General features: G+C 60.1%; 49 protein-coding genes, 3 tRNA genes, 1 other RNA gene and 1 pseudogene. 32 read left to right on the plus strand and 22 right to left on the minus strand.

Features of this window, described 5'->3' with window-relative positions:
• Positions 1-188: 188 nt before the first annotated feature.
• A complete protein-coding gene (locus NW822_RS07165; protein WP_414403994.1) occupies positions 189-1,025 on the plus strand; it encodes a universal stress protein in 837 nt (278 codons plus the stop codon).
• A 7-nt stretch (positions 1,026-1,032) separates the two neighbouring features.
• On the opposite strand, the gene NW822_RS07170 is transcribed toward NW822_RS07165, so the two are convergent.
• The 4 genes from NW822_RS07170 to prmA all read right to left on the minus strand — a co-directional run bounded on the left by NW822_RS07170 (position 1,033) and on the right by prmA (position 5,508).
• The gene (locus NW822_RS07170) at positions 1,033-2,517 is read right to left on the minus strand and encodes a hypothetical protein (RefSeq protein ID WP_414403995.1); all 1,485 of its coding nucleotides are present in this window, start codon (positions 2,515-2,517) and stop codon (positions 1,033-1,035) included.
• A gap of 7 nt (positions 2,518-2,524) precedes the next feature.
• Positions 2,525-3,784: a histidine--tRNA ligase gene (hisS, locus tag NW822_RS07175; protein ID WP_414403996.1), complete on the minus strand. Its 1,260-nt coding sequence runs from the start codon at positions 3,782-3,784 to the stop codon at positions 2,525-2,527.
• Between the two features lie 84 nt (positions 3,785-3,868).
• Positions 3,869-4,624: a 16S rRNA (uracil(1498)-N(3))-methyltransferase gene (locus NW822_RS07180; RefSeq protein WP_414403997.1), complete on the minus strand. Its 756-nt coding sequence runs from the start codon at positions 4,622-4,624 to the stop codon at positions 3,869-3,871.
• Positions 4,594-5,508: a 50S ribosomal protein L11 methyltransferase gene (gene prmA / locus NW822_RS07185; RefSeq protein WP_414403998.1), complete on the minus strand. Its 915-nt coding sequence runs from the start codon at positions 5,506-5,508 to the stop codon at positions 4,594-4,596. The genes NW822_RS07180 and prmA overlap by 31 nt, the downstream gene beginning before the upstream one ends.
• A 250-nt stretch (positions 5,509-5,758) precedes the next feature.
• On the opposite strand from prmA, the gene NW822_RS07190 reads away from it, so the two are divergent.
• A complete protein-coding gene (locus NW822_RS07190; RefSeq protein WP_414403999.1) occupies positions 5,759-6,604 on the plus strand; it encodes a hypothetical protein in 846 nt (281 codons plus the stop codon).
• Between the two features lie 37 nt (positions 6,605-6,641).
• Here the strand turns inward: NW822_RS07190 and NW822_RS07195 are convergent, their stop codons facing one another.
• Both NW822_RS07195 and NW822_RS07200 read right to left on the minus strand, forming a co-directional pair.
• Positions 6,642-7,385 carry a phycocyanobilin:ferredoxin oxidoreductase gene (locus NW822_RS07195; protein WP_414404092.1) on the minus strand — a complete coding sequence of 248 codons (744 nt, stop codon included), beginning with the start codon at positions 7,383-7,385 and terminating at the stop codon, positions 6,642-6,644.
• Positions 7,385-7,471 (minus strand) — tRNA-Ser (locus NW822_RS07200). Before NW822_RS07200 ends, NW822_RS07195 begins: the two co-directional genes overlap by 1 nt.
• Before the next feature lie 501 nt (positions 7,472-7,972).
• Here NW822_RS07200 and panB point away from each other — a divergent pair.
• Both panB and NW822_RS07210 read left to right on the plus strand, forming a co-directional pair.
• Positions 7,973-8,758 carry a 3-methyl-2-oxobutanoate hydroxymethyltransferase gene (gene panB, locus NW822_RS07205; protein WP_414359678.1) on the plus strand — a complete coding sequence of 262 codons (786 nt, stop codon included), beginning with the start codon at positions 7,973-7,975 and terminating at the stop codon, positions 8,756-8,758.
• A gap of 62 nt (positions 8,759-8,820) precedes the next feature.
• Positions 8,821-9,081: a hypothetical protein gene (locus tag NW822_RS07210; protein ID WP_414359680.1), complete on the plus strand. Its 261-nt coding sequence runs from the start codon at positions 8,821-8,823 to the stop codon at positions 9,079-9,081.
• A gap of 91 nt (positions 9,082-9,172) precedes the next feature.
• On the opposite strand, the gene NW822_RS07215 is transcribed toward NW822_RS07210, so the two are convergent.
• A complete protein-coding gene (locus NW822_RS07215; protein WP_414404000.1) occupies positions 9,173-10,057 on the minus strand; it encodes an acyl-CoA desaturase in 885 nt (294 codons plus the stop codon).
• Positions 10,058-10,357: 300 nt separating this feature from the next.
• On the opposite strand from NW822_RS07215, the gene NW822_RS07220 reads away from it, so the two are divergent.
• The gene (locus NW822_RS07220) at positions 10,358-11,032 is read left to right on the plus strand and encodes a TetR/AcrR family transcriptional regulator (RefSeq protein ID WP_414404001.1); all 675 of its coding nucleotides are present in this window, start codon (positions 10,358-10,360) and stop codon (positions 11,030-11,032) included.
• 30 nt (positions 11,033-11,062) lie between these two features.
• Here NW822_RS07220 and rnpB read toward each other — a convergent pair.
• Both rnpB and lipA read right to left on the minus strand, forming a co-directional pair.
• Positions 11,063-11,510: RNase P RNA component class A (gene rnpB / locus NW822_RS07225), an RNA gene on the minus strand.
• A gap of 202 nt (positions 11,511-11,712) precedes the next feature.
• Complete coding sequence (gene lipA / locus NW822_RS07230; RefSeq protein WP_414359687.1) at positions 11,713-12,615, minus strand: lipoyl synthase; 903 nt, start codon at positions 12,613-12,615, stop codon at positions 11,713-11,715.
• Positions 12,616-13,038: 423 nt separating this feature from the next.
• Here lipA and tkt point away from each other — a divergent pair, with 423 nt between their 5' ends.
• From tkt to NW822_RS07245, 3 genes are all read left to right on the plus strand, one after another.
• Positions 13,039-15,039, plus strand: coding sequence for a transketolase (gene tkt / locus NW822_RS07235; RefSeq protein WP_414404002.1), 2,001 nt, complete (start codon positions 13,039-13,041; stop codon positions 15,037-15,039).
• A 275-nt stretch (positions 15,040-15,314) separates the two neighbouring features.
• Positions 15,315-15,740 carry a hypothetical protein gene (locus tag NW822_RS07240; RefSeq protein ID WP_414359692.1) on the plus strand — a complete coding sequence of 142 codons (426 nt, stop codon included), beginning with the start codon at positions 15,315-15,317 and terminating at the stop codon, positions 15,738-15,740.
• Between the two features lie 274 nt (positions 15,741-16,014).
• A complete protein-coding gene (locus tag NW822_RS07245) occupies positions 16,015-17,046 on the plus strand; it encodes a hypothetical protein (protein ID WP_414404003.1) in 1,032 nt (343 codons plus the stop codon).
• Between the two features lie 82 nt (positions 17,047-17,128).
• On the opposite strand, the gene NW822_RS07250 is transcribed toward NW822_RS07245, so the two are convergent.
• Positions 17,129-17,383, minus strand: coding sequence for a hypothetical protein (locus NW822_RS07250; RefSeq protein WP_414359695.1), 255 nt, complete (start codon positions 17,381-17,383; stop codon positions 17,129-17,131).
• Positions 17,384-17,582: 199 nt separating this feature from the next.
• On the opposite strand from NW822_RS07250, the pseudogene NW822_RS07255 reads away from it, so the two are divergent.
• Positions 17,583-19,085 (plus strand): annotated as a pseudogene (locus tag NW822_RS07255) (DNA gyrase/topoisomerase IV subunit A); the annotation flags it as partial.
• 687 nt (positions 19,086-19,772) lie between these two features.
• Here NW822_RS07255 and NW822_RS07260 read toward each other — a convergent pair.
• Complete coding sequence (locus NW822_RS07260) at positions 19,773-20,294, minus strand: hypothetical protein (protein WP_414404004.1); 522 nt, start codon at positions 20,292-20,294, stop codon at positions 19,773-19,775.
• Positions 20,295-20,683: 389 nt separating this feature from the next.
• On the opposite strand from NW822_RS07260, the gene NW822_RS07265 reads away from it, so the two are divergent.
• The 3 genes from NW822_RS07265 to NW822_RS07275 all read left to right on the plus strand — a co-directional run bounded on the left by NW822_RS07265 (position 20,684) and on the right by NW822_RS07275 (position 24,476).
• Positions 20,684-21,544: an SDR family NAD(P)-dependent oxidoreductase gene (locus NW822_RS07265; RefSeq protein WP_414404005.1), complete on the plus strand. Its 861-nt coding sequence runs from the start codon at positions 20,684-20,686 to the stop codon at positions 21,542-21,544.
• Positions 21,545-21,666: 122 nt separating this feature from the next.
• Positions 21,667-23,553: an ATP-dependent zinc metalloprotease FtsH gene (gene ftsH, locus NW822_RS07270; protein WP_414404006.1), complete on the plus strand. Its 1,887-nt coding sequence runs from the start codon at positions 21,667-21,669 to the stop codon at positions 23,551-23,553.
• 101 nt (positions 23,554-23,654) lie between these two features.
• Positions 23,655-24,476 (plus strand): class I SAM-dependent methyltransferase, encoded by an 822-nt coding sequence (locus tag NW822_RS07275; protein WP_414404007.1) that lies wholly within the window; start codon positions 23,655-23,657, stop codon positions 24,474-24,476.
• Here the strand turns inward: NW822_RS07275 and NW822_RS07280 are convergent.
• Positions 24,473-25,099: a hypothetical protein gene (locus tag NW822_RS07280; protein ID WP_414404008.1), complete on the minus strand. Its 627-nt coding sequence runs from the start codon at positions 25,097-25,099 to the stop codon at positions 24,473-24,475. The two genes, NW822_RS07275 and NW822_RS07280, sit on opposite strands and share 4 nt — an antisense overlap.
• A gap of 173 nt (positions 25,100-25,272) precedes the next feature.
• Positions 25,273-26,676 (minus strand): chromosomal replication initiator protein DnaA, encoded by a 1,404-nt coding sequence (gene dnaA, locus NW822_RS07285; protein WP_414360066.1) that lies wholly within the window; start codon positions 26,674-26,676, stop codon positions 25,273-25,275.
• 225 nt (positions 26,677-26,901) lie between these two features.
• Here dnaA and rpmH point away from each other — a divergent pair, with 225 nt between their 5' ends.
• The 6 genes from rpmH (at position 26,902) to miaB (ending at position 33,241) form a co-directional block, all read left to right on the plus strand.
• The gene (gene rpmH, locus NW822_RS07290; RefSeq protein WP_414359708.1) at positions 26,902-27,042 is read left to right on the plus strand and encodes a 50S ribosomal protein L34; all 141 of its coding nucleotides are present in this window, start codon (positions 26,902-26,904) and stop codon (positions 27,040-27,042) included.
• A 57-nt stretch (positions 27,043-27,099) separates the two neighbouring features.
• A complete protein-coding gene (gene rnpA, locus NW822_RS07295) occupies positions 27,100-27,474 on the plus strand; it encodes a ribonuclease P protein component (protein ID WP_414404009.1) in 375 nt (124 codons plus the stop codon).
• Between the two features lie 718 nt (positions 27,475-28,192).
• Positions 28,193-28,405, plus strand: coding sequence for a Uma2 family endonuclease (locus tag NW822_RS07300; RefSeq protein WP_414404010.1), 213 nt, complete (start codon positions 28,193-28,195; stop codon positions 28,403-28,405).
• A gap of 181 nt (positions 28,406-28,586) precedes the next feature.
• Complete coding sequence (locus NW822_RS07305) at positions 28,587-30,074, plus strand: S41 family peptidase (protein ID WP_414404011.1); 1,488 nt, start codon at positions 28,587-28,589, stop codon at positions 30,072-30,074.
• A gap of 132 nt (positions 30,075-30,206) precedes the next feature.
• The gene (locus NW822_RS07310) at positions 30,207-31,556 is read left to right on the plus strand and encodes an adenylosuccinate synthase (protein ID WP_414404012.1); all 1,350 of its coding nucleotides are present in this window, start codon (positions 30,207-30,209) and stop codon (positions 31,554-31,556) included.
• A gap of 323 nt (positions 31,557-31,879) precedes the next feature.
• Positions 31,880-33,241 (plus strand): tRNA (N6-isopentenyl adenosine(37)-C2)-methylthiotransferase MiaB, encoded by a 1,362-nt coding sequence (gene miaB / locus NW822_RS07315; protein ID WP_414404013.1) that lies wholly within the window; start codon positions 31,880-31,882, stop codon positions 33,239-33,241.
• Here the strand turns inward: miaB and NW822_RS07320 are convergent.
• Positions 33,241-33,312 (minus strand) — tRNA-Thr (locus tag NW822_RS07320). The genes miaB and NW822_RS07320 overlap by 1 nt on opposite strands.
• 4 nt (positions 33,313-33,316) lie before the next feature.
• Positions 33,317-33,402 (minus strand) — tRNA-Tyr (locus NW822_RS07325).
• 140 nt (positions 33,403-33,542) lie between these two features.
• On the opposite strand from NW822_RS07325, the gene lysA reads away from it, so the two are divergent.
• The 3 genes from lysA (at position 33,543) to NW822_RS07340 (ending at position 36,792) form a co-directional block, all read left to right on the plus strand.
• Positions 33,543-34,919, plus strand: coding sequence for a diaminopimelate decarboxylase (lysA, locus tag NW822_RS07330; protein WP_414404014.1), 1,377 nt, complete (start codon positions 33,543-33,545; stop codon positions 34,917-34,919).
• A 179-nt stretch (positions 34,920-35,098) separates the two neighbouring features.
• Positions 35,099-36,043, plus strand: coding sequence for a diadenylate cyclase CdaA (gene cdaA, locus NW822_RS07335; RefSeq protein ID WP_414359719.1), 945 nt, complete (start codon positions 35,099-35,101; stop codon positions 36,041-36,043).
• Between the two features lie 5 nt (positions 36,044-36,048).
• Positions 36,049-36,792 carry an isoprenyl transferase gene (locus NW822_RS07340; RefSeq protein ID WP_414359720.1) on the plus strand — a complete coding sequence of 248 codons (744 nt, stop codon included), beginning with the start codon at positions 36,049-36,051 and terminating at the stop codon, positions 36,790-36,792.
• Positions 36,793-36,848: 56 nt separating this feature from the next.
• Here NW822_RS07340 and NW822_RS07345 read toward each other — a convergent pair whose 3' ends face one another.
• The 3 genes from NW822_RS07345 to rodA all read right to left on the minus strand — a co-directional run bounded on the left by NW822_RS07345 (position 36,849) and on the right by rodA (position 40,123).
• Complete coding sequence (locus tag NW822_RS07345) at positions 36,849-37,457, minus strand: CPP1-like family protein (RefSeq protein WP_414359722.1); 609 nt, start codon at positions 37,455-37,457, stop codon at positions 36,849-36,851.
• Between the two features lie 27 nt (positions 37,458-37,484).
• Positions 37,485-38,681, minus strand: a complete 1,197-nt coding sequence (locus NW822_RS07350; protein WP_414404015.1) for a cysteine desulfurase family protein — start codon at positions 38,679-38,681, stop codon at positions 37,485-37,487.
• Between the two features lie 131 nt (positions 38,682-38,812).
• A complete protein-coding gene (gene rodA, locus NW822_RS07355) occupies positions 38,813-40,123 on the minus strand; it encodes a rod shape-determining protein RodA (RefSeq protein WP_414404093.1) in 1,311 nt (436 codons plus the stop codon).
• A 483-nt stretch (positions 40,124-40,606) separates the two neighbouring features.
• On the opposite strand from rodA, the gene NW822_RS07360 reads away from it, so the two are divergent.
• Positions 40,607-41,605 carry a ribose-phosphate pyrophosphokinase gene (locus NW822_RS07360; protein WP_414359726.1) on the plus strand — a complete coding sequence of 333 codons (999 nt, stop codon included), beginning with the start codon at positions 40,607-40,609 and terminating at the stop codon, positions 41,603-41,605.
• A 22-nt stretch (positions 41,606-41,627) separates the two neighbouring features.
• On the opposite strand, the gene NW822_RS07365 is transcribed toward NW822_RS07360, so the two are convergent.
• Positions 41,628-42,629 (minus strand): septal ring lytic transglycosylase RlpA family protein, encoded by a 1,002-nt coding sequence (locus tag NW822_RS07365; RefSeq protein ID WP_414404016.1) that lies wholly within the window; start codon positions 42,627-42,629, stop codon positions 41,628-41,630.
• A 236-nt stretch (positions 42,630-42,865) separates the two neighbouring features.
• On the opposite strand from NW822_RS07365, the gene purM reads away from it, so the two are divergent.
• From purM to NW822_RS07390, 5 genes are all read left to right on the plus strand, one after another.
• The gene (purM, locus tag NW822_RS07370; protein WP_414404017.1) at positions 42,866-43,912 is read left to right on the plus strand and encodes a phosphoribosylformylglycinamidine cyclo-ligase; all 1,047 of its coding nucleotides are present in this window, start codon (positions 42,866-42,868) and stop codon (positions 43,910-43,912) included.
• Between the two features lie 150 nt (positions 43,913-44,062).
• Positions 44,063-45,097, plus strand: coding sequence for an ABC transporter ATP-binding protein (locus NW822_RS07375; RefSeq protein WP_414404018.1), 1,035 nt, complete (start codon positions 44,063-44,065; stop codon positions 45,095-45,097).
• Positions 45,094-45,879 (plus strand): ABC transporter permease, encoded by a 786-nt coding sequence (locus NW822_RS07380; RefSeq protein ID WP_414359733.1) that lies wholly within the window; start codon positions 45,094-45,096, stop codon positions 45,877-45,879. The genes NW822_RS07375 and NW822_RS07380 overlap by 4 nt, the downstream gene beginning before the upstream one ends.
• Positions 45,880-45,903: 24 nt before the next feature.
• Positions 45,904-47,469 carry a GldG family protein gene (locus NW822_RS07385; RefSeq protein WP_414404019.1) on the plus strand — a complete coding sequence of 522 codons (1,566 nt, stop codon included), beginning with the start codon at positions 45,904-45,906 and terminating at the stop codon, positions 47,467-47,469.
• Positions 47,470-47,487: 18 nt separating this feature from the next.
• Positions 47,488-48,888, plus strand: coding sequence for a DUF4340 domain-containing protein (locus tag NW822_RS07390; protein ID WP_414404020.1), 1,401 nt, complete (start codon positions 47,488-47,490; stop codon positions 48,886-48,888).
• Here the strand turns inward: NW822_RS07390 and NW822_RS07395 are convergent.
• From NW822_RS07395 to rpsF, 3 genes are all read right to left on the minus strand, one after another.
• Entirely contained in the window at positions 48,885-49,418 is a 534-nt protein-coding gene (locus tag NW822_RS07395; RefSeq protein WP_414359740.1) for a universal stress protein, read from the minus strand. The genes NW822_RS07390 and NW822_RS07395 overlap by 4 nt on opposite strands.
• A gap of 148 nt (positions 49,419-49,566) precedes the next feature.
• Entirely contained in the window at positions 49,567-49,962 is a 396-nt protein-coding gene (locus NW822_RS07400) for a single-stranded DNA-binding protein (RefSeq protein WP_414359743.1), read from the minus strand.
• 84 nt (positions 49,963-50,046) lie between these two features.
• The gene (gene rpsF, locus NW822_RS07405) at positions 50,047-50,337 is read right to left on the minus strand and encodes a 30S ribosomal protein S6 (RefSeq protein ID WP_414359746.1); all 291 of its coding nucleotides are present in this window, start codon (positions 50,335-50,337) and stop codon (positions 50,047-50,049) included.
• Positions 50,338-50,527: 190 nt separating this feature from the next.
• Between rpsF and NW822_RS07410 the strand changes: the two genes are divergently transcribed.
• The 5 genes from NW822_RS07410 to NW822_RS07430 all read left to right on the plus strand — a co-directional run bounded on the left by NW822_RS07410 (position 50,528) and on the right by NW822_RS07430 (position 56,152).
• Entirely contained in the window at positions 50,528-50,773 is a 246-nt protein-coding gene (locus NW822_RS07410; protein WP_414359749.1) for an acyl carrier protein, read from the plus strand.
• A 93-nt stretch (positions 50,774-50,866) separates the two neighbouring features.
• Positions 50,867-52,132: a beta-ketoacyl-ACP synthase II gene (fabF, locus tag NW822_RS07415; RefSeq protein ID WP_414366860.1), complete on the plus strand. Its 1,266-nt coding sequence runs from the start codon at positions 50,867-50,869 to the stop codon at positions 52,130-52,132.
• Positions 52,133-52,144: 12 nt separating this feature from the next.
• Positions 52,145-52,414 carry a hypothetical protein gene (locus NW822_RS07420; protein ID WP_414404021.1) on the plus strand — a complete coding sequence of 90 codons (270 nt, stop codon included), beginning with the start codon at positions 52,145-52,147 and terminating at the stop codon, positions 52,412-52,414.
• Between the two features lie 141 nt (positions 52,415-52,555).
• On the plus strand, positions 52,556-55,039 hold the full coding sequence (locus tag NW822_RS07425) for a heavy metal translocating P-type ATPase (protein ID WP_414404022.1): 2,484 nt from the start codon (positions 52,556-52,558) through the stop codon (positions 55,037-55,039).
• A gap of 285 nt (positions 55,040-55,324) precedes the next feature.
• On the plus strand, positions 55,325-56,152 hold the full coding sequence (locus tag NW822_RS07430) for a DUF4388 domain-containing protein (protein ID WP_414404023.1): 828 nt from the start codon (positions 55,325-55,327) through the stop codon (positions 56,150-56,152).
• Positions 56,153-56,418 lie beyond the last annotated feature (266 nt).

Here is a 56,418-nt window from a genome sequence, read left to right on the forward strand (position 1 = left end):
CGGGGGCTCGGGGGGTTTCAGTTTTTAACAGGCCGCAACACCAATGCCGGCGGCGGCTTCACCGGCTATGTGTGGCTAAGTTACTAAAACTCAACAAAATGTTGCGGGGTATCTGCCGCGGCAACAGGGATCGGCAGAGGCAGATCTAGGATGAGACTTGGCAAACCTTGGCCTGGAGAACAGGTTCCATGCCTCGCTTTGAAAACATCGTTGCCGCCATCGACGGCAGCGGCCCCACCGAGCAAATGGTGCACACGCTGCTATCTTTGCCGGCCTTTGCCCAGTGCCACGTAACCCTGCTGCATGCGGTGCCTTCCCAGACCTCTGCTGAGGACATGCGCGCTGCCTGGCAAAAGGGGCAGGAGCTGTTGGCCCAGACGCTGCAGAGTTTTCCCCCGCGGCCTGGGCTAAAGATCAGTACCCAACTGGTGGAAGGGGATCCCAAGGTGGTGGTGTTGCAGGTGGCCGAGTCCCTGCCCAATCCCCTCATCGTAATGGGATCCCGCGGGCGCAACCGCATCATGGCCATTTTGCAGAACTCGGTCAGCCAATACGTCTTCCAGCTCGCCTCCTGCCCCATGCTGCTGGTTAAAGACGACGCCTACGTCAAATACCCCAGCCACGTCATGGTGGCCCTCAACAACTCCCCTGCCGCCCAGGCTGCCTTTGCCACAGCCCTGGATCTGGTTGCCGGTATCCCGGGAGCCCAGATTTTTCTGGCCTCGGTACAACTGGATGCCGACGCCCAAGGCCGGGACGAGGTTATAGACAAAGCCATTGCCACCCTCAAAAGCCGCCAAATTCCCCACCGGGTGTTTACAGCGGTCGGCGATCCCGGCGCCGAGATCGTCCGCTTGGCGGAAGAGAGCAAGGCCGACCTGTTGGTGATGGGATCCCCGGATCGCCGGCCCAGCATTGCCCGCAGCATCCCCGACTTGGATCGGCTGCTGGGGCGCTCCATCTCCGACTATGTGCGGGTGCACATCGGCTGCCCTGTGCTGATGGTGCGCTCGGCCCAAGACTGAGGGATCCCTAAGGCAGGATAGAACGGCGCTCCGTCACGCGGTCGCTTTGCTGCTGGCGATCCGGACTGACGGCCCAAGCCTCGAAGATGAGTTCAGGGACGCCGGGGGGAATGGTCATACGGGTGAGGGCTTGCCACCGTCCCTGGTCATCGCGAGAGAAGTCCAGCAACCAGCGGGGGCCATCCACCAGCGAGCGGGTGCGGCCGTGCTTGACCCAAAACTTAATCCACAAAGGAGGCTGAGAGGTCGAGCCACTGGCAGAATTGACCGAGGCCGGCAAACGCAGCACTACATCGAAATTGTCACCTGCCCGCAGTTGTTCGGGCACCAGCAGCTGTGGCGCTGGGCACACTCCTAGGGGCAAGGCTTCTGGGTTCTGCTCAGTAACCGGCAAAGGTAGCGCGGGCGGGACTGGCAGGACAGCCTCTTCGCTGGGCAGCTCAGGTGAGGGGGAGGGCGGAAGGGAGGAAGGAGGCACTGCCTCTGCTTCGGCTTGGGCCTCAGCTGGGGGTACGGTGTCGGCAGGCAGCTCTCCCGGCTGAGCCGGGCGGGGAGCTGGGGGGCTGCCCTGCCAGATGCGCAACAACTTCTGCAAAGTTCGCTCGGGAGAAAGCAGGGTTGTGGTCGAGGCAGGAGTGGCAACGTCCGTCAACCTGTCTTCCTCTTGGTGCTGCTGGGGGAGGGGGGTCTCCGAGGCAAGGGATTCTTGGCTGCGGCAGCGGATGGAAAAAGGAATCGTGAGCGGCTCTGAAGCCTGCCCAGAGGAGGGAGTGAGGCGCAGCTCTCCCCGCAGAGGACGCGCCCACGGCTGACTTGGCAGGGTAAGGGGAAGGCTAAACACTGCCGCTCGCGCTTGCCCTGGGAGTTGAATCTGCCGTCGCCCTTGGAAAAGGGGATCCTGGTTCCCTTCCTGCCAAAGCTGCACCTGGAGTTCGCCGCTACAGCCAATTCGCCCGGTTAACACCAGCACTTCCTGGGGGGATCCCTCCAGGTCGCTGTGCAGGAGGGAAAACAGCTCTGGGGGGACGGCAGCCTCTTGGGTCTGAGTGGAAGCTTCGGGCTCCGTTGGCTGGACCACCGAGGGTGCTGCTGGTTCCGACTGAGCTGGGGCGGGTACGACCTGGAAACGCAGACAATTGTTTAGCTCCGTCTCGCCAAACAGCTCAGCTATCAAATCGGCATCGCGGCAGTGCAGCTCCCAGAAACCAGGGGAGAGGTGGGTGGCCGGCAAGATGAGGCTGATCCCCTCCTCGTTGGTGCGCACCGAACGGGTTTGCAGGAGCGAGGTGGCTCTCTTTGAGGCTTTCGCCTCCGCTGGAGCTCCCTCATCTTCTGCTGTCAAAGGGCGGTAGTGAACTTCCACAGTAATGGTGAAGTAGGGTTGGGGACAACGGGCCAGGATGGTGTAAGTGTCCTCCTCCAGAATGGCTCCCTCGGCTGGTACTGGCTGCCATTCTTCTTGTCCATCGCGCCGTACCCAAAAACTCAGCATTGCGCAGTCACCTTTGGGAGAGTAGATACTTCACCAGCTCAGCTTGCAGGAGGGTTTGCTGCTGTCCTGTGGGCAAGTGCTTCAGCTGCACCTCCCCGGCCGCAGCTTCCGCCTCTCCCAGCACCACAGCCCAAGTGGCGCCGCTACGGCTAGCCCGTTTGAACTGTTTGCTAAAGGGGCTGCCGCTTAGATCCAGCTCGGTGCAAAAACCAGCTTGGCGCAGGGCCTGGGCAACGAGAAGGGATTGAGCTTCCGCTTTGGCTCCGCGGGAGATCACGTAGACGTCTAGGGGCCCTGCCACCCCCTCTGGCTGCTTTTTTTGCAGCAGCAACACCAGCCGCTCCAGGCCAATAGCCCAGCCCACCGCTGGGGTTGGCGGCCCGCCCAGCTCTTCCACCAGGCCGTCGTAGCGCCCGCCCCCGCAGACAGTGCTCTGGGCTCCTAGCTCGGGCGAGACAATTTCGAAGGCGGTGTGGGTGTAGTAGTCCAAGCCACGCACCAGGTAGGGATCCAGCTCATAGGGGATGTCTAGGGCCTTGAGATGGGCTTGCACTTGCTCGAAGAAGGCGCGTGAGTCAGCACTGAGGTAATCGGGCAGCTTGGGCGCTTTCTCGGCAAGGGCGCGGGTATGGGGATCCTTGCTGTCAAGGATGCGCAAGGGGTTGCGGCTGAGGCGCTCCTGGGAGTCGGGATCAAGCTGCTCTTTCAAGGGGGTGAAGTAGTCCACTAGGGCTTGGCGGTAGGCCCGCCGATCCTGCCCATCCCCGAGGGAGTTGAGCCGCAGGGTAAGGTTTTCCACCCCCACCGCCCGCAACAGCCCCCAAGCCAGAGCAATGACCTCGGCGTCAGCGCGGGGATCCCGGCTGCCTAGGAGCTCCACCCCCAACTGATGGAACTGGCGTTGCCGCCCCGCTTGGGGACGCTCGTAGCGAAACATGGGCCCGCAATACCACAGGCGCTGCACATCGCCTGCCATCTGCAGCCCGTGCTGGATATAGGCCCGCACCACACCAGCAGTGTTCTCAGGGCGCAGGCTTACCTCCTGCTCGCCGCGAGTGCTAAAGGAAAACATCTCCTTGCCCACCACGTCAGTGGCGCCGCCGAGGCTGCGGGCAAAAAGCTCCGTTAACTCCAAAATGGGGGTGCGGATCTCCTGGTAGTTGGCCCGCCCCAAGATCTCGCGGGCCCTGGCCTCCACCTGTTGCCACAGCCTCACCTCCTGCGGCAGAATGTCGCGGGTGCCCCGCACCGCCTGGATTTTCTCCATGTTGGCTCCTCTTGGGCCCCCAAGGGTTTATGTCAATGCCATCATATCGGCAACCGTGTTCCTGCTGCCGAGGGGTAGAGCGAGCTAGCCTCGGCTCAAACTAGCATAGAAGGCGGCAACTTGGCTGGCAGCGGCCACAGCTGCTGTGGTGGATCGCAGGATTGTCGGGCCCAAGGAGACAGGCACTCCGCCGTAGGCTTCCGCCTGGCGCTGCTCGCTCTCTGTCCAGCCCCCTTCTGGGCCAATAGCCAGTGCCACCACGGGATCCCGCAGTTGCGGTAGGACCTGCAGCAGCAGAGGGGCGTCCTGGCGGGCGACGGCTATACCCCACCAGTTGGCCCTTAGCTCGGCCAGCCAGCGGCTCCAGGAAGTAGGCGGGTCAACTTGGGGCCAGTGCAGCCGCTCACACTGTTCTGCTGCCTCCCGCACAATTTTTTGCCAGCGTTCCTGCCGCCCAGATCCCGGCTCTACCACGGTGCGCTCCGTCAGCAAAGGGGTAATGCGGGCTACCCCCAGCTCAGTAACCTGGCGAAACACCTCATCAAACCCCAGCCCCTTGACCACTGCCAAGCCCAGATGCAGGTAAACGGGCAATTCCCGCGGCAGCGCCTCCACCTCGGTTGCAATCTGGCATTTCTGGGGCTGCCAATGGGCTAGCCACAGCTTGCCGGAGCCATCCAAAACCAAAAAGGGATCCCCTGGCCGGAGGCGGTGCACCCGCTGCAGGTAGTGCCGCTGTGAGCTACTTAAATGGAGCCCGCCCGCGGGATCCCGTTGGGCCGGATCGATGGCTAGGCGGGGCAGAGAACTTAAATTGTGCGTGCGTTCAGACAGCACCATTCCCCCCGTCGCCAAAGGGATGCAACCAACCACTCGTGGGCCTCCAACATCTCCGTAACCAGCTTGGCCTGCTCCAGGAGAATGCCGCTGAGGATGAGCCAGCCCCCTCTTTTCACCACCAGGCCAAACTGCGGGATCATGTCTAGGATCACCTCCGTCAGAATGTTGCACACCAGCCCCTCCACCATCTCGGGAATGTGCTCCAGGCTACCTTTGGCCACCACAATGCGATCCGTCAGGCCGTTGAGATCCCGGTTCTGGAGCGTGGCCTGCACCGCCAGCGGGTCAACATCCACGGCATAAACCCGCTTGGCTCCTAAGAGAGCCGCTGCCACAGACAAAATGCCCGAACCACAGCCCACATCGGCCACTGTGACTCCCCCAGCACCCCCCCCAAGGCGCATCTCCAGGGCCTCCAGGCAAAGCTGGGTGGTCGGATGAGTACCTGTGCCAAAGGCCATGCCCGGATCCAGCCGCAGCAGGAGACGACCGGGGTGGGGAGGTGGATCCAGCCAAGACGGACAAATAAGCAACCTGTCCCCGACCCACTGGGGCTGCCAGTGCTGCTTCCAACTGCTGCTCCAGTCCTCCGCCTCTATGCGTTCCCAGCGCAGTTTGGGAAGGGGCTGACCAGCTACGAGGGCATCTTGCCGCAGGCGCAGGGCCAGAGCTGCCAAGTCCAAGAGGGTGGCGCGGGAGCAGGGCAAGTAGGCATGAATGCTGATTTGGCCTTCGTCATGAGCCTGGCTGGCCATGCCTTGACAGCCAAAGCTCTCCAGCCGCCAAAAGATCTGGTCCTCCTGAACAGGGGAGGCAACGATGTGGAGATCCCACCAGCTTCCGGCGGGATCCAGCAGCTGGGCATCAGTAGCGGTCCTGTTCACGGGAGTTCCTGCCTGGGGAAACGAAAACGGCTGCCCTACCCCTTGGCTTGGGCAAGCCAGTTCTTTTCTAGTCTAGGATCACCCGCTAACGGGCAGCCCCCCTGATGAGGGGTTTGATGCCCCCCTCGATCCCCTGGGATAGAACAGGAGAAGAATTGAACGCGCACTTCGTATCCTTGGCAAAGCTCTGCACGAGGGGAGGGAGCTAAGCTGTGTTCTTTGTCAAGTGGCCATGCAAGGGGTGAGAGGAATGGTAGCCGAGCAGTCACCAGAACAGGGCACCCCACCTTCTCTCGAGCCGGCCGGGGAGCGGAAGGTGGACCAAGGAGGGGGAGCTGGGGATCCCCATCTACTCAAGGTCAACCCTGGCAAGAGCTCCGTCCCCCTGACGCGAACAGCTCTGATGCGGCGCTTTAACCAGAGCTTTCCGCCTTTTTACAGCCAGTTTGTCAGCAGCGAGGTTCAGGTGCAAAACCTGCGTCTGGCCTATGCCCTCTACCAGACTCGCAAGGCAGTGGTGCAGATGCAGGACGAGCGCTGTAAGACACTGGTTTGTCTAGCTTACCGCAATCGCCCCTCTCTGCTCAGCGATCTGTTTGGGGTGCTCACGGCATTCAATCTCTCAGTGCACAGCATCCATCTCTACGGGCAGATCTACGCACCCCACTTGGTATTTATCCGGGTCACTGTCTCGCGGGATGGGCACAGCCTTTCTGCCCAAACCAAACTTAGCCTAGAACGGGCCATTCACGAGTGCTTGGCAGGAGTGTTTCCTGTTCATGAAACCTTGGCGCTGGAGTTTGATCTCAAGGCTGCTCTAAAGGACACTCAGGTTTCTTTTTATCTTGACCCCCTGTTTCACCTGCCCACGCTACTAGTGGAGGTGGACAACCAGCCAGGTGTATTTTACCGGGTAATGACCGCTCTGGCGCAGGAGGATTTGACCGTTGTTAACCTCAATTTGCTGCTCCGCCGCAAACGGGTGCGCTTTATCTTCTACCTGCTAGGCCCGGAGGCAGCCCCAACTTTGCCGGAGTTGCTGGGGCAGAAATTGGCGTTGAGCATCCAACGGCGGCTGCAAGGGGAACCCGTCTAGAAAGGACACCGTCCCCCTGAGGCGAATGGCCCTAGATCTACAGAGGACTGGGGGGCAAGTCAAAAAGGACGGTGCTCATGTAGCGCTCGGCCCAGGCGGGGCCAAAAGCTTTTTCCAAAACGCGGCGGGTGCGGTCGTTTTGCTGTTGTTGACTGCAGTAGCGCTGCTGCCCTTGGTAGTGCGCCATAATCTGGCTGGGATCCGTCTGCGGGGGGATCTGGTGCGCCAGCTGGCAGTGCAGCTCCAGGTAACGGCAGGCAAAGTGCAAAAAGCGCTCGGCCTCGACTTCGTGAGTGGGACGCACAAACAGGCAGTAGGGGGAGAAGATCGTCCCCCAGGAGGGAAGTTGCCGTCGCTGCTGAAAAGGAGCGCGATGGGATCCCAGGGCTTCCAGCTCCTGGATGTAGGGATCTGGCAAAGTGGGAGTAACCGGTGAGAGATCGACAATGGCAGCACTTACCTGGCCGCGGCCGGCCACAATGTCACAGCCAAACAGCGGCAGCGGGTACTGCGGTTGAGGAAACATGACACAGTGGAGAATGTCCAGGCTTTGGCCAGCCTGGGCCAGCTCCAGGTGCAACTTGCGGAAGGGCCCCCCCTGGTAGCAGCGGTTTTCAATCTGCAGTTTCTCGCCTTCTAGGCGGCCCTCCACGTAGCCCAGATCCTCGGGCAGGTCATAGGGGGTCAAGGCGAGGTGGGATCCCCAAGTGCTCAGAATCGCCTCCGCAAGGCGCCCAATGAGGGGATGCAGTTGGGCTTGCAACGTAGGAGGAGTAACCACGGAAGGGGTGGGATTCGAACCCACGGTGGCCTCACGGCCACAACGCTTTTCGAGAGCGCCACAATCAACCACTCTGTCACCCTTCCATCTATCCATCACAACAACATATTAGCGACAAACAGGCTATCCTGTGTGGGCCGAACAGAGAGTGCCGGCTCAAGAACCCCGCCCCGCCGAGGCAAAGGGTAGCCCTGTAGGTAGCAAGCCAGCTACAGTACGCCCAGCCCCCCATCACCCTCGCACCAGGAGGGTCTGCCTCTCCTCCAGCGGCATTGCTGCGGCTTAGGGGAAAGCCAGTCCCGAATACTTTCACTGGACGGTTTCTCTCCTGGCTAAACTAAGCATGAACTTCCTAATAGCGGGGAGGTTGAAGTTTTCTCTGCCCTGTCCCGCTTACCCATTAGAAACCTTGAGTTTGCAAGCAATAGGCAGGACTTGAGTCATATTGGAGTTATGCATTACCACAGCTGCATTCCCGCCGATCCTTGCCCTCCGCCCTGCTACCGCGACCGTCCTACGGACAGAGGGGGGCGCCTGCGGAGTGTAGCTAGTCCAGAAGGCGGCCCCTGCAATGAGATCATGGAGATATGGCTGCCCTTTCCATTCACCACTTTCGCCAGGCTAAGCAGATAGGTCAACCGCTGGTGGCCCTCACGGCTGCCGACTACGCCACAGCCCAGATTTTGGATCAGGCTGGGATTGACCTGATCCTGGTGGGCGACAGCCTGGCCATGACCAGCCTGGGCTACAGTAGCACCCTGCCCTTGACGCTGGAACAGATGATCCACCATGCCCAGGCGGTGCGCCGGGGGGTAGTGCGGGCCTTTCTGGTGGCTGACCTGCCCTTTTTGAGTTACCAAGTCCACAAAGAACAGGCTCTCCTCTCGGCAGGCCGGCTAATCAAGGAAGCGGGAGTCAATGGGGTGAAGCTGGAGGGGGGCTACCCCGCTATGGTGGAAACGGTTGCCTTTTTGGTGCAGCGAGGGATCCCCGTTCTGGGCCACATTGGCCTCACACCCCAGGCTAAACACCAGCTGGGGGGCTACCGCCAGCAGGGAAAAACACCGGAAGAGGCAGAGCGGCTGTGCCAGGAAGCTTTGAACCTAGAGCAAGCGGGAGCTTTTGCCCTAGTCCTGGAACATATGCCGGCGGACTTAGCCGCGCAGATTACCCGGCAACTCCAGATCCCAACTTTGGGAATTGGAGCCGGCCCTGCCTGCGACGGTCAGATCCTCGTCACTCATGACCTCCTGGGCTTAAGTGAGCGAATCCCGCCTTTTGCTAAGGCCTACGCCAATTTAAGACAGGTAATCCGAGAGGCCGTGGAAACTTTTGCTGAGGATGTCCGCCAGAAAGTGTTTCCTCCTCCCTAAGAGCTCCCTGGGAGCAAACTGTGTTATCCAAGTAAGGAAGCAGAACTAATGAGGTAACCGTTGTGGTTCCTGCTGGACTGAAGCGCTATGCCGTTCGGTATGCCTCCATGCCCCTGATGGTTTATCGGGAGCTGGCTGCCCACTTGGCTTGCATTCCCGGCGTAGAAACGCAGCTGGAATGGAGAAAAGATCCCACCTTTGACTACTCTGCTAGCCAAATTGAGGCACTGCACATCTACCAAGCACCAGAGGCTGATAGAGAGCAAATTCAGCGCATTCTTGACCACTATGGGCCATGGCAGTATAGCCCCCTAGAAGATTAGTGTCCTAGGTGGGCGAAACAGGGATCCTAGATAAGGATCCCTGGCCTACTTTTTAGCTGGAAAAGTTTTGGAGCAGAAGCGCCTCGGGAAGTTACTGACTCTGAGCTGGTAGGTGCAGCTTACGGGCCAAGCCTAGCTGCGCCAGCAGCCAAATGACCCAGTAGGTCATGTCAATTTCCCACCAACGCAAGCCTGCTTTTACGCACTTTGGATCAGCGTGATGGTTGTTGTGCCAGCCTTCGCCGTAGGTCAAAAGAGCAGCCCACCAAAGGTTACGGGCATTGTCGTTGCTCTCGAACGTTCGATAGCCCCAGAAGTGGCTGGCTGAATTGATCAACCAGGTGCAGTGCAGCAGCAGCACCGTCCGTACAAAGATGCCGTAGATAACAAACGGCCACCCCCCCACCAGATAGAGCCCAGCAGCTAGCGGCAGTTGCAGCAGTAGCCCATACTTGTCCAGCCAGCGGTAAAAGGGATCCCGAGCCAAGTCTGGCGCAAAGGCAAAATACTTCTCAGGGTTGAAGAACTCTTCTCGCTGGTAGATTAGCCAAAGCATGTGGCTCCACCAAAAGCCTTTGCTGGCTGAGTAGGGATCCTTTTCCTCGTCCTCAGTAAACGCGTGGTGCTGGCGATGGCCACCTACCCAAAAGATTGGCCCTCCTTGAAGAGCCAGGGTACCAAGTGTAGCAAAGACATACTCCAGCCACTTGGGCACCTGGAGACTGCGATGGCTGAGAAGGCGGTGATACCCCAAGCAAATCCCCAAGCTGCCAAAACACCAGTGGAAAAATAGGGCTACTCCCAAGGCAGACCAGGAGAAGAAAAGAATGCCACCCACCAAAGCAACGCTGTGGAGGACTATGAAAAAAAGAACGAACTCCCAAGCAAACCGAAAAGGCTTCCGGGACTCAGGTTGAATCAAGGGAACAGGGTCGTTAGGATTGCCCAAGGAATTGGGGGAAAGGGAGACAGTCATGAACTAGACAAACCTCAAGGTGGAGAAAAAAGTAGGGCAGAGTTCAATCGCTCCTTGCACGCTTGCTTCTCATGCAAAAGCCGCTTTTCTCCAGCGCTAAGAAATGCGCTGAATCCCTCTTTCCCTTACCGGTGCAAGCCTCAGCAAGGGAGACGGCTAGAAGCAAGAGAGCAAAAGAGTGGCCGATGGTATCTCGCCTGAGGTTAAGCTTAACGATATTTCACCCCAAGTGCAAGTGATACTTGCAGACTGCTTTTCATCTTCAGGATCTTCTCTTGGCTCCTTACCCCATCACCCACCATGGCACGTCCCTCTTCCCGGCAAAGGCTGCTGAAGGCAGCTCGAGAGCTGTTCGTCCGTCAGGGCATTGCCCAGACGACCACTCGGCAAATTGCAGACTTGGCCGGGGTTCATGAAGTAACCCTGTTTCGCCACTTTGGCAGCAAGCAGGGGCTGCTCCTAGCTGTATTCGCTGAGCTGGGAGTTTTCTCCGGTGTTGCCGACTTACCCCTTCCAGCGGATCCCACCACCTTCCAGAGCGCTGAGCTGCAGGCCATTCTCCTCCGCTATGTCCAAACCTGCTTCCAAGCTCTAGCCGATAACCCTGAACTGGTGCGCTCGTTGGTGGGAGAAGCAGGCTCCTACTCCGAGGAGCATCGCCGTGCCTTGAGAGCAGGCTTCCTGCAGGCACAAGAGCAGCTCTACAACTACCTGAAACAGATCCCCAGCCCAGACCTACAGGCAATCGACTCTGAGCGCCTTCATGCAGCTGCTGGGACTCTCCACTTGATGATTCTAGGGGCAGCTCTGCTGGCCGTTACTGCTGGCTTGCCCTGCAGCAACACCGACCAGCCCTCGTCTAACCCAGCGGACAAAGGTATGTCTTGCCCCAGCGTCCCCGCTCTCCTGCAAGCCTGTGTAGAGCTGTGGATGGCAGCCCTGACGGGCATGAAGCAGGCCTCCAGCCCGCCCTGAAAAAAATCTCCTCGGGGCTAAAAAAAGAGAAGAGATGAGGAGGTTGTAAGCCGGGTTCTGTAGTGGGGTGCTCCAAGGAGCAGTCCCCACTGGCGGTCATCTCTCTGGGAGTGATGTTACCATCACCCTCTAGCGGCTCACCACCACCGAGACCACCCTTCCCCAACTGCTTGGTTGAGTACCGTGACCTCGGTGCAGCTGACAGGGGCGAAGAACAGCCATAATCCTGCAGCTGCGGCCTTGCTTTCCACCGGGGTTTACCGAGCCAGCGCCTCACGACGCTGCTGGTGGGCTCTTACCCCACCTTTGCACCCTTACCTGTGCTGGGACCCAGCCATCGGCGGTATGTTTCTGTGGCACTATCCTCGCGGTTTCCCGCACTGGGCTTTCCCCAGCGGTGTGTTCTTCTGAAAGCCCGGACTTTCCTCATCCTGCTGTCTAGTGGCGACAGCGAGGACGCGACCGCCTGCCCCTCCTATCTCTTCACTTTTCAATCTTACCGCATCCCTCTAGCGTAGAAAATCCTCCTCTGTCTGGGCTGGGGCTTCTCCCTGGGGCCACTGGCTGGCTGCCGCGCAGCAGCTGACCAGCTTGCAAAACTGCCGCTGCTAAGTGCCTTCCCACCGTTGGCAAAGAGCCAGCCCCGCCAGGAGTCCGTCCCGTTGAGGCAAACGGTCGGCCTATCCTCCCAGGGGAGTTCTTGGGCGGGGAAAGCGCTGCATCAGCTCTTGGACAGCCTCGGCATGGTAGGAGCTGCGGGTAAGCGGGGAGGACACCACCTGCAAAAAGCCCAGCTCTTCTCCCACCCGTCGCCAGTGGTCAAACTCCTCCGGGGGCACGTAGCGCTCCACTGGCAGGTGCTTGGGACTGGGAGCCAGGTATTGGCCAAGAGTAAGGATGTCGCACCCTACCTGGCGCAGATCTTGCATGACCTGCAAAATCTCTGCGGCGGTTTCCCCCAGACCCAACATTACTCCTGACTTGGTGTAGAGGCCGGGATCCCACTGCCGCGCCAACTCCAGCAGCTTGAGGGAGCGCTCGTAGTTCCCTTGGGGGCGCACCCGCCGGTAGAGGCGGGGCACGGTTTCCGTGTTGTGGTTAAGCACTGTGGGGCGGGCAGCGAGAATCTGCTCCAAGGCCTGCCAGTTGCCGCACAGATCTGGGATCAAGACCTCGATGGTCGTCTGGGGCATGCGGCGGCGGATTTCGGTAATGCAGGCAACAAACTGGCTGGCTCCCCCATCGGGGAGATCGTCCCGGTTGACGGAGGTAATCACGGCATGGCGCAACCCCAGCCGTTGCACGGCTTCCGCCACCCGCAGCGGCTCAGTGGGATCCAAAGGCGGAGGCCGTTTGGTGAAGTCGATGTCGCAGTAGGGGCAGGCGCGCGTGCAGGCTGGACCCATGATTAAAAAGGTGGCAGTGCCGTTGGCAAAGCATTCTCCTAGGTTGGGACAAGAGGCCTCTTCACAGACGGTGTTCAGGCCTAAGTCCCGCAATAGGTGTTTGACGGATCCCACCCGCTGGGGGGCCTTGGCCCGCAGCCAGGGGGGTTTGCCACTAGGGGAAGCAACAGCGCCCAAAGAAAACCCTCCAACCAAGCGCCACTGGCAACTTGCGTATCTCTCAGCTTATTCTCTCATTTGGCTCGGTAGCGAGCCGACCTCGCTGCTCCCAGCGCCTTGCAAGAGCCAAAACCTCTGGAAACGACTTGGTCCTCCTCCTGTCCGCGTCAGGAGAACATACGAGGCGGGGCAGAAAAGCCCCCAAGCAACTTTAGGGGCCAACTTATACTAGACTAGGGTTGTTGCTACCGAACCAAAGACTTCTTCCTGCTGACGCGGCCGCGAAAGCGGCCCAGCTTGCCTAAAGGAAGTCTAGGGGCAGTTTGACAGCCCCTTTACGAGCCTGTTTTGGGTCTGTGCAAGAGTCCCCCGAACCTAGTCAGCAGGAGTGTCAAGGCATACTCATACTGAAAAGCGAATGTTGAGCGATAGGGATCCCACATGGTTGTTGCTGCTCCTCCCTCTCTAGAACAACTTGCCATCAACACCATTCGTTTTTTGGCGGTGGATGCTGTTCAGAAGGCCAACTCCGGCCACCCTGGCCTGCCGATGGGGGCAGCACCCATGGCCTATGTGCTTTGGCAGCATTTCCTCAAGTTCAACCCCCGCAACCCCAAGTGGGTGGATCGGGATCGCTTTGTCCTCTCGGCAGGCCATGGCTGCATGCTGCAGTATGCTCTGCTACACCTGACTGGCTTTGACCTTAGTCTTGAAGACCTCAAGCAGTTTCGCCAGTGGGGGTCCAAAACCCCTGGCCACCCGGAAAACTTTGAAACTCCTGGTGTGGAAGTAACCACTGGCCCCCTAGGGCAGGGAGTGGCCAATGCCGTGGGCCTGGCCATTGCTGAAGCCCACCTAGCCGCCCGCTTCAACAAGCCCGGCCACACAATTGTTGACCACTATACCTACGTAATCTTGGGTGACGGTTGCAACATGGAGGGGGTGGCCTCGGAAGCAGCCTCTCTGGCTGGCCACCTCAAGCTGGGCAAGCTCATCATGCTCTACGACAGCAACCACATCTCCATCGATGGCAAAACGGAAATTACCTTTACCGAAGATGTGGGCAAACGCTACGAGGCCTACGGGTGGCATGTGCAAAAAGTAGAGGATGGCAACCACGACCTGAAGGGGATTGCCGCCGCTATCCAGAAAGCTAAGGAAGTTACCGACAAGCCTTCCTTAATCATTGTCGAGACCACTATTGGCTACGGCTCCCCCAACAAAGCGGGCACCGAGAGCGTCCACGGGGCACCGCTGGGACCGGAAGAGGTGAAGCTCACTAAACAAAATCTGGGTTGGCCGCTGGAGCCGGAGTTCTACATCCCCGACGAAGTGTTGGCCCATTTCCGCCAAGCCATTGAAAAAGGGGCCAAGGCTGAGGCCGAGTGGAACGAGCGCTTTGCTGCCTACGAGAAGGCTTACCCGCAGGAGGCTGCTGAGTTTAAACGGATCATGGCGGGGGAACTGCCTGTGGGTTGGAAAGAAGCTCTCGCCCCAATTGCTGAAACCGGCAGGGAATCCACCCGCAATCTCTCCAAGCTTTGCCTCAACGCTCTAGCCAAGGTGGTGCCTGAGCTACTGGGCGGATCCGCCGATCTAGCCCACTCCAACATGACTTACTTGAAGGGGATCCCAGAGTTTCAAGCCGGCTCCTACCATGGGCGCAACTTCCGCTTTGGAGTCCGGGAACACGCCATGGGGGCCATTGCCAACGGCATGGCTCTGCACGGCGGCCTCATCCCCTACGACGCCACCTTCCTAGTTTTCAGCGACTACATGCGGCCGGCCATCCGGCTGTCGGCCCTCTCGCGGGCACGGGTGTTGCACATCATGACCCACGACTCAGTGGCTCTGGGAGAAGACGGTCCCACCCACCAGCCCATTGAGACGTTGGCCTCCCTGCGAGCTATTCCCAACCTCTACGTCATCCGCCCCGCTGATGCTCGCGAGACGGTGGGAGCTTACCAAGTAGCCCTCGAGTCTACATCCACCCCTTCGGTGCTGGTGTTTACCCGGCAGGCGGTCAACCCCGTGGAAGGCACCTCCATTGAGGGAGTGGCCAAGGGAGCCTATGTGGTGGTGGATGCCCCCAACCCGGAGCTTATCTTGATTGCCACCGGCTCGGAGCTGGAGCTGGCAGTCAAGGCTGCAGCCCAACTGCGCCAGGAAGGTCGGGCGGTACGGGTGGTCTCCATGCCCTGCATGGAGCTGTTTGAGGCCCAGCCCCAGAGCTACCGCGACTCTGTCTTGCCTCCCAACGTTACCAAGCGCATCTCCGTCGAGGCCGGCTCTACCTTTGGCTGGCACAAGTACCTGGGCTTTGAAGGGGTAGCTATTGGCATTGACCGCTTTGGCGCCTCCGCCCCCGGCCCTGTGTGCATGGAGAAGTTTGGCTTCACGGTGGAGAATGTGCTCAATACTGCCCGCCGGCTCCTAAGCTAAGGTTTTGGCTTCTCCGGCCTGAGCCCAGCAGGGATCCCTTCTCTGCTGGGTTTTTTGCTGCCTGGTGGAAAGGCTGACAACTTGAGCAGCAGGACCAGCAAAACAGTGCAGACTCACCCGCAACCCCCTTGTTGAGGCGTACCCTTGAAAAAACAGCGGCCATCTGGTCTGGCCGGCCCTTTTTGGGAACAATACAAGCAGGCGAGGAAGGGCATCCCCCATTCCGAGACAGAAGCATGAGACCCACAAAACAAAGCAAGAGAATTGGCTGGATCATGGCCGCTCTGTCAGTCTGGGTAGGTGGACACCGGGCCGTCGCTCAGCCTGCCTTTCAAACAGTGCCGCTACCGCGCCTGCCAGTGGGGGTGGACCAATCGGTCTTTGACCAGCCGGTGGCCCGCTTCAACCCCAACCTGCCTGCCGAGCTGGTGATCCACAATCGCACTGGTCTGCCTCTGGAATATGGCTTTACGGATCCGCGGCAGAAGGTGTCGGAACTTCCGCCGGGAGAAACGCTGCGCCTAGGCAATCTACCCATCCCCAATTGCATGGCCATCAACACGCCGATGTTGTCTCCCGTGGGCTACCGGGTGAGCGTGGATCCGTTGAATGTCATCACCGTAGAGGTGCGCCGGGTCAACGATGTCTCTGGCGACCATTGCCTAGATCTGCAAAAGACAGGCGCTATTTTCGTGAATTGATGACAGCTTGAACCGGCAAAATGTAGCCTTGGGGCTCTCGCGGCTGCTTTCTCACCTTGGCAAAGTGGCCGCCGCCTTCTACACGTTAGATGGTAGTTAACCTTACTCAAATCTGGCACTGGAATTGGGTCTATAGGAGAGCCAATCAGAGGTGCAGGCGTATCGACAGCAATTGACCCCTGTGACAAGATGCAAACAGGATGTCTAGATCGAGGGTCTCGCAGACTTTGCTCTGCCTCTGGGCGACTCACCTGTAATCCAGCTTAAGTGTCTCATGGGCGATAGCTTGTCTTCTTGGTTTCCCCGTGCCCTGGTGATTGGCGCTGCGGTTGTGGGGCTGTCGGGCCTTCCGGCAAAGGCTCAGCAAATTACGGATCCCAGCCCAGCTCAAGCGGCCACTAATGTGGAGCCCACCTCGCCCATCTCGGCTTCTTTTCGCAGCCAAGATGGGGTCAGCGTGCGCCCAGAAACAGTGCGGGTTTTTCTAGACGGCAAAGATGTAACTGCCGAGTCGGTGATTACCCGGGATTTCTTCACCTACCGTCCCTTGCAACCGCTGCCGCCGGGACGTCGGGAAGTCCTGCTGGAGTTCACCAATACGCAAGGGGTGACCCGCCGCGTTACCTGGAGCTTCACCGTGGGTAGCCCCGTCCGCGCCTCTATTGACCTGGTGGATCACAACGCCGGTAATCGCCCCTTGGCGGCGGGCGAGATCCTGTTGGTAACCGTTAAGGGCACTCCCTCCAGCCGAGTAACCGTTTACCTGGTTCAGGACGGACGGCAGGTGCAAACTCTACAAGCCCAGGAAGTTGCCAGTGGCACCTATGTGGTCAACGCCTTGATCGAGCCAAAAGATGCCACCCGCGAAGGGATCGTCATCGCTCGCCTGGAAAACGGCGGCCAGGTGCGCTTTATGACCGCGGAACAGCCAGTTCGGCTGGTTGAAGGAGCTACCGCTGGCATCCAGCGACTCACCCCCCAAGAGGTTCCCTCCAGCCTGCTGCCCCAGATTACCAACCTGCGGGATGGGGATCGGGTTGCCGGTTCTTCGTTTACGCTGCAGGGTACCACGGCTCCCAATGCTTCGGTGCGGGTAACAGTAACGGCTTCGACTTCGCTGGGGGGCATCCTCACCGCTCAGCAGACTGTGATGAACCAAACTGTCCAGGCAGATGGGCAGGGCCGTTTTACCATCACCGTTCGGCCCCCCATTCCCGCTGCTGGCACGGTGTATCAGGTAAACCTCACGGCTACTTCTGGCAACCAAACCAGCCCAACGGTAACCCTGCGCCTTACCCAGCAGTAGGGAACCAGCCCCCCTCGCTCCCCCAGCTTCTGCCTAAGCTTTCAGCGTGGCCTCAACTGGAGCTCCTAGGGCCGAGGGAGGGCTAGTCTGAGTTTTCAAGCTCTGCAGTTGGCGGCGGCTCCTGAACGTCTTGGGTAGGGGTTAGGGAGAGGGAAGACTGCTGTTGCCAGTGCCACAGGAGGGCAGCCATAACCAAAGCAGGAGAGGCAATCATAGCCACAATCACCGGCATCGTCTTCGGCAAGGCCAGGTAGGGGCCACCGTATTTGATTGCAACACTAATAGCAGCAGCAGCCCCCATCAATTGCAGGGCAAACGCCAGGGTTTTGGGCTGCATAGCTCTGCTGCTCCAGTTAGAGCTTGCCATCCAGAGGCCAATTCTTAAGGATCCAGATTAGCACCCAAGGCAAACTTTGCCCTTGCAGGGCGGGTTTAGAAAGTGGCTCTGGGGGGCATAGGTGAACGGAACAGCGCTAGAGTTGGCTACATAGGCAAAGCTGACTAGCGCTATAGAAAGGGTTTCACTCCGCTGTGCCATGACTCAGCAACTCCCTTTTGAAGGAGGGGGATCCCGTCGAGGGCGGGTGATTGCAACGGATTTGCGGGAGGAGATGCAGCGCTCCTACCTGGAATACGCCATGAGCGTAATCGTGGGGCGGGCCTTGCCGGATGTACGGGATGGCCTCAAGCCAGTCCAGCGCCGCATCCTCTACGCCATGCACGAGCTGGGCCTGACGCCGGATCGCCCCTACCGCAAATGTGCGCGGGTGGTGGGGGACGTGCTGGGGAAGTACCATCCCCACGGGGATCAGGCAGTTTATGATGCGCTGGTGCGCATGGCGCAAGATTTTTCCAGCCGCTATCCTCTGGTGGCGGGACACGGCAACTTCGGCTCGCTAGACGACCCGCCAGCGGCCATGCGCTACACCGAGTGCCGGCTGTCGGCACTGAGCCACAGAGTACTTCTAGAGCAGGTGTCGGAGGAGGTTGTCGATTTTATTGCCAATTTCGACGGATCCCACCTCGAGCCAACTGTTCTGCCAGCTCGCCTGCCTGTCTTGCTCCTCAACGGCGCTTCTGGGATTGCTGTGGGCATGGCTACCAGCATCCCGCCCCATAACCTAGGAGAAGTGGTGGACGGCCTGCTGGCTTTAATTGACCATCCCAATCTCAGCCCAGAGGAGCTGTTGCGCTGGATCCCGGGGCCGGACTTTCCCACTGGTGGCCAGATTGTTGATAGCCAGGGGATCCGAGAAGCCTATCTCACTGGCCGCGGCTCCATTACGCTGCGGGGGGTGGCCCGTTTTGAGGAGATCCAGCAGGGCAAAGGACGCCACCGGCGGCCTGCTCTAGTGGTCACCGAGTTCCCTTACCAGGTGAACAAAGCTGCCTGGATCGAGAAAGTGGCGGAGCTGGTTGCCCAAAACCGTCTCAGCGGCATTGCCGACCTGCGGGATGAATCGGATCGCAGCGGCCTTCGAGTGGTGGTGGAGCTCAAGCGAGAGGCCAATCCTCAGGCGGTTTTGCAGCAGTTGTACAAGCTGACCCCTCTGCAGAGCAACTTCGGGGTAATCCTGCTGGCCCTGGTGGATGGAAAACCGCAGCAGCTGAACCTAAAGCAGCTCTTGCAGCATTTTTTGCACTTCCGCGAAGCTACTCTCAGCCGGATGTTTCGCACCGAACTGCAGCAGCTACAGCGCAAGGCGGAAGAGGTGGCGGGGATGGTGCTGGCCCTAGCTGATCTGGAAGGGGTGATCAACTTGCTGCAGCAAGCCCCCGATGGCCCCACAGCCAAAGCCCAACTGCAGGCCCGCTTGGGTTGCACCCCCCAGCAGGCGGAGACAATCTTAGCCATGCCCCTACGCCGCCTGACAGCCTTGGAGCGGGAACGGCTGCAGCAGGAGCAGGCGCAGTTGCAGGCCCGCATCGAAGAATTGCAGGAGCTACTGAGTGACCGCCGCAAGCTCCTGAAGTACTTGAAGAAAGAGCTGCGCCACTTGAAGAAAACCTTCGGGGATCCGCGGCGGACCCAGATTCTTTCTAAGACGGAGCTGGAGGCAGAACAGGCTTAGTCCGTGGGGGCGAAGCTAGCTGCAAGGCCCCTTGCCTAGCCGTTGCTCCCGTAGCAACCCAGCGCAGGGGAAAGGGGGCGAAGAGGTGCTGGTCACTGCGGCAAAGCTTTCACTCTGCCCCTCGAAGGGATCGCGGGGGGTACCCTTGTTGCCACCTTCCCCTTGGGCCTCGATCCCGAAGAGGCAAGCTTGGCAGGGCTCAGCCAACGGGGATCGACGAGCTGAGCTGGGCAGCCCTTCCGATCCCAAGCTGCAGGACGGTGACGTTGTCCTCGCCAGCAGGCGAGTGCTGCGCTTAGCGGCAGAGCCGATCCTACCCCTGGGTTGAAAGCTATGGGCACACCGGCCCTGCATAACCTCCTGGGGATGGCGCCGCTGCCCCCGCGGGGTCCTGATTTAGGGGCTGCTTCTGGGCCAGATCCCAGCCCTGGAGCAGGGCAAGGCAGGCACCGCAGCCTTTCCCCCTCCCGACAAAGTAGGCCTGGTCCCCAACCTGGCAGGGCACTCCTCTCTGCAAGTTGCTCTGCTTACCGAGCTCTCCTCCGCCGCAATCCCGCTGCCAGAGGGATCCCCTTGGACTTGCGCCTGTTTCGGCCGCAGGGCAAGATTGAATAGCTCCGCAGACAGCTTTGGGGGAAGGCAGCAGTCCGGACGCTAGGACAGCAAGCCATTCCCCAGCGAGGCAGAATCAGCCGGCTTAAGGCCGGGATCCGCTGGCGGCGCCTCGGGGTGGCGGACAGGCTTGGGAAGAGTGCCGCCTGACTTGAGGACCAAGCAGCGCACAGTTTGGTGCAGTTCCTCCAGCAAGATGTTGAGGGCAGAGCGGAAGTCGCGCTGGTCCTCCTGCATTTGTTCCAGAATGGCGCGAATGACTTCTTTGCAATCCTTGAGGATGTGTTGCTGCTGAGCGATGATCTGCACCAGCTCAGCGTGTTCTTTGAGGAGCTCCCGCAAGCAGGCGCGCAGCTCGTCCACCTGGCTTTGCCAAAAGGCCTGCCCCCCCCGCAGCTCCATGACGCTGATGCGCAAGTCAGCTGTTGAGTTACGCAGCGCTTCACTTTGGCGGCGCTCGGCCTCCAGTTGGCGCTGCTGCTCTTCCTGCTGTTGGCGCAACTCGGTGTTGGCCTGCAGGTTGGCTTCAGCTGCCCTAAGCAATCGCTCTAGGCGGGCCTCCACAAGAGCCCAGCGCTCCTGCTCTAGCCAGGACCGACTCCCAGGAACTCGCCGGCCAAAGTATCTCAAAGTCACTTTCCCCTGTCTTTTGGGCAAGGGCATCCTCCAACCTGGGGCTTGCTAACTTTTCCAATCATACTGCTTTTTGGGCCCTCCCTCAGTTTCTCAACCGCTCTGAAAGACTTGGACAACACTGGACAAAAGCAAGCTTTTGCCTGTCTCGCTGCTTTCTTCCTGCTTTAGCGACCCCTCCCTAGCCGGCTGTCTAGCCCTGCCGGAGGAATCTCCGCAGGCGTAATCCTGAGGTCGAGCCTATTAGGTTCTCAATTGCAACCTCGCCAGGGATCCCGGAAGTCCCTCTAGGATGAAGAAAGTTTGCAGAGAGGAGAGCCATGCCTTCACTGGCCAATCAGGTGGTGTTGATTACTGGTGCTTCTGCCGGAATTGGGAAGGCCGTCGCCCTGGAAGCGGCCAAACGCGGCGCTCACCTGGTGCTGGCAGCCCGCCGCGAGCAGCTGCTGCAGGAGGTCAAAGACCTGGCCCAGAAGCAGGGAGTAGAGGTGCTGGCAGTGCCCACCGACATGGCCGACACGGCCCAGGTAGAGGCGCTGGCCCAAAAGGCTCTAGAGCACTTTGGGCGGGTGGACATCCTAGTCAACAATGCCGGCTACGGTCAGATGGGACCGGTGGAAGAGGTGGATGTGGTGGCAATGCGGCGCCAGTTCGAGGTCAACGTGTTTGGCCCGCATGCCCTCACCCGCGCCCTCTTGCCCCAGATGCGGGAACGGGGCAGCGGCCGCATCCTCAACCTTAGCTCCGTAGCTGGCCAGCTCTCGATGCCTTTTAGCGGTGTCTACAACGCCACCAAGTTTGCGGTGGAAGCCCTTAGCGATGCCTTGCGGGTGGAAGTGGCCCCCTTCGGTATTAAGGTTATTGTGATCGAGCCAGGGCCGGTGGCCACTGAGTTTGGCCGCGTGGCCGAAGCAACCTTTGCTGCCGTTGTCAATCCCAACGGCCCCTACAAGGCCATCTTGGACAAGGCGGCCGAGCTGGCTAGCTCATTTAACAAAATGGCCTGGCCGGTGGAAAAAGTGGTAGAGCCAATCCTGCGGGCCATGACCGACCCTCATCCTTCCGACCGCTACACTGCTTTTCCAGGCGGTAAGTTGGCTCTGGGGCTGATGCGGCTAATGCCCGCCGCTCTGGCTGACGCCATGTGGCGGCGTGTCTATGGTCTCCCTAGGTCAGCCTAGGCACTTGCTGGCGGGAAGGAGCGGATCCCTGAACTTCTCCTGCTGCTGCGGGGTTGTGCCTTGCAGGAGCAAGAGGTTAACTTTGTTAAAGGACTTTTAATGAGGGGGTGTTTTTCTTCCCTATGAACAAGCCTCTTTCCCCCCAGCGCTGGTTGATTGCTCTCATGCTGGGCTTCTGTCTCTGGCAGGGATCCAGCCTGGCTCCTGCCCATGCGGCCCTGGCCTCTGCCCTTACCTACGACCGCTTCTTGCGCTACGTCGAGGAGGGGCGCGTTACCGACGTGCGCCTTCTAGACAACAACCTGGTAGCGGAAGTTACGGCTGTTGATCCCCAGACGCAGCGCTCCACCCGCTATCGGGTCAACCTACTGCCCACCACTGTGCCGCAACTGGTAGAGCGCCTCACCGAGCAGGGGGTCGAGGTAACTGTAGTGCCCAGCCGCGATGGCAGCGCCTTCTGGGCCCTTCTCGGCAACTTAGTGATCCCCTTGATGCTTTTGGGGGGCCTGTTCCTGCTCCTACGCCGTGCCAGCGGAGGAGTAGGTGGCCCTGGACAAGCCATCAACTTTGGCAAGTCGCGGGCCCGCTTCCAAATGGAAGCCAAAACTGGTGTCACCTTCGACGACGTAGCCGGGATTGATGAGGCCAAGGAAGAGTTGCAGGAGGTGGTGACCTTCCTGAAGAAGCCAGAGCGCTTCACCGCCGTGGGGGCAAAGATCCCCAAAGGCGTGTTGTTGGTGGGGCCGCCGGGGACGGGCAAAACGCTTCTAGCCAAGGCCATTGCTGGCGAGGCAGGTGTGCCCTTCTTTAGCCTGTCCGGCTCTGAGTTTGTGGAGATGTTTGTGGGTGTGGGGGCTTCGCGGGTGCGGGATCTTTTTCGGAAGGCCAAGGAGAATGCCCCCTGCATTGTCTTTATCGACGAGATTGACGCGGTGGGCCGGCAGCGGGGAGCTGGCATTGGTGGAGGCAACGACGAGCGCGAGCAAACCCTGAACCAGTTGCTTACGGAAATGGATGGGTTTGAGGGTAACTCCGGCGTGATCGTTATTGCTGCAACCAACCGCCCTGATGTCTTGGATGCGGCGCTTTTGCGGCCGGGGCGCTTTGACCGCCAGATTACGGTAGATCGGCCTAGCTTTAAGGGCCGCTACGAGATCCTGCGCGTCCATGCCCGCAACAAAAAGCTAGCCGAGGAGGTTAGCCTGGAGGCCATTGCCCGCCGTACCCCTGGCTTTGCTGGTGCCGATTTGGCCAACCTGCTCAACGAGGCGGCCATCCTGGCAGCCCGCCGCCAACACAAGGCCATTACCAACCAGGACATTGACGATGCCCTTGACCGCATCACTATCGGCTTGACCAAGCCGCCGCTGTTGGATGGCAAGAGCAAGCGCCTGATTGCCTACCACGAGTGCGGCCATGCCCTGTTGATGACCCTCTTGCCCCATGCGGATCCCCTGAACAAGGTAACGATCATCCCCCGTTCCGGGGGTGCTGGCGGCTTTGCGCAGCAACTGCCCAACGAGGAGCAGATTGACTCCGGCATGTACAGCCGTGCCTGGCTGTTGGACCGGGTGGTGGTGGGCTTTGGCGGTCGGGCAGCTGAGGAGATTGTCTTCGGCTACTCCGAAGTAACCACTGGAGCTAGCAACGACCTGCAGCAGAACACCAACCTCGTGCGGCAGATGGTGACCCGCTTTGGCATGTCCGAGTTGGGGCCGCTGATGTGGGATTCCCCCAACAACGAGATCTTTTTGGGCGGCGGCTGGATGAACCGTGTCGAATACTCCGAGGAGGTGGCCGCCAAGATTGACCGGCAGGTGCGGCAGATCCTGGAAAGCTGCTACCAAAAGGCCAAGCAAATCTTGCTGGAGCACCGGGCGCTGCTGGACCGGCTGGCCGACACCTTGGTGGAGCGGGAAACCCTGGATGGGGACGAGTTTCGGGCCATTGTGGCAGAATACGTTCCCATCCCCGAGAAGGTCGGCTTGCCCAGCCCAAAGACGGCCTAGGGAGCCCCTCTTCCTGCCGGATTGATGAGCTTAGAGGAGGGTGGTTGTCGGGGGTGCTACCTGGCAGCTGCCCTTTTGTTTGGCAAGGTTTGGGTTGTCCCATGCGCTCTTTTCTGTCTGCTCTGCCAGCTCGCCTCTACCGCTGCCTAAGCTGCGGTCAGGAAGGGCTAAGCCTACCACCGGCGCGGGAGCCAGGCTCTGGCGCGGATCGGGTTTATTGTCCCCGCTGTGGCCAGGTTTACCCCATTCTGCCTTCCGGGGCGGTGGATTTTCTAGCCACCTCGCCCGAGTTGTCCCTTACTCCCGCCCAAGCTATTGCCCATCTACCCGGCTTTGCCTGGGCCTACGACCGACTCTGGCGACCCTGGGCCCTGTCACTGTTGTCGGGAGAGAGCTTTGGCAGCGAGCGGGAAGGCCAGTTGCTGGCAGAACTGGTGGGCGAGGCGGATCCTATCTTGGATCTCGGCACTGCCGGGGGGTACTGGAGTCGCCTCCTTTTGAGCAGGGATCCGCAGCGGACGGTGATTGGCTTGGACACTGCGGCAGGGGTCCTGGCAGAGGCAGCCCAACAGGCCCAGCCCCACTGGCAACACTACAGCCTGCTGCGGGCGCGGGCGGAACAGCTCCCCCTAGCCTCTGGGGCCTTTGGGGCGGTGATTAGCGGGGCAACCTTGAACGAGGTGCCGCTAGATCCCTGTTTGCAGGAGGTGGCCCGCATTTTGCGGCCTGGCGGGGTGTTTGTCTCAATGCACAGCCAGCAGGTTCAAGGGTGGGGGCAAGTGGTGCAGCGCTGGCTGGAGGCGACTGGACTCCGCTTTTTCTCGGCAGACGAGCTGCGCCGGCACCTGGAAACGGCAGGGCTGCAATTGGAGCGCTACCTCAGCTTTGGTTGGGTGGCTTTTGTGCAGGCAGTGCGGGGCTAAGGGATCCACTCCAGGCCAGCGCCGAAGCTGGATTCCTGCGCCAAGGTGGAGTGGCGCAGGCTGTAGCGGGCAGCCAGGCGAAAGGAAGGGCTGATGGCGTAGGCAGCGGTGATTTCTGCCAAAGTGGCCTGTCCCTCTTCCGACTCCTGGGGGGTCACCCAACTGTAGCTGCCAGTCAGGTCGGCAGCTCCAGGAGCCAGGGCCAAAACGAAAAAAACCCCATAGCTCACCCCCCTGAAGCGCCGGTTCTCCTGCTCCCAAGCCCGGTAGCCCAGCTGGGGAGCCAGATTAAAGCGGGATCCCACAGGGGCAAGAAAGTAACGCACCTCTGAGCCGTACTGGCGGACGACCGGATTTTCCAAAGATTGGCGGTAGTCGCCGCTGAGGGTGAGGCGATCCCCCAAGCGCAGGTCCTGCAAGCCAATTCGCCACTCGGAAGCCGACTCGAAACCCACTTGCAAACGGGTCGGCAAAACGGGAGTATTGCGGATTTCTTCCAAAAGATCGGGGGGGTCTTGCAGCCAGCGGCGCAACACGGGGCTATCTATCTGACCCTCCAGCCCCAACGCAGCTGAGAGGGACGGGAGATCCACCTCCACAGCCCAGGCTGGCCACTTGGGCATCAGGCAAGCTCCAAGGAGCAACACACCCCAACAAAGCTCTCTGCCCACTTCCGTTCCCCCCTGCAAGCCCCGCCTGCCCCGCCTTATAACTGTAGCTGCTTCCGCTTCCAAAGACAGCAAGGCTCTTGGCAGGGCAGCGACAGCACTTCAAGACGGACCAGCGGCGCCAATAACTATCTGTTTCGGCTGTTGGCTATGACCCGCAGCCGCTGGGACAGGTTTTGCAGTTGCCGCTCAAGTTGCAGGTTCTCCCGCTGCAACTGGCTAATTTTTTCGCAGCTATAGAGAACGGTAGTGTGGTCTTTTCCACCAAAGTAATCGCCAATTTTGGGTAAGCTGAGGCGGGTGTGCTGCCGCATCAAAAACATGGCAATTTGCCGCGCATGGCTAATGTCCCGCTTGCGGGAAGATCCCAATAAGCTCTCTCGGTCAATGCCAAATTCCTCACAGACGACATCAACAATCATGTCAGGAGTAATCTCCTTGGGTTCGCTGGGGGGGTTGAGGATGGGCTGAATCGTCTCCACGCTCATCGGCAGACCAGAAATGGAGACGTAAGCAACGGCACGGATGAGGGCACCCTCCAGCTCGCGGATGTTGCTGGTGTAGGTGGTGGCAATATATTCGATGACCTCTGGCGGCAGGCTCATCCCCTCGTACTCAGCTTTTTTCTTGAGAATGGCCATGCGGGTCTCAATATCGGGCGGCTGAATTTCTGCAATTAAGCCCATTGAAAACCGAGAACAAAGCCGCTCCTGGAGCCGCGGGATCAGGTGAGGGGATCGGTCAGCAGCTAGCACAATCTGTTTGCCCGATTCATGCAGAGTATTAAAGGTGTGAAAAAACTCCTCCTGGGTATACTCTTTGCCTTCGATAAATTGGACGTCGTCTACTAACAGAATATCCACATCTCGGTACTGCTCCCGGAAAGACTGCATACTGTCTCGCCGGATGGCATCGATGAGATCATTGGTAAAGCGCTCGGTGGAGACGTAGAAGACCTTAGCCCGTGGATTGGCCTCTAGCTGGTAGTGGCCGATTGCCTGCATCAGGTGAGTTTTGCCTAGCCCTACGCCACCGCAGAGAAACAGAGGGTTATAGGCCCGCCCCGGCTTGTCCGCTACGGCCAGGGCTGCTGCATGGGCCATGCGGTTGTTGGGGCCAACCACAAACTGCGAGAAGGAATACTTGGGATTGAGCTCTGGTGCTCGCATAGGTAGGCTGCTGCTCGCCTCTAGCCCCCGTAGAGCAGAATCAGGGAAGCCTCCAGGGCGGCGGGAGCTGGGCTTCTCAACTGTCGAAGGAGGCTCTTCCTCAACCAAAGCTTGGGGAGCAACGGAAAACTCTACCTGCAAAGGGATCCCCGCCACCCGCTGCACCACTTCGGTGATGGTGGAGGCATAGTGCTTCTGCAGCCAGCCCCGTGCCCATTCGCTGGGAGTGGAGATGGTGAGGCGGTTGCCCACCAACGACTCAGGCCGTGCTGTCTTGATCCAAGCTTCAAAGGTTGGCCGGCTGAGCTGCACTTGTAGATGGCCCAGAGCCTGATCCCAGAGCTGCTCTAGAGAGATGTCCACGCCACACGCCCAGAGCGACACACCACAACCCCCGAGAGAACAAAGCACTCAGCAGGGCTTCCACTCTCGGGATTCCCAATTTAACTGCTTGGCGTGGGGTGTCCAATCTACCCATTTTCCCCTGAGTTTGCTAGAATGGCCCTTCGCTGACTGTATGTAAGTGGACTCAATTGCCCCCTGCCCGCTGCGGCAGGCTGTGTTGAAGTTGGGAGTTGGTTTTTCACCATGCCTCAGCGTACCCTTCGTGGCACTAACCGCAGACGCATTCGGGTTTCTGGGTTTCGAGCCAGAATGCGCACGCCGGGTGGGCGGCGAGTCCTGAAGCGGCGGCGGGCCAAGGGGCGTTATCGTCTGGCTGCTTCCTGAGGCGTCCAATTCCCCTGCCAGAGGCGCAAGCAAAAGTTGGGGCTGGGATCCGCCACCATGCTACCTGCTCCTTATCGCTTGCGGGATCGGCGGGCGTTTCAGGCGCTTTACCAGTCGGGCCAGCGGCGTTCCACTGCTGGATTGATCCTGCTGTTTCAACCAATGCCGGCAGGAGGTGAAGGGATCCCTAGCCAGGTGGGACTGGCGGTCAGCAAAAAGGTGGACAAATCGGCGGTACGGCGAAATCGGCTGCGGCGCCGGCTGCGGGAAGCTCTGCGGCCTCTCTGTCCCCACCTCAAGCCCGGCTATCACCTGCTATTTATCCCCAAGCCCAATTTGCTTACCTACAAGTGGCCAGAGCTGCAAGCAGAGGTGCGCTACCTTCTCCAGAAGGCTGATTTACTCGTTAGCCCAGAGGAGGGGCTTGGGTAGGTAGGCGGGGCTAACTCCTTTGCTACTCTACTGGCCTGTACTAGGGGAGTGAGGTGACGCAGGTATCTTGGGGCTAGCAGAGGGAATCAAGAAGCTCTACGGAAGGGGAATCCCGCCAATACCCTGTGCGAGACCTCTATCGGGATGCAGAGGGATCCTCTGCCGAAGCGGCGCTGGCCTCTTTAACGAGCCTGCCCTCAACTGGTTTAAGGCTTTGAAAATGGCGCTTGGCAGGTACACGGAGGAGGTGCAGGGATCCCTCCCCAACTCCAGGCCAACTTTGAGAGCGAGACTCCTCCCCCTATCCTCAAAACCTGGAAAGCGTTGAATCAAACTAAGGAGCTTAGACCTCAGCAGGGGGTCATCCTGGAAATCCAGTTTTGCCTACGCATCTCCAGTTCCCACCATGACGGCCTTGACGCTCAATCTCGGCCCTTTGATGACTCTGACGCGAGAGGGTTTTGTCCTGCTTTGTGCAGCCAATCCGGAACTGAAACTGGAGCGCCCTGCCCAGAGAGAGCTAGGGGTCGTGTCCCCGACCAGCGGTGAAATGGGCAACCTCAACTTAATTTGTCTGGAACCGCGAGTTAGGCCGGGGCAAAGCCTTGGATTTTTCTCTGCCTTCGGGCAGCGACCGCTCTCCTGACCTGGCCTGGATCCCGCTGGAAAAGGGGCAGAGGCGCGCCGGAGATTCCTGCCCTTGTGCCCCGACTTTCTCTTGCCCGCCGGTTCCTGGCTCCAAGTCCAAGCCAAGATGCCGGAGTACCTGGACAACGGCTGCCGCCTGGGGTGGCTTTTAGACAAGCGAGTGATGATCTACCGGGCAGGACAGGTGCCGGAACTGGTGGAAAACCCAGAAACCTTGTCGGGAGAAGAGGTGCTGCCCGGCTTTACCCTGCCCATCCGCAAAATCTGGTCTGCCGGGAGCTAGAACTGCCAGGGTTGCCCTTACCTCCAGACCTACAACCGCTAGGGTTTTGAGAGGCAAAAAATAGGCACCCCCCACTGCCCACAGTGGCAGGAGGAAGGGCGGGGGGTTTATTCTATTCGCAGCATCTGCAAAAAGGCAGGTTGCCATGAGGAGATGGGCGCAGGCAGGGAGAGTGTGGGCAATGGCCGTGGCAATCGGCGGGATCCTTCCAGCCAGCGTGAGAGGCCAGGCAGCTCTGCCACCCGTTCCGGTCGTCCCCTCAATTGAGGAGCCAACTGTTGCGCCAGCCTCGCCCTCCCAAGGGGCGCCAGCCAATCCCGCGCTTCGGCCCCCTTCTTCTGCGCCAGCGCTGGGCCAGGATCTGCGCTATCTGGTAGGGCTGTTCATCAACGAGTCTTGGCAGGCGGGCAACCAGGCTGCTGCGGTCAACTACAGCGACCTCTACACCCGCCTGTTGGCCCGCACCTACAGGGATCCCCGCCCGCCCATCGAAGTTGAGTATGAGCTAATTCGAGAGATCCTGCGCGAATATGGGGATCCCGCCGATCGCTTCTGGGATCCGCAAAGCTTTAGGGACTTGCTCAACCGTCCTCGCCCGCCCCTCCAGGCGCGTCAGATTGGGCCGCGCCAGGTTTACCTGGCAGTGCCGGAGCTTACCCCTGCCACCGCCCAGCAGATTCGCCAAGCCCTCTACACCCAGGATTACAGCCAAGGCATTGTCCTCGACCTGCGGGGGTCGGTGGGCTATGACCCGCAAGTGATAGCGGATGTGGCGCGCTTATTTTTGCCCCGTTCCGTGCAGCCGCTGCTGGTTACGGAAGACCGCTTTGGTCAATCTACCTCCTGGAACAGTGAAAACTTGCCCCTCGCCGCGGGGATCCCGTTGGCTGTCCTTGTCGATGGCAACACCCGCCAGGGGGCGACCCTCTTGGCAGCCCAGCTGGGAGCTAGCGGCAGCACCGTTATTGTGGGACAGACCACCCAAGGCAGCGAGCGCCAGACCCGCTTCTTCGCCCTGCCTTCTGGCGCGGCAGTGGAACTGGCCGTAGCCACTTGGAAAACAGGCGATGGACGTTCCCTAGCCCAGGGTTTGGTGCCCTTGCAAAGGGTAGAGGGAGATGAGAATGCCTGGCTCAAGGCTGCCCTAGAAGCCCTGGCCCTGCCTCCCCGCCGCCCCAGCCCCCCGCCCCGCCCCACCGTCCTGGTTCAAGAGGGCCGTGTCGGTCGCTTTGTCCTGGGCATGGATACCCGCAACGTCGATACCCACCTCTTGGGCAACGTGGAGCTAATCCCGGCCGAATCTCGGGCAAATGTATTTCAGCCCAACAGCGACCTGAAGATCTTCTACTTGCCAGACTACATCCTCTTTGCCTACCGCCCTCCGGGCGTTCTCAATAGCTTTTTTGCCGACCGCATCTATACCACCCACCCCGAAGCCATGACTGGCGAAGGGATCCGCATTGGCTCCACCTACTCGGAAGTAGTTGCTGTTTACGGCGGCCCCGGCGAAAACGGCTACAACGAGGTGGTGCCCTACCCCAAAGGAAGTCGGGAATACCTGCGGGAGGATCGCTACTACGTCAACTACGATGCCCTGGGCCTGTCCTTTGTCTTTGCGGTGGGCTCCAACCAAGTGACCGCCATCGGCCTGTTCAAGCCGGGGAGTTGAGGACGGAAAAGTTAATCGATTGTTAACCTTTTTGTCAAAAACCCTCAACACCCCCCCGAGCCATGGGGTAAATTAGTGCAGCGACCCCGGGAAAGGGGTTTTTGTGCTGTTTACGGACTGGGGGAGAAGCCTTTGGCAAACGTTGTGGTTGTCGGTGCCCAGTGGGGCGACGAAGGAAAAGGTAAGATCACCGACCTCCTCAGTGAGAAAGCCCATGTAGTCGTTCGCTACCAGGGTGGGGTTAATGCCGGCCACACGGTGGTGGTGGGGGGCAAGACCTTTAAGTTGCACCTTATCCCCTCCGGCATCCTCTACCCCGATAAGCGCTGCGTCATCGCCAGTGGTACGGTGATCGATCCCGAAGTTTTGCTGGCCGAGATCGACCAACTGCACCAACTGGGGATCTCCACCCACAACCTCTACATTGCCGAAACGGCCCACGTAACCTTGCCCTACCACCGCGTCATCGACGTGGCCGAAGAAGAGCGGCGCGGCATCTACCGGCTGGGCACCACTGGCCGGGGCATTGGACCCACCTACGCCGACAAGGCCGAGCGCATGGGCATCCGCGTCGTGGACTTGATGTACCCTGACCAACTGCGGGAGCGCCTCAGTTGGGCTATCCCCTACAAGAATGTTTTGCTGGAGAAGATCTACAACTTGCCTCCCCTAGATCCAGAGCCGATTATCGAGCAATACCTGGCCTACGCGGAGCGGCTGCGCCCCTATGTCACTGATGCCGCCCTGCTTCTCACGCAAGCCATTGAGGAGCGGCAGAACATTCTCTTTGAGGGAGCGCAGGGTACGCTGTTAGACATTGACTATGGCACCTACCCCTACGTCACCTCTTCCCATCCCATTGCTGGCGGCGCCTGCGTGGGGGCTGGGATTGGCCCCACCAGCATCGACCGGGTAATTGGGGTAGCTAAGGCCTACACCACCCGCGTTGGCGAGGGCCCGTTCCCTACCGAACTTAAAGACGAAATCGGTGCCTATTTGCAGTCTGCTGGCGGCGAATTCGGCACCACCACGGGGCGGCAGCGGCGCTGCGGCTGGTTTGATGGTGTCATTGGGCGTTATGCCGTGCGGATCAACGGCCTCGACTGCCTGGCCATCACCAAGTTGGATGTTCTAGATGGCCTGGATGAGATCAAGGTGTGCGTGGCCTACGAGTACCAGGGTCGCGAGATCCATCACTTTCCCAGTGATGCCCGCGTCTTTGCCCAGTGCAAACCCATCTACAAAACCCTGCCCGGCTGGAAGTGCTCCACCAAAGGCTGCCGCTCCCTTGAGGACCTGCCTCCCGAAGCCTACGACTACCTGAAGTTTTTGGCCCAGTTGATGCAGGTGCCGATTGCCATTGTCTCCCTAGGAGCCAGCCGCGACGAGACCATCATTGTCGAGGATCCCATCCACGGCCCCAAGCGTGCTCTCCTTTACCCCAATGGCAGCAAGCAGGTTCACGCCCTCATGCCGGACTAACTTGGCACTCCCCCGACTTTAGTCGGGGGATTGACGGACTTGCAAAGGCGCTGTCAAGACGCCCCTAGACAGTTCCTTCAAAGCCCAAGGGTCTTCACCGGCGTGGGCGCTTGCTTATTTTCCGCCCCGCACGAATCACGCTAGCGGGACGGAGAGTTACCAAGCTACTGTATTCCACCTCCGCTAAGGGGTAGCGCCTAAGCCCGCCTCAGCGAGGGCTGCGCAGAGGGCAAAGGGCAACCCTGGAGGGGGCTGCTACTGCCCCCTGAGGATCCGCTAAGCTCATAAGGTAAGGATTGCTGTCCCTGTCTTCTGGTCTTGCCATGGCTGCTCCCACCTACTCCATCATCACCTTTGGCTGTCAAATGAACCGAGCCGACAGCGAGCGCATGGCCGGGATCCTGGAGTCGCTGGGGTATGTGCCCGCCGCAAACGAACTGCAGGCAGACTTGGTTCTCTTCAATACCTGTACCATCCGCGACAACGCTGAGCAAAAGGTGTATTCCTACCTAGGCATCCAGGCGCAGCGCAAGCGGAAAAACCCCGCCATCAAGCTGATCGTGGCCGGCTGCGTGGCCCAGCAGGAGGGAGAGCGGCTGCTGCGCCGCGTCCCGGAGCTCGACCTGGTCATGGGCCCCCAGTACGTCAATCGCCTGGGAGATCTGCTGGCCCAGGTGGAGGCTGGCAACCAGGTGGTGGCCACTGAGCCTGTCGAGATCCCGGAAGACATCACCAAGCCCCGCCGGGATAGCCGGGTGACAGCCTGGATCAACGTCATCTACGGCTGCAACGAGCGCTGCACCTACTGCATTGTGCCGTTGGTGCGGGGACGGGAGCAGTCGCGCCAGCCGCAGGCCATCCGCGCCGAGATTGAGGACGTGGCCCGGGCCGGCTACCGCGAGGTCACCTTGCTAGGGCAAAACATCGACGCCTACGGGCGGGATCTGGATCCCAAAACCAACCTGGCCAGCTTGCTGCGCTTTGTCCACTCGGTGGAAGGGATCGAGCGGATTCGCTTTGCCACCAGCCACCCGCGCTACTTCACTGAAGAGCTCATTGCCACCTGTGCCGAGCTGCCCAAGGTGTGCGAGCACTTCCACATCCCCTTCCAGGCGGGCAGTGACGAAGTCCTCAAGCGGATGCGGCGCGGCTACACCCAGGAGCGCTACCGCCAGCTCATCCAGCTCATCCGCCAGTACATGCCCGAGGCCACCATCAGCGCCGATGCCATCGTTGGCTTCCCCGGTGAAACGGAAGCCCAGTTTCAAGAAACCCTGCAACTGGTGCAGGATATCGGCTTTGATTTCCTCAATACTGCCGCCTACTCTCCCCGCCCGGGCACGCCAGCAGCGGAGTGGCCCGACCAAGTGCCAGAAGAAGAAAAAAGCGACCGCCTGCAACGGCTCAACCGCTTGGTAGCGGAGGTGGCTGCCGCCCGCAGCGCCCGCCTGCTGGGCCAGGTGCAGGAGGTGCTGGTGGAAGGCCCCAACCCCAAAAACCCCCGCCAAGCGATGGGACGTACCCGCGGTAACCGCATCGTCTTCTTCGACGGCGATCCCGAGCAATTGCAGGGATCCCTGGTGCCAGTGCGCATCACTGCTACGCGGGCTTTCTCTCTTAGCGGCGAGATGGTCAAAGCAGGGGAAGGGAAACCCCACCCTGCAGAGCTGGAAGTTTGTGCCTAAGCCCACGACGAGGATTGAACTCGTGACCTCCCCCTTACCAAGGGGGTGCTCTGCCACTGAGCTACGTGGGCAGCGTGGTGGGCCGAGTTGGATTCGAACCAACGTAGGCGTAAGCCAGCGGATTTACAGTCCGCCCCCTTTAACCACTCGGGCATCGACCCATAGACGCTGGTCCTCTATAGTAGCAGAAAAAAGGGTGCCCAGGAGCAACTTAGGCCCAGGTAGAAGCTGAGGGAGCTTTCCCCAGCCCAATTGGCGAGAAAACTTGGTAGGGTGGAAAACAGGCCTCTAGCTTGCAACTATGGTCTCAAGGCTCAGCACTCCGCCTTCTGTCGAGTCCGTTTCTCCTAACCAGTCCCTGCAGCCGTTAACTAGCCGCGTCAACCGCCAGGGCCACCTGGAAATTGGTGGCTGTGACGTGGTGGAGCTGGTGCGCCAGTTTGGCTCCCCCCTCTACATCCTGGACGAATGGACCCTGCGGCAGGCCTGCCGCCTCTATCGCGACACCTGGGCCCGCTGCTACCCTGGGCAATCCCAAGTCTTGTATGCTACGAAAGCCTGGAACTGCTTGGCCATCTGTGCTTTGGCGCTGCAGGAAGGGCTGGGGCTGGATGTTGCCTCTGGCGGCGAGCTGTACACTGCCCTGCAAGCAGGAGCTAGAGGCAAAGATCTCTACCTGCACGGCAACGCCAAGTCAGCAGAGGAGCTGGCCATGGCCCTGGAGGTGGGCTGCACCCTGGTCGTAGATAGCCTCTACGAGCTGCAGCAGGTGGCGGCCCTGGCCACCCCTGAACGACCCGCCCGCTTATTGGTGCGGGTCAACCCCGGCATTGACGTCCACACCCATGAGTACATCCGCACCGGCCAAACCGACAGCAAATTTGGCATTGGCCAGTGGCAACTGCCGGAGGTGTTTGATTTTCTGGCAGCCCATCCGCAACTGCACTGCGTCGGGCTCCACGCCCACATTGGATCCCAGATTTTTGATCTGCAAGGACACCGCGACCTGGCGGGGGTACTGGCTCAGATCTGGCGGCAAGGGTTAGACAAAGGCCTGCCCCTCCAGGAGCTCAATGTGGGCGGCGGCCTGGGGATCCGCTATGTCGAATCCGACGATCCCCCGTCCATCCCAGAGTGGGTGGAAGCCGTGGCCACTGCAGTGGAGCAGAGTTTCACTGCCGCTGGGATCCCCCTGCCCAAGGTGCTCTGCGAGCCTGGACGGTCTGTGGTTGGGCCAGCGGCTGTAACTGCCTACACCTTGGGGGGCAAGAAGTGGATCCCGCCCAGCGAAGACCTTCCCGAGGGGCGTCTCTACGTCACCATTGACGGTGGCATGTCCGATAACCCCCGCCCTATCACCTATGGGGCCCGCTACACCGCCCTTCTGGCCAACCGCCCCGAGGCTGAGGCCACCCAGAGGGTAACAGTGGCCGGAAAACACTGCGAGTCGGGGGATGTGCTCTTGAAAGATGTGCTTTTGCCCAACCCAGCGCCCGGCGAAGTCCTAGTTGTGTTGGCCACCGGCGCCTACAACTACAGCATGGCCTCCAACTACAACCGCTTCCCGCGGCCGGCAGCAGTGCTGGTCAACCAAGGGAAGGCCCAGTTAATCCTGCGGCGGGAAACTTATGCCGATTTAATCCGTCAGGATATCCTACCAGAGCAGTTGCGGCCCTAGAGGCAAAAAGCGCCAGCAGGGAGCTGCCCAAGTTGCCAGGGAGGATCTAGCCTACTGGGCTCAACTGGGAAGACCTGGAAGCCAGGGAGGAGGTAAATGGTAGGCTGGTCAGGGAACCGCAGTCCGGCAAGATTCTCGCGGCGGGACGGCGCAGGCGAAAGGTCTGCAGCACGAGGGGAGTGTGGACGGGGTTTTTCGGCATGCTGGCGGCCTTATGGGCTTGGCTACAGCAATTTACCTTTCTCAGCCTCTTGGATTGGGCACTGGCTGTCCTGCTATTGGCTTTGGCCCTCTATTCCACCCGCAAGAGCCGGGCCGGGGTGCTGGTGCGAGGATTTACGGTGCTGTTGGTGCTCTACCTGGCCACAGCGGCGCTGCCGCTGGTGCACCTTATTTTAGATCGCTTGCTCCTGGCTGCGGCCGTGGCCATGGGGGTGCTCTTTCAGCCAGAGCTGCGGCAGCTCTTGGAGCAGTTGGCCAAGATCATCCGCATGGAAGGGTCAGATCCTCCAAACGGGGATGAGGAAGATTATGAGGAGGGCTTGGTGGAGGAAGTGGTGCAAGCCGTGCGGGAGCTCTCCCAAAGTCGGACAGGGGCTCTAATTGTAATTGAGCCGGATCAGCCCATTGACTCACGGGTGTTTACTGACAAGGGGGTCTCTCTTCAAGCACGGGTATCGCGGGAGCTTTTGCAGACGATTTTCCAGACCTCGACCTTGCTCCACGATGGGGCAGTTCTTATCCATCGAGATCGCATTCGCGCAGCAGGAGTCATCCTACCAGTTTCAGAGCGAGCTGCTTCCCGTCAACTGGGAACCAGGCACCGGGCGGCAATGGGGATTACCGAGCAAGCCAATTGCTTGTGTATTGTGGTTTCAGAAGAAACCGGGTCCATCTCTCTAGCAGAGGGTGGACGCATCGAGCGTCCCCTAACCAGTGCCAGGTTACATGAGCTGCTGCTAGAGCGGTTGCGCCATTCCCGCCAGTCCAAAAAACGAGAGGCTCCTCTGAGGAGACTGGGGATCCACTCGTGGGTTTGCAACGGACCGTTGCGCTGGTGGGGATCCCTGCTTGATTCAGCCAAACGCTCTCGCAAACCTGAGAAAACGCTTCCTAAAGAATAACCTCCATGACTCTTTCTCCTGCTTATCTTCAGTTACCTGCCGATCTCGATCCGCAGTTGTTACCCCGCCACGTGGCCGTGGTGATGGATGGCAACGGGCGGTGGGCACAAAAACGGGGGCTCCCTCGTAGCGTCGGCCACCAGCGGGGGGTAGCGGCCTTGAAGGAGCTCGTCCGCTGCTGCCACGATTGGGGGATCCCGCTCCTTACTGCCTATGCCTTCTCCACCGAAAACTGGGGTCGAGCCCGCGAAGAAGTCGATTTCCTCATGACTTTATTTGAGCGGGTGCTGTGGCAAGAGTTGGAGGAAATGGTGGAGCAGGGGGTGCGCATTCAGTTTGCCGGCCAGTTGTCGGCCCTGCCCCCCTCTCTACAGGAGGCCATTGGGCAAGCAGTGGAGTGTACCCAGCACAACGAGGGTCTTTGCCTGACGGTGGCTCTCAACTATGGAGGAAGACAAGAGATCCTGCAGGCTTGCCGCTCCATTGCCACCCTGGTACAGCAAGGACTGCTGCAGCCGGATCAAATTGACGAGGCCCTTTTCTCCCAGTTTCTCTACACCAACGGCCTCTCGGATCCCGACTTGCTAATCCGCACCAGCGGCGAGATGCGCCTTAGTAACTTTTTGCTCTGGCAGATGGCTTACACTGAGCAGTACTTCACCCCCATCCTTTGGCCCGATTTTGACCGCGCTGCTTTTCACCAGGCTCTGCTCAGCTACCAGTCGCGCCAGCGACGGTTTGGCAAGTGAGGAGGTTCTCTACCCCCCTCTAGGAAAACCGAGGAGCGAGGGCTCTTAGGCAGGTGCTAGCGCAAAAAGGTGGTTACTAGCCACATCAACCCAAAGGTAATTCCCACCCACAGGAGGCCAGGGGCATCGCCACCGGTAAGGGGCAAAGCAAGACTATAGGCCAACACCAGCCCCAGGATCAAGGCCGCCAGCGCCAAGAAGAAAGAGCGGAGGAAGCGGCGTTCCTTGCGGTACAGGAAATAGATGGAGGTCATCAGCCCCAGCGCCAGTTGTAAGGAGGGATACTCTTCGGGGGAGAGGACAACCCAACCTAGCAACCCTCCCAAAATCCCTGCTGACCAGAGGGCGGTGGCCACCGAAGGGGTGTCCAGCCAGCGGTTTAACCCAAAAGAGATCTTCTTGACCGGGCGGGGTAAACCCACCTCTGGCGCAGGAGAGCCAGGGCGCTGTTCTGCGTAGCGAATGCGATCCGGGACGGGGATCTTGCCCTCTTTGCGCAGGCGCAGGCGCTGCATCAGGATAGCGTCGTAGGCTTGCTCCACCCGTTCCTGCTGCGCTTCATCTGCAGCCAAGCTGGCTAGGAGTCGTGCCCGCGCCGACTGGATCTCCTCAAAAGAGGCTTCTTCACTGACCCCCAGCACTTGATAGGGACTCATCTCAGCCATGACGACCAGCCTGCTTGTAACTCTCTATCACCCTAGCCTAGCCGCCAATTGAAGAACCGCCTGGGAGGGTTGAGGGTCTAGCCTCGCCGCCGCCAGGAGCAACGCCCGCAGCGATTGGGCCACCTGCTCAACGGCTGCTGGAGTGGTAGCCCTGCCCAGGCTAAGGCGGATAGATCCCAGGGCCTCAGCCTCAGAATAGCCCATGGCCAGGAGAATGCGGCTAGGGATCTGTTGTCCACTACTACAGGCAGAGCCGGCGCTGATGGCGATTCCCTGGCGGCTCATCTCCCTCACCAGCACGTGCCCCGGGATCGCGGTGGTGCAGTAGCTGAGGTGGTGGGGCAGGCGTTGCTCCAGATCTGCAGGGCCAGTTAGCCGCAAACCGGGCACGGAAGCCAGCAACTGGGCCAAGTGCCGCTGCAGCTGCCGTAGGCGGGCCGTCTCCCGCTCCAGCTCTTGGGCAGCCAAAGCTGCCGCCACCCCCAGGCCAACGATCCCTGGGATCCCTTGGGTGCCGGCTCGCAGCCGCCGTTCTTGGCCGCCCCCCCGCAGTAGCGGTTGCAGCTCCACCCCTGGGCGCACGTACAGCGCCCCCACCCCCTGTGGCCCGTAGAGCTTGTGCCCAGACAAGGAGAGCAGATCCACAGGCAGCTGCGCCAGATCCAAGGGGATCCGCCCTACCGTCTGCACTGCGTCAGTGTGGAAGAGCACTCCCGCCTGGCGGCAGATGTAGCCCAGCTCAGCAATGGGCTGCAGGGATCCCACCTCATTCTGGCCGTGGATGATGGAGACCAGAGCGGTGTTGGGCCGCAACGCCTGGATCAGGGTTTGGGGATCCACCTGGCCAGCGGAGTTCACTGCCAGGCGGGTTACCTCCCAGCCCTGGGCCTGCAGCTGGCGGGCGGCGTTTTCCACCGAGGCGTGCTCGACACTGGAGATGATGAGGTGTTGGGGAGTGGAGTAGCGCTGAGCCACCCCAAATAGGGCCAGGTTGTTCGACTCCGTCCCGCCAGAGGTAAACACCAGCGCCTCCGGCTCACAGTTAAGCAGCTCAGCCACCTGCTGCCGCGCCCGTTCCATGGCCATGGCCGCCCGTTCCCCCCACCTATGCAAGCTGGAGGGGTTGCCCCAACTTTCCTGCATCACCAGCCGCATGGCCTCGATGACCTCCGGCCGAGGCGGCGTGGTGGCGCTGTGGTCAAAGTAAAGCGCGGGATCCAGCATGAGCAGCTCACACCTTAGGTCTCTATGTCCCCATCTTAGGGCCGGCTTGCTGACAAGTCCTGCCCAAGGGGGCACTAGTAGTACCCCTCCTGCGGCCAGCAGGGCAATGGCCTCCGCTTGGCGGGGGCTGCCTACTTGAAAAGGCTAGGGCGTTGGCGGTGCATGGCCACCGATTCCACCAGACCAATGGCCAGAAAGTTGGTCAACAGAGCGGAGCGGCCGTAACTCAAAAAAGGCAAGGGCAGGCCGGTAATGGGAGCCAAGCCAATTGTCATACCAATATTGACAACCGCCTGAAAGAGGATCATGGCCAGCACCCCAATGGTAATTAGGGAGCCAAAATTGTCCTTGGCCCCCTGGGCAATCCAGATTAGCCGCGCGCACAGAATCCAAAACAGGAGCAGCACCGTCAGGGTGCCGACAAAGCCCATCTCTTCCCCAATGGCCGAGAAGATAAAATCGGTGTGCTGCTCGGGAATGAAGTCCAGTTGGGTTTGGGTGCCCTGCTGGAGGCCCCGGCCCCAGAGCCCGCCGGCGCCGATGGCAATGCGGGACTGAATCAGGTGGTAGCCGGATCCCCAGGGCTCTTGCATGGGATCAATGAAGATCTCCAGCCGCCGCCGCTGGTAGGGCTTGAGGATGTGCCAGGCCAGCTGGCCCAGATGTCCGGAGAGCAGGTTGAGCACTCCAAAGCTTAGCGCCCCCGACCACCGCCAAGGCAGCCGCCAAGCGGCTAGGCTCACCATGCCCAGGCACCAGATTAGCCAAACCCAGAGCATCCAGCTCAATCCTGGGCGGGTGTGCAGGCCATAGAGAATGGCTCCCACCGCCGGCGACACCAGCAAGAGGATCCAACTGCCCTTGGCTCCAGCCCAGTAGAGCATGACCAGCAAAATGGCCACAAACACCAGGGCCGTACCCAAATTGGGCTGAAGAAAGATCAAAATCCAAGGAGGAGCAATGACGGCAACAGCCACCCAAATCTGGCTGAAGTACCGGATGGGCCAGTGGTGCAAAATAGCTGCCAGGGTAATAATGACCCCCAACTTGGCAAACTCGGAAGGCTGGAGCTGGAAGCCGGCAATGGAGATCCACCGCTCTGCCCCCCCTGCTGCCGTGCCGAGGAAGAGCACCGCAATCAAGCTTGCCAAGGTTAGGAAGTAGGTCAACCAATGCCAGCGCAACAGTCGTTCATAGGGGATCCGCGCCACCATTCCCAAAAACCCTAGGCCAATGCCAGCCATCACCAACTGCTGCAGCCAGTAATGGCTGATGGGCCGCTCCCAGACCACGCTGCGGATGGCAATAATGCCGATGCCTGTCAAGGCCAGCACCGTGGCCAGCAAAATGCTGTCGAACTCGCGCCAGGGGGTGACAACTTGCCTCAAAAACCGTTGCCAGACGGGCAAGGAGGCTGCCTTGGGATCAGGATTACCTAGCAGGAGAGCCATAGCCGCCGGAGCAACATCGGCACTAGCTTACTGGAAAACTGGCTCTCAAGCCCTGCCCTGCCGCTAAAACAGGGCTGCTCCGTATGCGCACCGCCAAGACCTTGCCACGGGTTACCCCTGCAGGGGCTCTTCCCCCACTGCAAAGGCAGCAGCCGCAACTCCAGAGCCGGCCGATCCCCAGCAACCCAACTAGAAGCGGTGCAAACACCAAGTAGACCCAAACCCCAGCGCTCCTAGGCCAAGCCCAGTCTGGCTGGGATCCCCTCGCCGCTAGAGGTAACCCCTGGCACTCATTCCTGTGGCAGCTGCTCACCCCCCCAGACCTGCTGCCGGGATCTCCGCAGACGTTATCTCGGGCCTTAAGAAAGCCGAGATTGCTAGGTAAAGACACAGTTGCTGGGGCGGGAAAAGCTAATGCTACGATAGCAGGGCGTGCCTTTGGGCGCTAGCTACGGACGAGTTCAACACCGATCTGTGGTTCGCTCTGCCCCCTTTCTTCGTCCTTCTCCGCTGCCGCCTGTTTCTGAGAGCAATCGGCTTAAGATATTTTCCGGGAGTGCCAATCCAGCTTTAGCCCAAGAGGTAGCCCGGTATTTGGGCTTAGACCTGGGCCCGATACTGCGCAAGCGCTTTGCCGATGGCGAGCTGTACATTCAAATCCAGGAGTCGATTCGCGGCGCCGATGTTTACCTCATCCAGCCCACCTGCCGCCCAGTCAATGATCACCTCATGGAGCTGTTGGTGATCATTGACGCCTGCCGCCGCGCCTCTGCTCGCCAGATCACGGCCGTTTTGCCCTACTACGGCTATGCCCGTGCCGACCGCAAAACGGCGGGACGGGAGGCCATCACGGCCAAACTGGTGGCCAATATGATTACTCAGGCGGGAGCCCACCGGGTGCTGGCCATGGATCTGCATTCGGCCCAGATCCAGGGCTACTTCGACATCCCCCTCGACCACGTCTATGCCCAGCCGGTTCTTCAGGCCTACCTCAAAGAAAAAGGCCTCCTCGAGGAAGACATTGTCGTTGTGTCTCCCGATGTGGGGGGGGTGGCGCGGGCCCGTGCTTTTGCCAAAAAACTTAAGGAAGCTCCGCTGGCCATCATTGACAAGCGTCGCCAGGCCCACAATGATGTGGAGGTCATGAACCTCATTGGCGACGTGCGGGGAAAGATTGCCATCCTCGTGGATGATATGATTGACACGGCGGGCACCATCTCCGAAGGGGCAAAGTTGCTGCGCAAGGCGGGAGCCAAGGCAGTTTATGCCTGTGCCATTCATCCTGTCTTTTCCGATCCCGCCATTGAACGCCTGCAAGGCGGCTTGTTTGAAGAGGTGATTGTTACCAACACCATTCCTGTCCCGCCAGAGAAGCAGTTTCCTGGGCTGACCATCCTCTCGGTGGCCAATGTGCTAGGGGAAGCTATCTGGCGTATCCACGAAGATAGCTCCGTCAGCAGCATGTTCCACTAACGGAGCCGCCTTTGCCCCTGCTCTAGCGCCTGGGGAGCACCTCCACGCGCACCGGGGCAAGGCCTGCCTGCACCATACCCAGAGCTTCTGCCGCCCTTAGGGAGAGGTCGATAATTCGATTGGGGATAAAGGGGCCGCGATCATTGATGCGCACCACAACCTGGCGGCCATTCCTCAGGTTGGTTACCCGCACTACCGTCCCGAAGGGCAGCGTAGGGTGGGCTGCCGTCATCTCGTTGCGAGTGGGGTGTAGGTCGTACCAAGAGGCGATCCCTTCCTGCACTAGACTAGCCTTGATAAGGGGAACTCCCTGCTGCTGGACCGGAACTGGCGGCGGCGGAGCGGCAGTCTTGGCTTTTAGAGTAGCCAGCTGCGGCAAGACAGGAGCAGGGAGAGGAGGGGCACCCAGCAGCAGCCGGCGCAGCCGATTGGTGGCCAGAAGGGCTGTATCCACTGGGCGTTGGTTATCCACCAGGAGTACGCCTTCATCAACACGCAACAATTCCTTGCCGTTAACCCGAACGGCATAGAGAGGATCCCCGGATTTGGGCTCGGTCCAAGCCAGGGTGATGGTGGTGTCTTCTAGAGATCCCTGGGCCATTTGGTTGAGCTGGGCCACTAGAGAACTGGCCCGCAGCAACGGCGGCTCCAAGCGAGGGTGCTCGACAAAGGTAACGATGGGCAAGTCCCGCACATAGACGGTAACCGCCTGCCGCCCGTCGATTAGGTAGGCGTAGAGGGTGGCAATGGGCTGAGGAGCAGACTGCTTTTGTTCGCCAATCTTGAGGATGGGCTCTTCGAGGAGCCGAGGGAGGCTTGCCTGGGGGGAGGGGAGGAGAGACGACAAGTCCTGCACGTTCAAGGTGCCAGGTTTTGCAGGCAGGGAAGGATTGGGCTGGGGAGCAAAGACAAGCTTGGCTGCGGGAGAAAGCGAAGGGCCTTCCAGGGGTAACTCTGCGGCTTGGGTGGTGGTAGAGCCACTGCGGGCTGACGCTTGGGCCCTGGCATTACTGAGCAGACCCATGGGCCAGCTTAAAGCTGTGACACAGAGACAGCTAACCAAGCCCAACTTGGGGGCAGGAGCCAGTCCCTGTCCAAGCCATTTTTGAGTTTGCATGAGGCCGCGCTCCTCTTCAACTCGTCCAACTTCCAACGCGATGGCTAAAACAGAAGTTAATGTACCATGGGTTTCTGGATTGACTGGTTTGCCTGCCCAGGCGCAAAAGCCCAAGTCCAGTTATCGTAAGGGTATTTGGCATCTTGGACTACCGCTCAGCAGGGGTTGACATCGATCGCGGACGCGCTTTTGTCCAAGGGATCCGGGAGCGCGTTGAACGGAGTTCTACAGGTTCCCCAGGAGTCTTGGGTAGCATTGGCGGCTTTGCCGGCTTGTTCGAGCTGCCAGCAGGCTACCGTGCCCCGGTTCTGGTGGCCGGGGCCGATGGAGTGGGGACCAAGCTGGAGATTGCCCAGCAGTGGGGGCAGCACCGCAGCGTCGGTATTGATCTAGTGGCCATGTGTGTCAACGACGTGCTGACGGTGGGAGCCAAGCCGCTGTTTTTCCTGGACTACATTGCCACCGGCAAGCTGCAGCCAGAGGCCCTCTGGCAAGTCATCGAGGGCATTTTAGCGGGCTGCCAGGAGGCCGGCTGCCAACTGCTGGGGGGAGAAACGGCGGAGATGCCGGGATTCTACCCGCCTGGAAAGTACGACTTGGCGGGATTTTGCGTTGGGGTTGTGGACAAGGCAGACATTCTAGACGGCTCTCAGGTGCAGCTGGGGGATCGGCTGTGGGCTCTGCCCAGCAGCGGCCTGCACAGCAACGGCTTCAGCCTGGTGCGGCGCATTGTGGCCGAGCGAGGCTGGCGCTGGGACCACCAACCCTCCGGCTGGGATCGGCCTTTGGCGGAGGTGTTTCTCACCCCCACCCGCATCTACGTGCAGGCGGTGCAGCGGCTGCAAGCGGCAGGGATCCCCATCCACGGCATGGCTCACATCACCGGCGGCGGCATCCCGGAAAACTTGCCCCGCTGTTTGGCTCCTAGCCAGGCGGCGCGGCTAGAGCCCCACAGTTGGCCCGTTCCGCCGGAGTTTCTCTGGCTGCAGGAGCAAGGCCAAGTGGAGACCCTGGAGATGTTCAACACCTTCAACCTGGGGGTGGGCTATGTGCTGGTGGTGCCCCCTGCGGCGGAAGATTCGCTGAGATCGCTGCTGCCGGAAGCCTTCCCTATTGGCGAGGTGGTGGCCGCCCGCCCTGGGGAGAGCCGGGTCTTGGGGCTGGAGGAGTGGGGATCCCTAGGACCTTGAGTCCCCACCAAAAGGGGGATGGGGATCCCGTCTGCCGAGGCCGGGCGCCGCTATGCTAAGTTTGCAAATGGCCTTGGCGTCGTTTGTCCCCGGCTTAACAGGCCTTCTGGGTCCACAACTGCCGCTAACCCTCTAAGCGAGGAAGCGTCGATGACAGGTTTATCCACTGCTTCGGCAACCACGGCTGCCATTGAGGTAGAGCATCTGAGCAAAACCTACGGCAGCTTTACCGCCATCCGCGATATTTCTTTCCAGGTGAATGCCGGCGAGATCATGGGGTTTCTAGGGCCCAATGGCGCCGGCAAGACCACCTCGATGCGCATTCTGGCGGGGTACTTGCCGGCTACGGAAGGAACGGCGCGGGTGGCCGGGTTTGATGTGCACGAAAACCCGATGGCAGTGCGGCAGCGCATTGGCTATTTGCCAGAAAACCCGCCCCTCTACCCCGATATGACGGTGGAGGCCTACCTGCACTTTGTTGCCCAGATTAAGCGGGTCAGCGCTGGTGACCGACCTAGGCGGGTAGACGAGGTAATTCGCCGCTGCAGCCTGGAAGACAAGCGCCACACCCTCATCCGCAAGCTCTCCAAGGGGTACAAGCAGCGGGTGGGCCTGGCCCAAGCTTTAGTGCACGACCCGCCCGTGATTATCCTCGACGAGCCCACAATTGGGCTGGATCCCAAGCAGATCATCGAGGTGCGCAACCTCATCAAAAGTCTGGCAGGGGAGCACACCATCATCCTCTCCACCCACATCCTGCCGGAGGTAAGCATGACCTGCGACCGGGTGGTGATCATCAACCGCGGCCAGGTGGCAGCCATCGGCACGCCCGCCGAGCTGACGGCACAGGTGCAGGATCGGCAGCAGGCAAAGCTGGTGGTGGGCGCCCCTGAGGAAACGGCTATCCGGGCGGCCCTGCAAAACTTGCCCCAGGTGGAGGTGGTGAGTTTGCAGCCCCTGGGATCCGATCCCCCTCGCTGGCAGGTGCAGCTTAAAAGCAACGTTGCTGCCGTTCGCGACAAAGGGACAGAGTCCTTAGGCTGGATCCCGGAGGTGGCCAGGGCCCTGGTGCAGGCAGGGATCGACCTCTACGAGATCGGTCGTCCCCAGGCTTCTTTGGAAGAGATTTTCCTGCAGCTCACCACCCAAGAGGGATCCGCAGGCACATTGGAGGAAGCAGCATGAACGGAGCAGTGGCCATTTTTCGCAAAGAACTGCGCGGCTATTTCACCTCCCCCATTGCCTACGTGGTGGCGGCGGTGTTCTGGGGCCTGGCGGGGTTTTTCTTTGTCAACATCTTGGTGCGGGTCATTAACTTCTCCCAGCAGGTGGATCTCTTTGCCCAGTTTGGCCAAGAGAACCCCTTTGATGCCGCCACCATCCTGTCGCAGCAGTTTCTCAATTTGCTGAGCACCCTTTCCCTATTTTTATTGCCTATCTTCACCATGAGCTCCTACGCCGAGGAGCGGCGGCGGGGCACGATGGAGCTGTTGGCTACCTCCCCCATTACCAACCTAGAGGTGGCCCTGGGCAAGTGGCTGGCGGTCTGGGTGTTCTTCATTACCTTATTGCTGCCGCCTCTGGTTTACCACGTGCTGGTGCTAAGTAGCGCCAGGCCAGCGGTTGATTACCGCTTAACTCTGATGGGCTATGTGGGACTTGCCCTGCTGGCGGGTAGTGTCATGGCTTTGGGGTTATTTGTCTCTTCTCTAACAGACAGTACCCTCATTGCTGCGGTGGCTACCTTTGGGTTGATCCTGCTGCTCTGGGTCATCGACGCTGCTGCCGGCCAGGAGAACACGTGGATTGCCGCTACCCTGCGGCACATCTCCCTGCTGCAGCAATACAGCAACTGGGTGCAAGGGATCCTCAGCAGCAGTAGCGTCGTCCTTTTCCTCAGCATCATTGTGCTGGGGCTGTTTGCCACGGTGCAGTCGGTGGAAAGCTTGCGCTGGCAGCAGGGCTAGGGTTGTCTTGGGAGGTGTGCGGTGATGAAAGACTGGCGGGCACTGGCAGATTGGACGGGGATCCTCGGCCTTGGTGTCATAGCCATTGGGTTGCTGGTGGGAGCTGCCCTCACTGGCTGGACAGCTGTGCCGCTAAGTCTGCTGGCAGCAGGCCTAGTCCTAGTAGTGGTGTGGGGTCTCACCCACCAGCGCGAAGTCAGCGTCTTCCTTGGCCTGCGCTCCACTCAGACCAACGCCAACATCCTGGTGGCGGTGGCGGCGATGGCCGTCATTCTGGTGTTGCTCAATGTCGTGGCCGTGCGCTACGACCTGCGCCTGGATCTCACGGAGGGAGGCCTGTTTACCCTCTCGCCTCAAACCCGGCAACTGGTGCAGGGATTGGCGCAACCCGTCAAAGTCTGGGTGGTTACCACGGCGCCGGATCCCAACCTGCGGGAGCAACTGGAGCGCTACCGCCGCCTCAACCCTGAGCGCTTCCAATTTGAATTTGTGGATCCCAACCGCGATCCCCTAACGGTGCAGCGGCTCCAGGTAACGCAAAACAACACCCTCGTGGTGGAAGCCGGAGAAAGCCGGCAGCAACTGCCGCAGCCCCCTGCCCCTGAGCTGGAGAGCAAACTGACCCCCGTCTTGTCTAAAGTGGTCAACCGCGGGGAGTTGCTGGCCTATTTCGTGCAAGGGCATGGGGAAGTGGGCCTAGAGGCACGGGAAGGTACCCCAACGCTGGCCCAGGCGGTGGCAGCCCTCGGCCAGGAAGGCTATCGGGTGGAGCCTTTGAACCTGGTGCAGTCGGAGATCCCGGACAAGGCCGATGTGCTGGTGTTGGCAGGGCCGCAGCGGGCTCTCTTCCCGGGGGAGGTGGAGAAGCTGCAGGAGTACCTGGCCAGGGGAGGGCGCCTGCTGCTGCTCATTGGGCCACGGGTGGATGCTGGCTTGGATCCCTTGCTGGAAGAGTGGGGCGTGGTTTTGGGAGATGACATCCTTATCGAGGTGAGCAGCGTCAGCCAACTCTTGGGCACAGGACCGGCAGTTGCCCTAGTCACCACCTACGGGGATCACCCTATTACCGCCCCCTTGGCCGAGCAGCGGCTGATGACCCTCTTTCCTCTGGCTCGTTCTGTAGAAACCCAAGCCCGCGAAGGGATCCAGGCTACACCTCTGCTGCGCACCAGCCCCCAGAGCTGGGGAGAGACCAGCCCCAACCTGGAGGCTGGCCCCGTGCAATTTGACCTGGCTCAAGACAAGCCTGGCCCGCTAACCCTAGGTGTCGCCTTGAGCCGCCGGCTGGAAAGCGAGAAGCAGGATTCCCAGCAGAGTTCAGCACCTGAGGCCCGCCTGGTGGTCATTGGCAATGTCAACTTTGCTCTTGACGGCAACCTGCGGCAGCAGGGCAACCGGGATCTCTTCCTCAACGCGGTTAACTGGCTAACCGAACAGACCGAGCAGATCTCCATCCGCCCCAAATCTATTACCGACCGCCGTCTCACCCTAACCGACCAGAACTTCCGCTGGTTGGTGCTGGGATCGACGGTACTCCTGCCGCTGGTGGCGTTGGGGGTGGGGGCCGTGCTTTGGTGGCAAAGGCGGTAGAGCTGGGGGAGGACAAGCATGTTTAAGCGCAGCACCTGGATTCTCTTGGGTTTGGCGGTGGCCGCTTTGCTGGGGTATTTCCTCCTCGACAGTTTCCAGCAGCTGCGCCAGCAGCAGCAGGCGGAGCGGGCGCGGCTTTTCCACTTTGCCCCCGACACCATTGCCCGCATCGAGATCCGCCAGCAAAAAGAGGGGAAACCCGAAGCAATTGTTTTGGAGCGCACTCCTGAAGGAGAAGAAGGCTCTCGCTGGCGCATCCTCCAGCCCATCCAGTCAGCAGCCCTGGACTTTCCGGTGGAGCAGCTCCTCAACACCTTCTCCCGCCTCACGCCCCAGGTAAGCTTGGAGGAAGCCAGCGATCTAGCTGCTTTTGGTCTAGACCAGCCGCGCTACCAGCTTGCTCTTTTCCCCAAGGAAGGGGATCCTTATCGCCTAGCCATCGGCAATGACAACTTCGACGGCTCCGGCTTCTACGCCCAACCCGAAGGAGGCAAGGTAGTGCTCTTGGCCAGCAGTCAGAAGGGATCCCTGCTTCCTTCCCTTTTGACGTTGCGGGACAAAACCCTGCTGCGCTTTGATAGGGCGGCGGTGAAGTCTCTCCAAGTGCAATTGGCCGAGGCAGAGCCAGAGGTTGTCCGCTTGCAGCGGCAGGAGGAGACTTGGCAGATTGTCGAGCCCAGAGAGCTGCCTGCCGATGACCTCAACGTTGACCGCCTGCTCAACACCCTGTCTCGTCTGCAGGCGGTGGAGTTTCCCGCTGAAACCAAGGCAGAGCTGGCTCCCTATGGGCTGGAGAAGCCCTCTGCCCAGCTAAGCGTTGAGCTTAAGGACGGCAAAACCCTGAGCGTGGCCTTAGGAGCGGAGAAAGAGGGCCAGGTGTACGTCATTACCTCTGAACACCCGGCGGTGGCTACCCTCCTCACCAGTACTGCCGACATCCTCCGCGCCGACCTGGAGGAGCTGCGGGATCACCGCCTTGCCCGCCTCAACCCCAACCAAGTCGGCCAAGTTACCCTAGAGTCGCTAGGGGAGCGGGTTACCCTCAACCCCCTGCCCCAGGAGAAGGGATCGCTGGAGCTGCGCTGGGAAAACCCAGAACGACCCGGCCAGCCAGTTAACCTCAGCTCTCTCTTTGCCAGCCTCAATGCTGCCCGTGCCAAGGAGTTTGTGCCAGAAACCGATCCCGACGCCCAGAAGGCCCTAGCCACGCCAGACCTCCAGCTTGACATTGCACCCAAGCCTGAGACAGAGCAGGAGCCCCTGACCCTGAGCCTCAGTGCCGCTGGCCTACGCGCCTATGCCCGCAGTAGCCGCCAACCCGATATAGCTGTGCTCGACCTTAGCACCTTCAACAGCATTGAAACAGAGGTCAAGCAACTGCTAGGGGAGAAAGAAGCAGAGGAAAAGGCTTCGCCCTAGGACGGCGGGGTGGCCATTTGGTTTTCCTGCTGCTGGGATCCCTTTCTCAGCTTCTCTCCCTGGAGGGTTAGAACTGAGCAGGGGGCGTGGTGGAGCACATAGTTGCTGACGCTACCTAAGAACAGCTCGCTCAGCCCAGAGTAACCGCGGCGACCCACAACGATTAGGTCGGCTTGCCAAGAGCGGGCCAAGTCACAGATGACCCGACCGGGACTGCCATAGCTGAGGTTGTACTCGGCGCAAACTCCCTCCTCGGCCGCCCTCTCCACCAGGGAGCGCAGGTAGTTCATCTGGTTTTGCTCGAAAATGGCGCACTGCTCCCGGTAGGATTGCCACAGCTCGGCGCTGAGAGTAGAGTTGTAGTCCATGCCCAAGATCATCGGCGGCTCGGGAGCGCCAGGCTCTTCCTGCGACAAAACGTGGAGGAGCATCATCTGAGCCCCTAGGGCCTTTGCCACCTGGAGGGCACCTTGAAATACCCCTTCACTCAACTCCGACCGATCCACTGCCACCAGAATCCTGCTGAACATACCGACTTCCTTAACTGCATTGACCTCTCTAGGCAAAAGGGGCAACCTTCCGCTTGCTCCTCAACCCACCCCCTCCTTGGGGGAGGTGGGTGAAGCTTGCCAAGTAGGAGCTCTCCAGGGCTGAGCAGCAGTTGGAGTCCCACCGCCTCTAGAACGGGATCTCGTCTTGGTCAGGCAGAGGGGCGACCTCTTCTTCAACAGTCTCCCTGCTGGAGTCGCCCATCCCCGTTAGGGAGAGAACCCGAGCAGAGCTAAGTTGATGGATGCGGCGGGCGGTGATCTCCGCCAGCTTCTCCTTGCGTCCATCCCGCTCTACCACATTCATGTGCAGCTGACCCTCTACTGTGATCTGATCCCCCACGTGACAGGTATCCACCACCCGCTGGGCCAGCTCTCCAAAAGAGGCAACCCGCACCTGGTAGGGCGGCTCCTCTGGGCGCAAGCTGGGGAAGCGCAGGAGCAAAGATGCAACCGCTAGGTTATCGGGTGTGTAGCGCAGCTCTGGCTCACTCGCTACCTCCCCCATCAAAACAATCGAGTTCATGACTAAGCCCCAGGAAGTTCACTAGTAGGTGGAAACAAGGCCCCTTGACATTGTAGTCTGGGCTCAGGATGGGATTCTGTTGACTCAATCCCGGCGCAGGGTCATGTAGCGCAGCACGTTCTCGTTGATGCGCAGATTTTTCTCCCAGGTGGCCACCGCCTTTGGCTCGGCCTTGTAGTTGAACTGGATGTACAGTCCTTCCTTAAACTTTTTCATCTCAAACCCAGCGAAGCGGCGCTTGCCACGGTTGGTAATTTCCAGGTCGGTTGCCCCGTTTTCTCGTAGGAGTGACTCCTGTTCGCTGAGAAGTTGGGCTAGGGGTTCCTGCGAGAGGTCGGGGCGCACAATCAGCATCGTTTCATAGGCGCGGGGCATGGAAGCAGGTTCTCCTCGAGACTCTAAGATGCAATTGACTATCCTAGCTACTCTTTCTGGAACCAGAAAAGCCATTTCCCCCCTCTGCGGTCAAAAAAGTAGGCATGCCTCTCGCAAGAGGAGATCCCTTGTTCGATACAATAGGGGGGTACTTTGATAGCTATAGCCAAGAGACTGCAGGGTTCCAAGCATGAGTGCCGAGGAAGTCTACCAGCGGGTTCGCAAGATTGTGTCCGAACAACTGGGTGTTGAGGACGACAAAGTAACCCTGGAGGCCAATTTCCAGAACGACCTAGGGGCCGACAGTCTTGATACCGTAGAGCTGGTCATGGCATTCGAGGAGGAATTCGATCTAGAAATCCCCGATGAGGATGCCCAGGGCATTGCCACGGTGCAGGATGCCGTCAACTACATCCTCTCCAAGAAGGCTGCCTAAGCTGGGAGAGGGGGTAGGCCTCCCCCTTCCCCCTCGAGGGGGAGTGCTAAGGAAGAGGACTCACGGTTGTCTATGGATCCTGCCGCCGCTCCTATGTCCGTCCCAACCAACTCCCACCGTCGCGTTGTCATCACGGGCCTGGGGGCGATAACCCCCCTTGGCAACTCTCCTGCCGAGTTTTGGCAGGGTCTGCTGGCAGGGCGCTCTGGCATTGGGCCAATTACCCACTTTGACGCCTCTCGCCACGAGTGCCGCATTGCTGGGGAGGTGAAGGGCTTTGATCCCCTCGACTACCTGGACCGCAAGGACGTCAAGCGCACCGACCGCTTCGTCCATCTGGCATTGGCTGCCACCCAGCAAGCGCTGGAGGACGCCCAGTTTCGCATTACCGATCTCAACGCCGAGCAGGTGGGAGTAATCTTGGGTACTGGCATTGGCGGCATCCGGGTCTTGGAAGAGCAGCAGACCATCTACTTGCAAAAAGGGCCGGATCGCTGCAGCCCCTTTATGGTACCGATGATGATTGCCAATATGGCGGCGGGCCATGTGGCCATTCACTTTGGCGCCAAGGGGCCCAATTCCTGCACGGTGACGGCCTGTGCTTCCGGCTCCAACGCCATTGGCGATGCCTTTCGGCTTATCCAGCGGGGGGAAGTGCAGGTGGCCATTACAGGGGGCACAGAAGCGGCAGTGACTCCCCTGTCGGTGGCTGGCTTCAGCGCCATGAAGGCCCTTTCCACCCGCAATGAGGCTCCTGAGCAGGCCTGCCGGCCCTTTGACCGGGATCGGGATGGCTTTGTGATGGGGGAGGGAGCTGGGATCCTCCTGCTGGAGGAGCTGGAACATGCCCGCGCCCGCGGTGCCAAGATCTACGCCGAGATCGTCGGCTACGGCCTTACCTGTGATGCCCACCACATCACCAACCCTGCTCCCGGCGGCGAAGGCGCTGCCCGCGCAATGCGGCTAGCCCTCAAAGATGCAGGGATCCGGCCAGAAGAGGTGCAGCACATCAACGCCCATGCCACCAGCACGCCTGTGGGGGATGTTGCCGAGGTGCAGGCCATCAAGGCAGTTTTCGGCGAGCATGCCCCTCGCCTGGCTATTAGCGCCACCAAATCCATGACCGGTCACCTGTTGGGGGGGGCAGGCGGCATTGCTACCGTGGCGACGGCCCTGGCCATCTACCACGGCTGGGTTCCCCCCACCCTTAATCTGGATAACCCTGACCCCGAGTGCGAAGGGCTGGACTTTGTGCCCCACAAGGCGCGGCAGATGGCCATTGACGTGGCCCTGGTCAATGCCTTTGGGTTTGGGGGGCATAACGTGACCTTGGCCCTGCGCCGCTACTCTGCTGATTGAGGGATCCCGCCTATGTCCATCCCGGAAGGCTCCGCCCCCTCTGTTCGCCAGCAGGCTCTGGCCGCCTTGACGGCGGAGCTGACCCAGCAGGGCCATCCCCCCGAATACGCCCAGCACATGGCAGCGGCAGTGATTTTTCAGGCCGATCTGGATCTCTGCGCCGCCCAGTTGGCGCGGCTCTTGAGTTGGCTTAAGCAAAACCACCCGCACCTCTACCCAGAGGCGGTGCAACTGGTGGATGCCACCCGCGAGGAGTTTGAGCGGCGGGTTCAAAGGGGATAGGTAAGGGCCTGAGATGCCAACGCTAGGATAGGGGGGATCTCCTTACCCCCAGGCTCACTACTCATGGCTGCGGAACTGCTTCCCTCTCCCAAGAGGAGAGAGGCGGGGGGGTGAGGGAAAAGTTTCGTTGACCCGCTAGAGATGGCTACTACAGATGCGAAGTTCCCCAAGCGGATAGCTCAGCCGCCAGACCTAGAGAAGTCCCACGGGCCCTTTCAGGAACAGGCTGGGCAGGGATCCCTGCTGCTTCATGTTGGAGGCATGAGCTGCGCCGGCTGTGTTCGGGCCGTCGAGCAAGTCTTGCTCAACCAGCCGGGGGTGGTCAAAGCCAGCGTTAACCTAGTTACCGAATCGGCCCTTGTGGAATTTGCCCCTGGCAGCCGGCCTGATCCAGAACATCTGGCCCGGATCTTGACAGAGGCAGGGTTTCCCAGCTCCTGTGCCGCCGGCAGGGGCGATTCTCCCCCAGATCCCTCCCCAGCCGGAGGGAAGAGGGCCCTGGAGGCGCCTGCGGATCCCCTCTCCCAGCAGCGGCGGCAGACCCAAGCCCACATTCGCCAGGCCCTCACCGCCGCTTTTTTACTGCTCATCTCTGCCGCTGGCCACCTGGATCTGTTCACTCGTCTAGGCTTGCCCGTCCTCAACGAGGTCTGGCTGCACTGGGGGTTGGCGACGTTGACCTTCGTCGGCCCAGCCCGTGGCCTTGTCCTGGACGGCTGGCGGGCGGCGCGGCGGCTGGCTCCCAACATGAACACCCTAGTCACTCTGGGATCCGGATCCGCCTACCTGGCCAGTTTGGTGGGGCTGTTGGCCCCGCAGGTGGGCTGGGAGTGCTTCTTTGACGAGCCGGTGATGCTGCTTAGCTTCATCCTGCTGGGGCGGGCCCTGGAGCAGCAGAGCCGTCTGCGGGCCGCCAGCAGCTTGCAGGCCTTGCTGAGCCTGCGCCCCAGCTTGGCTCGCCGAGTGCCACCCCAAGAGGCGGGGGGATCCCTGAGCTCAGAGGGAGAGTGGTGCCCCATCGAACAAGTGCAGGTGGGGGACTGGCTGCAGGTGCGGGCCGGGGAGCAGATCCCGGTGGATGGAGAAGTGATTGCCGGCCAGGCCACGGTGGACGAGGGCATGCTCACCGGCGAATCCCTACCTGTATTCAAACAGCCAGGGGATCCGGTCGTGGCCGGGACGGTCAACCAATCAGGGCTGCTGCTGTGCCGGGCTACGCGCACTGGGAAAGACACGACCCTGGCCCAGATCATCCGTCTGGTGGAAGAAGCCCAAGCCCGCAAGGCCCCTATCCAAGGCGTGGCCGACCGGGTGGCCGGTTACTTCACCTACGGCGTGATGGCGCTGGCCCTTCTCACCTTTGCCTTCTGGTACTGGATCGGGATCCCGCTCTGGGGAAGCGAGCTCCTGATGGGGGTTGGTCTCCACTCCTCTCTGCACCTAGGGGATCACCCCCCCCATCCTACCCCTCTGCTCCTCAGCCTTAAGCTGGCCATCTCGGTGCTGGTGGTGGCCTGCCCCTGCGCCCTGGGATTGGCTACACCCGTAGCCATTTTGGTGGGCACCGGCTTAGGTGCGGAGCGGGGACTGCTCATCCGCGGCGGCGATGTCCTGGAGAAAACCCACCGCCTGCAAACAGTTGTCTTCGACAAAACCGGCACCCTCACCCAGGGGGATCCGCACCTAACCGATTGCCTTGCCCTCGACCCTGCCCTGGATCCGGCTCGGCTGCTGCAACTGGCGGCGACAGTAGAAAGCGGCACCCGCCATCCTCTGGCCCAAGCCATTTTGGGGGCCGCCCGCGAGCAGGGACTGCCCTTGCTTTCTGCCGACGAGTTTCACACCCAGCCGGGAGTGGGGGCCTCGGCGCGGGTGGAAGGGCAAGAGATCCTCTTGGCCTCCCTCGAAGGGCTCTCCGATCTGGGGATCCCGCTTTCTCCTGAAGCGCAGGCCAAAGCCAAGGCGCTGCTGGAAGCTGGCAAAACGGTGGTGGGCGTGGCCCTGAACAGATCCCTGGTGGGGTTGTTGGCGGTGCAGGATCCCTTGCGGCCTGATGCCCAGGCAACCCTGCAACAGCTCCAGAAAATGGGCCTGCAGGTGGTCTTACTGACTGGGGATCGGGCCGAGGTGGCCCAGCAGGTGGCCCAAGCTTTGCAGGTGCCAGGGATCCGCGTCATTGCCGAGGTGCAGCCGGCAGATAAAGCCCAGGTTATCCGAGATCTGCAGGCCCAGGGCCAGAGAGTTGCCATGGTGGGCGATGGCATCAACGACGCTCCTGCCTTGGCCCAAGCCGATGTGGGCATGGCCCTGCACTCTGCCACCGCTGCCGCTCTGGAGACTGCCGATATCATCCTCATGCGCAACCGCCTCTGGGACGTGGTAGAAGCCATCCGCCTTAGCCGCGCCACCTTCCGCAAGATCCAGCAAAACCTCCTCTGGGCCTTCGCCTACAACCTGGTCGGGATCCCGGTGGCTGCCGGCGCGCTCCTGCCCGGATTCGGCCTCGGCCTCAGCCCCGCTCTAGCAGGCGGCCTCATGGCCTTTAGCTCCCTCAGTGTAGTCCTCAATTCGCTCCTTCTCAAGCGAACTTTTACATCCAGTGGATCTTCTGATGGTCAGAGTTAAAAAGTATTAAAAACTACAAATATCTCAACTGCTACCTGTTGCTGTTTCCGAAGTTTTGCTGGACTTTTGCCACAACTCCCGCTCCATTGAGGCCTAGAGAGTGGGGACTCTGGTTAAGTTTGATTGAAAAGATGAATTAGCTGTAACTTTTGAGCATCTAAGTGTAGAATCGAGCTTAAGCTTGCCCGGAGTTGCCCTTTTTTGTAACTTGCTTAGCAAGGGAAAAACCGGGAAAATACTGAAAAGGCCGGATCCAATAGGTAGAGGGAGCGCGGAAACATGGCAATGCTCGGAGATCTTCAGGAATTTTCCCTAGCCGACCTGTTGCATTTGATGGAAAAAGGAAAGAAAACAGGCCAACTGTCGGTTTGGGCACCTACTGGCATTTATCGAGTTTGGCTGTATCAGGGGCGCGTGGTGGCGGCCTTATCTCCCAAAGAAGAGCATCGGTTGGAGCGCTTGCTGGTACGCTTAAACCTGGTCAACGAGCAGGTGGTGGCGGAGTTGGCCTTCCTCTGCAGCTTGCAGGAGCCCCTGGGCCTTTGCCTGCAGCGGCAAGGGTTGATTTCGCCAGCAGCTCTGGCCAAGCTCTTCCGCCATCAACTGCAAGTGGGGCTCTACAGCCTCTTTGCCCTAGAAGCTGGCCAGTTTAGCTTTTTGCCCAACGTGCCCCTGCCCTACCGCGAGATGACCGGCCTAAGCAAAGGGGCCAGCGCCGTGGTTCTGGAAGCGCTGCAGCAACTTCGGTTGGAGCAGCGCCCGGAAGAAAACCTGCCGCAGCCGGATAGCTACTTCTGGCGCACCAGCACCGAGCTGCCTTTGTACAAACTCTCGCCGCTGGAGTGGGCCATCCTAGAGCAGATTTCCCCCGCTCGTAACCTAGTTGAGTTGGCCCAATCCCTGAAGGCAGATCTCTTGGAAGTGCGCTATGCCTGTGCCCGCCTGGCCAAGTTGGGGCTCATCAGCCCCTGCGACAGCTCGGCCGCTACGCCTCAACCTGCGCTCGCGGCGGCTTCTAAGCTTCTTTCCACCCTTCGGGAAGAGAAGGAGCCGGTTAAGCCTTCTTTGGTCAGCCGCCTCTCTAGCCTCCTCAAAACCATTCGCGAAAAATAAGCCGGTAGGGTAAGATCTTATGGCATTTCCCCATGCCGGCTTTACGAAGTTAACTTAGGTAAAAATGAGCTGAATGGCTGTAACAGATCTAGATCAAAGCGACACAATAGTGATAGGAATTGATGACAAAATCCTAAGCAGCTGAATGCCTAGGCTCTATCTCTCCAATGAAATCGTTCGTCAGTAGAATTGCTGCCAGCTCGAGTACTTGAGCAAAGGTGGCTTTGCCGTTGCTACACGGTTGTTGACAGGGAATCAGCGAATGA

Origin of the sequence: Synechococcus sp. H70.2, assembly GCF_047462275.1 — a bacterium.
GTDB lineage: Bacteria > Cyanobacteriota > Cyanobacteriia > Thermostichales > Thermostichaceae > Thermostichus.

Excerpts from the sequence above, each read along its gene's own strand:
- NW822_RS07165 (WP_414403994.1), top strand. The coding sequence starts at position 189 with ATGCCTCGCTTTGAAAACATCGTTGCCGCCATCGACGGCAGCGGCCCC.
- NW822_RS07170 (WP_414403995.1), bottom strand. The coding sequence starts at position 2,517 with ATGCTGAGTTTTTGGGTACGGCGCGATGGACAAGAAGAATGGCAGCCA.
- hisS (WP_414403996.1), bottom strand. The coding sequence starts at position 3,784 with ATGGAGAAAATCCAGGCGGTGCGGGGCACCCGCGACATTCTGCCGCAG.
- NW822_RS07180 (WP_414403997.1), bottom strand. The coding sequence starts at position 4,624 with ATGGTGCTGTCTGAACGCACGCACAATTTAAGTTCTCTGCCCCGCCTA.
- NW822_RS07190 (WP_414403999.1), top strand. The coding sequence starts at position 5,759 with ATGGTAGCCGAGCAGTCACCAGAACAGGGCACCCCACCTTCTCTCGAG.
- panB (WP_414359678.1), top strand. The coding sequence starts at position 7,973 with ATGGCTGCCCTTTCCATTCACCACTTTCGCCAGGCTAAGCAGATAGGT.
- NW822_RS07215 (WP_414404000.1), bottom strand. The coding sequence starts at position 10,057 with ATGACTGTCTCCCTTTCCCCCAATTCCTTGGGCAATCCTAACGACCCT.
- NW822_RS07220 (WP_414404001.1), top strand. The coding sequence starts at position 10,358 with ATGGCACGTCCCTCTTCCCGGCAAAGGCTGCTGAAGGCAGCTCGAGAG.
- tkt (WP_414404002.1), top strand. The coding sequence starts at position 13,039 with ATGGTTGTTGCTGCTCCTCCCTCTCTAGAACAACTTGCCATCAACACC.
- NW822_RS07240 (WP_414359692.1), top strand. The coding sequence starts at position 15,315 with ATGGCCGCTCTGTCAGTCTGGGTAGGTGGACACCGGGCCGTCGCTCAG.
- NW822_RS07245 (WP_414404003.1), top strand. The coding sequence starts at position 16,015 with ATGGGCGATAGCTTGTCTTCTTGGTTTCCCCGTGCCCTGGTGATTGGC.
- NW822_RS07250 (WP_414359695.1), bottom strand. The coding sequence starts at position 17,383 with ATGCAGCCCAAAACCCTGGCGTTTGCCCTGCAATTGATGGGGGCTGCT.
- NW822_RS07265 (WP_414404005.1), top strand. The coding sequence starts at position 20,684 with ATGCCTTCACTGGCCAATCAGGTGGTGTTGATTACTGGTGCTTCTGCC.
- ftsH (WP_414404006.1), top strand. The coding sequence starts at position 21,667 with ATGAACAAGCCTCTTTCCCCCCAGCGCTGGTTGATTGCTCTCATGCTG.
- NW822_RS07275 (WP_414404007.1), top strand. The coding sequence starts at position 23,655 with ATGCGCTCTTTTCTGTCTGCTCTGCCAGCTCGCCTCTACCGCTGCCTA.
- NW822_RS07280 (WP_414404008.1), bottom strand. The coding sequence starts at position 25,099 with ATGCCCAAGTGGCCAGCCTGGGCTGTGGAGGTGGATCTCCCGTCCCTC.
- rpmH (WP_414359708.1), top strand. The coding sequence starts at position 26,902 with ATGCCTCAGCGTACCCTTCGTGGCACTAACCGCAGACGCATTCGGGTT.
- rnpA (WP_414404009.1), top strand. The coding sequence starts at position 27,100 with ATGCTACCTGCTCCTTATCGCTTGCGGGATCGGCGGGCGTTTCAGGCG.
- NW822_RS07305 (WP_414404011.1), top strand. The coding sequence starts at position 28,587 with ATGGCCGTGGCAATCGGCGGGATCCTTCCAGCCAGCGTGAGAGGCCAG.
- miaB (WP_414404013.1), top strand. The coding sequence starts at position 31,880 with ATGGCTGCTCCCACCTACTCCATCATCACCTTTGGCTGTCAAATGAAC.
- lysA (WP_414404014.1), top strand. The coding sequence starts at position 33,543 with ATGGTCTCAAGGCTCAGCACTCCGCCTTCTGTCGAGTCCGTTTCTCCT.
- NW822_RS07340 (WP_414359720.1), top strand. The coding sequence starts at position 36,049 with ATGACTCTTTCTCCTGCTTATCTTCAGTTACCTGCCGATCTCGATCCG.
- NW822_RS07345 (WP_414359722.1), bottom strand. The coding sequence starts at position 37,457 with ATGGCTGAGATGAGTCCCTATCAAGTGCTGGGGGTCAGTGAAGAAGCC.
- NW822_RS07350 (WP_414404015.1), bottom strand. The coding sequence starts at position 38,681 with ATGCTGGATCCCGCGCTTTACTTTGACCACAGCGCCACCACGCCGCCT.
- NW822_RS07365 (WP_414404016.1), bottom strand. The coding sequence starts at position 42,629 with ATGGGTCTGCTCAGTAATGCCAGGGCCCAAGCGTCAGCCCGCAGTGGC.
- NW822_RS07375 (WP_414404018.1), top strand. The coding sequence starts at position 44,063 with ATGACAGGTTTATCCACTGCTTCGGCAACCACGGCTGCCATTGAGGTA.
- NW822_RS07380 (WP_414359733.1), top strand. The coding sequence starts at position 45,094 with ATGAACGGAGCAGTGGCCATTTTTCGCAAAGAACTGCGCGGCTATTTC.
- NW822_RS07385 (WP_414404019.1), top strand. The coding sequence starts at position 45,904 with ATGAAAGACTGGCGGGCACTGGCAGATTGGACGGGGATCCTCGGCCTT.
- NW822_RS07390 (WP_414404020.1), top strand. The coding sequence starts at position 47,488 with ATGTTTAAGCGCAGCACCTGGATTCTCTTGGGTTTGGCGGTGGCCGCT.
- NW822_RS07395 (WP_414359740.1), bottom strand. The coding sequence starts at position 49,418 with ATGTTCAGCAGGATTCTGGTGGCAGTGGATCGGTCGGAGTTGAGTGAA.
- NW822_RS07400 (WP_414359743.1), bottom strand. The coding sequence starts at position 49,962 with ATGAACTCGATTGTTTTGATGGGGGAGGTAGCGAGTGAGCCAGAGCTG.
- rpsF (WP_414359746.1), bottom strand. The coding sequence starts at position 50,337 with ATGCCCCGCGCCTATGAAACGATGCTGATTGTGCGCCCCGACCTCTCG.
- NW822_RS07410 (WP_414359749.1), top strand. The coding sequence starts at position 50,528 with ATGAGTGCCGAGGAAGTCTACCAGCGGGTTCGCAAGATTGTGTCCGAA.
- fabF (WP_414366860.1), top strand. The coding sequence starts at position 50,867 with ATGTCCGTCCCAACCAACTCCCACCGTCGCGTTGTCATCACGGGCCTG.
- NW822_RS07420 (WP_414404021.1), top strand. The coding sequence starts at position 52,145 with ATGTCCATCCCGGAAGGCTCCGCCCCCTCTGTTCGCCAGCAGGCTCTG.
- NW822_RS07425 (WP_414404022.1), top strand. The coding sequence starts at position 52,556 with ATGGCTACTACAGATGCGAAGTTCCCCAAGCGGATAGCTCAGCCGCCA.
- NW822_RS07430 (WP_414404023.1), top strand. The coding sequence starts at position 55,325 with ATGCTCGGAGATCTTCAGGAATTTTCCCTAGCCGACCTGTTGCATTTG.